General features: G+C 74.7%; 51 protein-coding genes, 2 pseudogenes and 1 riboswitch (2 of these 54 running past the window's edge). Of the genes and pseudogenes, 28 read left to right on the top strand and 25 right to left on the bottom strand.

The genetic code is table 11. The annotated features are described in order from the left end of the window. Window positions 1-199, top strand: partial view of an aldo/keto reductase gene (locus tag AQJ30_RS12950; protein WP_067232946.1) — the 3' portion only. It extends 770 nt beyond the left edge of the window; 199 of the gene's 969 nt are visible here — the last part of the coding sequence; its start codon lies off the left edge, out of view; its stop codon occupies window positions 197-199. Between the two features lie 376 nt (window positions 200-575). Further along, a complete protein-coding gene (locus AQJ30_RS12945) occupies window positions 576-2,477 on the top strand; it encodes an RICIN domain-containing protein (RefSeq protein ID WP_067232944.1) in 1,902 nt (633 codons plus the stop codon). A 40-nt stretch (window positions 2,478-2,517) separates the two neighbouring features. Here the strand turns inward: AQJ30_RS12945 and AQJ30_RS12940 are convergent, their stop codons facing one another. The 3 genes from AQJ30_RS12940 to AQJ30_RS12930 form a co-directional block, all read right to left on the bottom strand. Further along, complete coding sequence (locus AQJ30_RS12940) at window positions 2,518-3,783, bottom strand: SLC13 family permease (RefSeq protein WP_067232941.1); 1,266 nt, start codon at window positions 3,781-3,783, stop codon at window positions 2,518-2,520. 170 nt (window positions 3,784-3,953) lie between these two features. Continuing rightward, complete coding sequence (locus AQJ30_RS12935) at window positions 3,954-4,613, bottom strand: DUF4232 domain-containing protein (protein WP_067232938.1); 660 nt, start codon at window positions 4,611-4,613, stop codon at window positions 3,954-3,956. Between the two features lie 67 nt (window positions 4,614-4,680). Further along, on the bottom strand, window positions 4,681-7,047 hold the full coding sequence (locus AQJ30_RS12930) for a SpoIIE family protein phosphatase (RefSeq protein WP_067232926.1): 2,367 nt from the start codon (window positions 7,045-7,047) through the stop codon (window positions 4,681-4,683). Between the two features lie 287 nt (window positions 7,048-7,334). Between AQJ30_RS12930 and AQJ30_RS12925 the strand changes: the two genes are divergently transcribed. The 4 genes from AQJ30_RS12925 to AQJ30_RS12910 all read left to right on the top strand — a co-directional run bounded on the left by AQJ30_RS12925 (window position 7,335) and on the right by AQJ30_RS12910 (window position 12,354). Beyond that, complete coding sequence (locus tag AQJ30_RS12925) at window positions 7,335-9,575, top strand: glycoside hydrolase family 9 protein (RefSeq protein ID WP_067232922.1); 2,241 nt, start codon at window positions 7,335-7,337, stop codon at window positions 9,573-9,575. A gap of 85 nt (window positions 9,576-9,660) precedes the next feature. After that, window positions 9,661-9,906 carry a hypothetical protein gene (locus tag AQJ30_RS12920; RefSeq protein WP_067232919.1) on the top strand — a complete coding sequence of 82 codons (246 nt, stop codon included), beginning with the start codon at window positions 9,661-9,663 and terminating at the stop codon, window positions 9,904-9,906. 3 nt (window positions 9,907-9,909) lie between these two features. After that, window positions 9,910-10,287 carry a toxin Doc gene (locus tag AQJ30_RS12915; protein ID WP_067232917.1) on the top strand — a complete coding sequence of 126 codons (378 nt, stop codon included), beginning with the start codon at window positions 9,910-9,912 and terminating at the stop codon, window positions 10,285-10,287. Window positions 10,288-10,773: 486 nt separating this feature from the next. Then, window positions 10,774-12,354: an RICIN domain-containing protein gene (locus AQJ30_RS12910; protein ID WP_067232914.1), complete on the top strand. Its 1,581-nt coding sequence runs from the start codon at window positions 10,774-10,776 to the stop codon at window positions 12,352-12,354. 133 nt (window positions 12,355-12,487) lie between these two features. On the opposite strand, the gene AQJ30_RS12905 is transcribed toward AQJ30_RS12910, so the two are convergent. Further along, entirely contained in the window at window positions 12,488-13,657 is a 1,170-nt protein-coding gene (locus tag AQJ30_RS12905) for a lactate 2-monooxygenase (protein WP_067232909.1), read from the bottom strand. A gap of 68 nt (window positions 13,658-13,725) precedes the next feature. Next, entirely contained in the window at window positions 13,726-14,301 is a 576-nt protein-coding gene (locus AQJ30_RS12900) for a hypothetical protein (RefSeq protein ID WP_067232906.1), read from the bottom strand. A gap of 334 nt (window positions 14,302-14,635) precedes the next feature. Between AQJ30_RS12900 and AQJ30_RS12895 the strand changes: the two genes are divergently transcribed. Further along, complete coding sequence (locus AQJ30_RS12895; protein ID WP_067232904.1) at window positions 14,636-15,067, top strand: protease inhibitor; 432 nt, start codon at window positions 14,636-14,638, stop codon at window positions 15,065-15,067. Window positions 15,068-15,281: 214 nt separating this feature from the next. Here AQJ30_RS12895 and AQJ30_RS12890 read toward each other — a convergent pair whose 3' ends face one another. From AQJ30_RS12890 to AQJ30_RS12870, 5 genes are all read right to left on the bottom strand, one after another. Then, window positions 15,282-15,479: a CDGSH iron-sulfur domain-containing protein gene (locus AQJ30_RS12890; protein ID WP_067232900.1), complete on the bottom strand. Its 198-nt coding sequence runs from the start codon at window positions 15,477-15,479 to the stop codon at window positions 15,282-15,284. Beyond that, window positions 15,460-16,134 carry a HemK2/MTQ2 family protein methyltransferase gene (locus AQJ30_RS12885; protein WP_067232898.1) on the bottom strand — a complete coding sequence of 225 codons (675 nt, stop codon included), beginning with the start codon at window positions 16,132-16,134 and terminating at the stop codon, window positions 15,460-15,462. The genes AQJ30_RS12890 and AQJ30_RS12885 overlap by 20 nt, the downstream gene beginning before the upstream one ends. After that, a complete protein-coding gene (locus AQJ30_RS12880; protein ID WP_067232895.1) occupies window positions 16,135-17,163 on the bottom strand; it encodes an iron-containing redox enzyme family protein in 1,029 nt (342 codons plus the stop codon). 90 nt (window positions 17,164-17,253) lie between these two features. Beyond that, window positions 17,254-17,457, bottom strand: coding sequence for a hypothetical protein (locus AQJ30_RS12875; RefSeq protein WP_245726929.1), 204 nt, complete (start codon window positions 17,455-17,457; stop codon window positions 17,254-17,256). Window positions 17,458-17,548: 91 nt separating this feature from the next. Next, window positions 17,549-18,550 carry a Ppx/GppA family phosphatase gene (locus AQJ30_RS12870; protein ID WP_067232890.1) on the bottom strand — a complete coding sequence of 334 codons (1,002 nt, stop codon included), beginning with the start codon at window positions 18,548-18,550 and terminating at the stop codon, window positions 17,549-17,551. 169 nt (window positions 18,551-18,719) lie between these two features. Here AQJ30_RS12870 and AQJ30_RS36825 point away from each other — a divergent pair. Beyond that, window positions 18,720-19,445 (top strand): annotated as a pseudogene (locus tag AQJ30_RS36825) (ABC transporter ATP-binding protein); the annotation flags it as partial. Then, a pseudogene (locus tag AQJ30_RS36820) lies at window positions 19,436-19,618 on the top strand (response regulator transcription factor); the annotation flags it as partial. The pseudogenes AQJ30_RS36825 and AQJ30_RS36820, both read left to right, overlap by 10 nt. 9 nt (window positions 19,619-19,627) lie before the next feature. Here AQJ30_RS36820 and AQJ30_RS12860 read toward each other — a convergent pair. The 5 genes from AQJ30_RS12860 to AQJ30_RS12840 form a co-directional block, all read right to left on the bottom strand. Continuing rightward, window positions 19,628-22,444: an NHLP bacteriocin export ABC transporter permease/ATPase subunit gene (locus AQJ30_RS12860; RefSeq protein WP_067232884.1), complete on the bottom strand. Its 2,817-nt coding sequence runs from the start codon at window positions 22,442-22,444 to the stop codon at window positions 19,628-19,630. Continuing rightward, window positions 22,444-24,666: an NHLP family bacteriocin export ABC transporter peptidase/permease/ATPase subunit gene (locus AQJ30_RS12855; protein ID WP_067232881.1), complete on the bottom strand. Its 2,223-nt coding sequence runs from the start codon at window positions 24,664-24,666 to the stop codon at window positions 22,444-22,446. The genes AQJ30_RS12860 and AQJ30_RS12855 overlap by 1 nt, the downstream gene beginning before the upstream one ends. Further along, the gene (locus tag AQJ30_RS12850) at window positions 24,663-25,469 is read right to left on the bottom strand and encodes an HlyD family efflux transporter periplasmic adaptor subunit (RefSeq protein ID WP_067232877.1); all 807 of its coding nucleotides are present in this window, start codon (window positions 25,467-25,469) and stop codon (window positions 24,663-24,665) included. The genes AQJ30_RS12855 and AQJ30_RS12850 overlap by 4 nt, the downstream gene beginning before the upstream one ends. A 95-nt stretch (window positions 25,470-25,564) precedes the next feature. Further along, window positions 25,565-25,780 carry a hypothetical protein gene (locus AQJ30_RS12845; protein ID WP_067232875.1) on the bottom strand — a complete coding sequence of 72 codons (216 nt, stop codon included), beginning with the start codon at window positions 25,778-25,780 and terminating at the stop codon, window positions 25,565-25,567. A 398-nt stretch (window positions 25,781-26,178) separates the two neighbouring features. After that, on the bottom strand, window positions 26,179-26,592 hold the full coding sequence (locus AQJ30_RS12840) for a PaaI family thioesterase (RefSeq protein ID WP_067232872.1): 414 nt from the start codon (window positions 26,590-26,592) through the stop codon (window positions 26,179-26,181). 190 nt (window positions 26,593-26,782) lie between these two features. Between AQJ30_RS12840 and AQJ30_RS12835 the strand changes: the two genes are divergently transcribed. The 8 genes from AQJ30_RS12835 (at window position 26,783) to AQJ30_RS12800 (ending at window position 35,465) form a co-directional block, all read left to right on the top strand. Further along, entirely contained in the window at window positions 26,783-28,192 is a 1,410-nt protein-coding gene (locus tag AQJ30_RS12835; RefSeq protein ID WP_107119573.1) for a S1 family peptidase, read from the top strand. Between the two features lie 318 nt (window positions 28,193-28,510). Then, complete coding sequence (locus AQJ30_RS12830) at window positions 28,511-30,958, top strand: SpoIIE family protein phosphatase (protein WP_067232869.1); 2,448 nt, start codon at window positions 28,511-28,513, stop codon at window positions 30,956-30,958. Window positions 30,959-31,058: 100 nt separating this feature from the next. Further along, window positions 31,059-31,430, top strand: coding sequence for a DUF6479 family protein (locus AQJ30_RS12825; RefSeq protein WP_211278975.1), 372 nt, complete (start codon window positions 31,059-31,061; stop codon window positions 31,428-31,430). 31 nt (window positions 31,431-31,461) lie between these two features. Beyond that, complete coding sequence (locus tag AQJ30_RS12820; RefSeq protein WP_067232861.1) at window positions 31,462-31,668, top strand: hypothetical protein; 207 nt, start codon at window positions 31,462-31,464, stop codon at window positions 31,666-31,668. 99 nt (window positions 31,669-31,767) lie between these two features. Continuing rightward, window positions 31,768-32,835, top strand: a complete 1,068-nt coding sequence (locus AQJ30_RS12815; RefSeq protein ID WP_067232859.1) for a glucose-1-phosphate thymidylyltransferase — start codon at window positions 31,768-31,770, stop codon at window positions 32,833-32,835. Next, window positions 32,832-33,797 carry a dTDP-glucose 4,6-dehydratase gene (rfbB, locus tag AQJ30_RS12810; RefSeq protein WP_067232856.1) on the top strand — a complete coding sequence of 322 codons (966 nt, stop codon included), beginning with the start codon at window positions 32,832-32,834 and terminating at the stop codon, window positions 33,795-33,797. Before AQJ30_RS12815 ends, rfbB begins: the two co-directional genes overlap by 4 nt. After that, complete coding sequence (gene rfbD, locus AQJ30_RS12805; RefSeq protein WP_067232854.1) at window positions 33,794-34,675, top strand: dTDP-4-dehydrorhamnose reductase; 882 nt, start codon at window positions 33,794-33,796, stop codon at window positions 34,673-34,675. Before rfbB ends, rfbD begins: the two co-directional genes overlap by 4 nt. Further along, window positions 34,662-35,465 (top strand): class I SAM-dependent methyltransferase, encoded by an 804-nt coding sequence (locus AQJ30_RS12800; RefSeq protein WP_067232851.1) that lies wholly within the window; start codon window positions 34,662-34,664, stop codon window positions 35,463-35,465. Before rfbD ends, AQJ30_RS12800 begins: the two co-directional genes overlap by 14 nt. Here AQJ30_RS12800 and rfbC read toward each other — a convergent pair. Beyond that, a complete protein-coding gene (gene rfbC / locus AQJ30_RS12795) occupies window positions 35,449-36,057 on the bottom strand; it encodes a dTDP-4-dehydrorhamnose 3,5-epimerase (protein ID WP_067232849.1) in 609 nt (202 codons plus the stop codon). The genes AQJ30_RS12800 and rfbC overlap by 17 nt on opposite strands. Before the next feature lie 5 nt (window positions 36,058-36,062). Continuing rightward, window positions 36,063-37,994: a glycosyltransferase gene (locus AQJ30_RS12790; RefSeq protein WP_067232846.1), complete on the bottom strand. Its 1,932-nt coding sequence runs from the start codon at window positions 37,992-37,994 to the stop codon at window positions 36,063-36,065. Window positions 37,995-38,134: 140 nt separating this feature from the next. Here AQJ30_RS12790 and AQJ30_RS12785 point away from each other — a divergent pair, with 140 nt between their 5' ends. Then, window positions 38,135-38,641 (top strand): metallophosphoesterase family protein, encoded by a 507-nt coding sequence (locus tag AQJ30_RS12785; RefSeq protein WP_067232844.1) that lies wholly within the window; start codon window positions 38,135-38,137, stop codon window positions 38,639-38,641. Window positions 38,642-39,002: 361 nt separating this feature from the next. Continuing rightward, window positions 39,003-40,982: an elongation factor G gene (locus tag AQJ30_RS12780; RefSeq protein ID WP_067232841.1), complete on the top strand. Its 1,980-nt coding sequence runs from the start codon at window positions 39,003-39,005 to the stop codon at window positions 40,980-40,982. Window positions 40,983-41,006: 24 nt separating this feature from the next. Here AQJ30_RS12780 and AQJ30_RS12775 read toward each other — a convergent pair whose 3' ends face one another. Both AQJ30_RS12775 and AQJ30_RS12770 read right to left on the bottom strand, forming a co-directional pair. Next, window positions 41,007-41,639: a response regulator transcription factor gene (locus tag AQJ30_RS12775; RefSeq protein WP_067232839.1), complete on the bottom strand. Its 633-nt coding sequence runs from the start codon at window positions 41,637-41,639 to the stop codon at window positions 41,007-41,009. Next, a complete protein-coding gene (locus AQJ30_RS12770; protein ID WP_067232836.1) occupies window positions 41,636-42,721 on the bottom strand; it encodes a sensor histidine kinase in 1,086 nt (361 codons plus the stop codon). Before AQJ30_RS12770 ends, AQJ30_RS12775 begins: the two co-directional genes overlap by 4 nt. Before the next feature lie 207 nt (window positions 42,722-42,928). On the opposite strand from AQJ30_RS12770, the gene AQJ30_RS12765 reads away from it, so the two are divergent. Continuing rightward, window positions 42,929-44,215 (top strand): tannase/feruloyl esterase family alpha/beta hydrolase, encoded by a 1,287-nt coding sequence (locus AQJ30_RS12765; RefSeq protein ID WP_067232834.1) that lies wholly within the window; start codon window positions 42,929-42,931, stop codon window positions 44,213-44,215. A gap of 12 nt (window positions 44,216-44,227) precedes the next feature. Here the strand turns inward: AQJ30_RS12765 and AQJ30_RS12760 are convergent, their stop codons facing one another. Together AQJ30_RS12760 and AQJ30_RS12755 are read right to left on the bottom strand one after the other, a co-directional pair. After that, window positions 44,228-44,833 carry a dihydrofolate reductase family protein gene (locus AQJ30_RS12760; protein ID WP_067232831.1) on the bottom strand — a complete coding sequence of 202 codons (606 nt, stop codon included), beginning with the start codon at window positions 44,831-44,833 and terminating at the stop codon, window positions 44,228-44,230. Window positions 44,834-45,072: 239 nt separating this feature from the next. Then, on the bottom strand, window positions 45,073-46,344 hold the full coding sequence (locus AQJ30_RS12755; RefSeq protein WP_067232829.1) for a YncE family protein: 1,272 nt from the start codon (window positions 46,342-46,344) through the stop codon (window positions 45,073-45,075). Between the two features lie 174 nt (window positions 46,345-46,518). Here AQJ30_RS12755 and AQJ30_RS12750 point away from each other — a divergent pair, with 174 nt between their 5' ends. Then, on the top strand, window positions 46,519-47,190 hold the full coding sequence (locus tag AQJ30_RS12750) for a TetR/AcrR family transcriptional regulator (RefSeq protein WP_067232826.1): 672 nt from the start codon (window positions 46,519-46,521) through the stop codon (window positions 47,188-47,190). Window positions 47,191-47,398: 208 nt separating this feature from the next. On the opposite strand, the gene AQJ30_RS12745 is transcribed toward AQJ30_RS12750, so the two are convergent. The 3 genes from AQJ30_RS12745 to AQJ30_RS12735 all read right to left on the bottom strand — a co-directional run bounded on the left by AQJ30_RS12745 (window position 47,399) and on the right by AQJ30_RS12735 (window position 50,296). Beyond that, window positions 47,399-48,607 (bottom strand): glycosyltransferase, encoded by a 1,209-nt coding sequence (locus tag AQJ30_RS12745; protein WP_067233539.1) that lies wholly within the window; start codon window positions 48,605-48,607, stop codon window positions 47,399-47,401. Between the two features lie 260 nt (window positions 48,608-48,867). Further along, the gene (locus AQJ30_RS12740) at window positions 48,868-49,716 is read right to left on the bottom strand and encodes a bifunctional 5,10-methylenetetrahydrofolate dehydrogenase/5,10-methenyltetrahydrofolate cyclohydrolase (protein ID WP_067232823.1); all 849 of its coding nucleotides are present in this window, start codon (window positions 49,714-49,716) and stop codon (window positions 48,868-48,870) included. A 24-nt stretch (window positions 49,717-49,740) separates the two neighbouring features. Further along, window positions 49,741-49,824, bottom strand: a riboswitch (ZMP/ZTP riboswitch). 106 nt (window positions 49,825-49,930) lie between these two features. After that, on the bottom strand, window positions 49,931-50,296 hold the full coding sequence (locus AQJ30_RS12735; protein ID WP_067232820.1) for a nuclear transport factor 2 family protein: 366 nt from the start codon (window positions 50,294-50,296) through the stop codon (window positions 49,931-49,933). Window positions 50,297-50,466: 170 nt separating this feature from the next. Between AQJ30_RS12735 and AQJ30_RS12730 the strand changes: the two genes are divergently transcribed. The 7 genes from AQJ30_RS12730 to AQJ30_RS38720 all read left to right on the top strand — a co-directional run bounded on the left by AQJ30_RS12730 (window position 50,467) and on the right by AQJ30_RS38720 (window position 55,811). Then, on the top strand, window positions 50,467-50,769 hold the full coding sequence (locus AQJ30_RS12730; protein WP_067232818.1) for a hypothetical protein: 303 nt from the start codon (window positions 50,467-50,469) through the stop codon (window positions 50,767-50,769). Between the two features lie 137 nt (window positions 50,770-50,906). Continuing rightward, window positions 50,907-51,995, top strand: a complete 1,089-nt coding sequence (locus AQJ30_RS12725) for an S-(hydroxymethyl)mycothiol dehydrogenase (protein WP_067233538.1) — start codon at window positions 50,907-50,909, stop codon at window positions 51,993-51,995. After that, window positions 51,995-52,624 (top strand): MBL fold metallo-hydrolase, encoded by a 630-nt coding sequence (locus AQJ30_RS12720; protein WP_067232815.1) that lies wholly within the window; start codon window positions 51,995-51,997, stop codon window positions 52,622-52,624. The genes AQJ30_RS12725 and AQJ30_RS12720 overlap by 1 nt, the downstream gene beginning before the upstream one ends. A 134-nt stretch (window positions 52,625-52,758) precedes the next feature. Further along, the gene (locus AQJ30_RS12715; protein ID WP_067233537.1) at window positions 52,759-53,673 is read left to right on the top strand and encodes an SDR family oxidoreductase; all 915 of its coding nucleotides are present in this window, start codon (window positions 52,759-52,761) and stop codon (window positions 53,671-53,673) included. A gap of 41 nt (window positions 53,674-53,714) precedes the next feature. Continuing rightward, window positions 53,715-54,512 (top strand): SDR family NAD(P)-dependent oxidoreductase, encoded by a 798-nt coding sequence (locus AQJ30_RS12710; RefSeq protein WP_067232812.1) that lies wholly within the window; start codon window positions 53,715-53,717, stop codon window positions 54,510-54,512. Window positions 54,513-54,701: 189 nt separating this feature from the next. Then, window positions 54,702-55,400: a L,D-transpeptidase family protein gene (locus AQJ30_RS12705; protein ID WP_067232810.1), complete on the top strand. Its 699-nt coding sequence runs from the start codon at window positions 54,702-54,704 to the stop codon at window positions 55,398-55,400. A gap of 237 nt (window positions 55,401-55,637) precedes the next feature. Next, the gene (locus AQJ30_RS38720) at window positions 55,638-55,811 is read left to right on the top strand and encodes a hypothetical protein (RefSeq protein ID WP_168218209.1); all 174 of its coding nucleotides are present in this window, start codon (window positions 55,638-55,640) and stop codon (window positions 55,809-55,811) included. A gap of 98 nt (window positions 55,812-55,909) precedes the next feature. On the opposite strand, the gene AQJ30_RS12700 is transcribed toward AQJ30_RS38720, so the two are convergent. After that, window positions 55,910-56,652: the 3' portion of a S1 family peptidase gene (locus AQJ30_RS12700; protein ID WP_067232806.1), read on the bottom strand. 646 nt of this gene lie beyond the right edge of the window; only the last 743 of its 1,389 coding nucleotides appear in the window; its start codon lies beyond the right edge, outside the window — the gene reads right to left on this strand; the stop codon is at window positions 55,910-55,912.

The following is a 56,652-nucleotide window of genomic DNA, read 5'->3' as shown; positions in this document are numbered from 1 at the left end:
CGCCGAGCGCGGCGTCCCGCGCGCCCAAGTGGCCCTCGCCTGGCTGCTGCACCAGGACACCGTGACCGCCCCGATCGTCGGCGCCTCGAAGCCCGGACACCTCGAGGACGCGGTGGCCGCCGTGGAACTGGAACTGACCGAAAAGGAACGGGAAGAACTGGAGCGGCCCTACGCCCCGCACCCCGTCGCCGGTCACTGAAACACCCCATTGCGTGGAATGCGGACACCGGTCACGTCGCGAAAGGGACACCAATAACGCGCGCGTCCTCGAATACCCGAGCGAATTGAACAACTGTCAATAATGCGGCGACCGCACCCTTCACGCAAAACCGTGGAATCGCTTGTTCCTGATCCCGCGGCTGTGCCAAGGTGTGCGTGTCGGCGCACGGGCAAACGAGGTCCGCTCCCCTGTGCGCGAAGGCCGCTCCCGTCCACCCCCCACGCTTCACCAGAGCTGCCCCTGGCGGACGTTCGAGAAGCCGAACCCTGTGCGAGAAAACCCGGCGGTTCACCGGCGGGTTGCCATACCGCTTGGTATGGACTTTCTGACACGTGCCCCCAGGAGGAATGCACTCGTGAAAGACGCCGGTCTGTCGGTTTCCACGACTTCGGCACGCCGCTTCGCCGCGACGGACGAACAGCTGAGTGCCGAACTCAAGAACTGGACCGGTGCGTCACCCGCGGTGCACCCCGTCGGTGAACTCCTCGACCGGCACTGGGAGGCGGCCTTCGCCTACGCCCGGCTGTGCACGGACGGCGAGCGCGCGGCCGGCATGCTCACCACGGCCGCCTTCACCCGCGTCTTCGGCGAGTCGATGCGCCAGGACGGCCCCACCGCCGCCTGGCGCCCCCACCTGCTGGTCACCGTGCGGCGCATCGCCGCCGAATGGGACGGCGACGGCCGCCGCGAACTCCTCCACCCCGATCTGCGCGCCGCCGACGGCGACGGCGAGCGCCTGGCCGCGCGGCTCCTGCCGCCGCTCAACCGCCGCCTGCTCTCCCGCGCCTACCAGCGGCTGCCCCAGACGGCCCGCTGCCTGCTCTGGCACACCGAGGTGGAGGCGGAACCGACGTCCGTGCCCGCCGCCCTGCTCGGCCTCGACGACGAGGGCGCCCTGGTCGAACTGCGCCGGTCCCGCGAGCGACTGCGCGAGGAGTGCCTCCAGCTCCACCGCGAACTCGCCGTCGACGAGGACTGCCACCGCTACCACCGGCTGCTCGACGTCACCTGCCGGCGCGGCGGCGCCGACGTCGACCCCGACCTGAGCGCCCACCTCCGGCACTGCCGCCACTGCGCGCACACCGCCGACCAGTTGCGCCACTGCGCCGACGGGCTCGGCCTCGCCCTCGCCGAGGGCGTGCTCGGCTGGGGTGCCCGCGCCTACCTCACCTCGCGCATCACCCTCCCCGAGCCGCAGCCCGACGACCCCGTGGCCTCCGGGACCCCCGCGCCCCCGCACGCCGCCGCGCAGGACCCGGCACCGCCCGCGGGGGAGGCGTTCACCACCGGGCTCGCCGCACCCACCGCGGTGACCGGGCGCACGCGAAGCGCCGGAAGCACCGCGCCCCCGCCCCGTCCCCGCTCGGTGCGCAAGGCGGCCCGCCGCGCCCGCCGCCGGCACCTCGCGGTCGCCGCGCTCACCGTCACCGGCCTGATCGCGCTGCCCCTGGTGGTGTGGTCCCTCCTCGGCACCGACGACGGCGCCGGTCGCGGCCCCGGCCCGGACTCCTCCGCCGGGACCGGCACCGGCACGGCCGGGCCCTCCTGGGTGGGCGCGGGTGAGTCCGCGGCGGGCACCCTGCGCGGCCGGCTGCACAACGTCGCCTCCGGACTGTGCGTCGGGATCCTCGGCGGGAAGGCGGTGAGGGGCGCCGAGACCGGTCTCGCCCCCTGCTCCTCGGCCGCCGGACAGCAGTGGGCCTACGAGCCCGACGGGCTGCTGCGCAACGGCGCCGACCCCTCCCTCTGCCTCGACTCCCGCCTGGGCTACTCCGTGCGGCTCACCCCGTGCGCGAGCACCGGCGCCGACGCCCGCGCCCTGCGCCACGACTTCACCCTCCAGGGCACCCTGGTCCCGCGCTGGAACCAGGACCTCGCCCTGACCCCCGCCGCCACCGACGGCTCCGGCACCCTCGTGGCCAAGAACCGCGCCGACAGCGCCGTCCAGCGCTGGGTGATCGACACCTCCCGGCCCGACCCGCAGCTGCAGACCGTCGGCTGGGGCGCCGACGGCGGCACCGGCCCGAGCGCGTCCCCGACCCCGGAGGCGGCCCGGCCCCCGGCCCCCGCCCGGAGCACCACCCCGCCGGCCCGCACGCCCGCCCCGTCGGCGTCCGCCACACCGAGCTGCTCGTACGCCACCTGGTACGCCTGCTCGTGGGGCGACCGCGGCCCCGACGGCCGGCACGACGGACCGGGCGGCTACGGCGGCCACGACGGCTACGACCGCGGAGGCAGCGGGTACGGGCGTCGCTGACCCGTGCCCCCGTCAGGTCCTCAGCAGCTGGAGCGACCCGTCAGGTGCCCAGCAACTGGAGCGACCCCCACAGCGCCAGCACCGCCGCGCCCAGGGACGCGGGCACCGTGAGCAGGCCGAGCCGGGTGAACTCACCCACCTGGGCGTGGTCGGAGACGTCCGCCTGCGCGTGCACCACGCGCCGCCACAGCAGGGTCGCCAGCGACCCGGCGTACGTCAGGTTCGGGCCGATGTTCACGCCCAGCAGCACGGCCAGGACCACCCCGGGGCCGGCCGGGGCGGTGAGGGGCACCAGGACCAGTACCGCGGGCAGGTTGTTGATCAGGTTCGCCAGGAGGGCGGCCAGGGCGGCGACCGCGCACAGGGTGAGCAGCCCCGAGCCCTCCGGCAGCACCTGCCGCAGGGCTCCGGCGAGACCGTTGTCGACGACCGCCCGCACCACGACGCCGAGCGCCAGCACGAACGCCAGGAACCCCGGCGCCGCGGCCCGCACGACCTCCACGGGCCCCGCCTGCCGCCGCAGCACGGCCCGTACGGCGAGGACGAGCGCCCCGGCGAACGCCGCCCAGGCCGGTTCCACCCCGGCGGCCGACGCCACCACGAACCCGGCGAGCGTGCAGGCCACGGTGATCAGGGCGAACAGCGGCACCCGGGGTGCGGGGCCGGTGTCCGGCTCGGGCTCGGCCGCCGGCAGGTCGGCGGCGAAGAAGCGGCGGAACACCAGGTACTCGGCGCCCACGGCGACCACCCAGGGCGCCGTCATCAGCGCCGCGAAGCGGGTGAAGCTCAGCCCGCTCGCCGTGAACGCCAGCAGGTTGGTGAGGTTCGACACCGGCAGCAGCAGCGAGGCCGTGTTCGACAGGTGGGCGCACGCGTACAGGTGCGGCTTGGCCCGCACGCCCATGCGGGCCGCGGTGGCGAGGACGACCGGGGTGAGCAGGACGACCGTGGCGTCCAGGCTGAGCACCGCCGTGATCACCGAGGCCAGCACGAACACCGCCGTCAGCAGCCGCCGGGGGCGCCCCGCCGCCCGCCGGGCCATCCACGCCCCGCAGGCCGTGAAGAGCCCGTCGACGGCGCAGAAGTGGGCGAGCACCAGGACGGCGGCCAGGAAGCCGATCACCGGCCCCAGCCGCTCGGCCTCCGCGAGGGCGTGCTGCGGGGAGATCGCCCCGGCCGCCAGCACCACGGCGGCGGCCGGGACCGCGACCAGCGCCTCCGGGCGTCCCTGGGGGCGCAGAACGGCCCACACCAGCGAAGCGGCGAGCAGGGCGACGGACAGGGTTTCGGCGAGCGGGGCGTTCAGAGCGGATCCTCGGGAGCACGATCGGTCGGACGGGGCCCCACATCAAAACAGGCCACGGTAAGAATCGCTCAATCGCTCAATCACTCACCCGCGTGATCGCCCGTCCACGCTCACGTGCCCGCCCGCGCCGTCCTCACCGCGTCGGCCCGGCCACACCCGGCACCGCGCCGTCACGGCCCGGTCCCCGCCGCGAGCGCCGTCAGCCGCACGGTGGAGGCGTTGCCCGACACCGGCACCGCGCCGCCCGTCCACCGCACCCGCAGCGGGTCGTGCTCGTCGGGCGGGGTCACCAGCAGCGTCACCGGGGTCGCCGCCCGGGCACCGCTCACCTCGGGGTTGGAGAAGCTCAGCCCGGCCCAGGCGCTGCGGCCGGGGGCGAGCGTGACCCGCACCGGCCGGGTGGCGGTGCTGCGCTCGGGGTCGGCGCCCAGCTGCCGCCCCGACGCGTCGAGGAAGGCGGCGCCGGGATGGCCGTACACCGTGCAGGTGCGGGTGGAGGCGTTGGTGAGCACGACCGGGAAGTTCTCCTGACCGGCCCCCGGGTCGTTGCGGCCGACGGAGGCGCGCAGCTCGGAGGTGTGGCAGCGGGTGCCGGACGGCACCGCGGCCGAGGCGCCGCGCTCCGGGACGGACGCCGTGGCGGTCGTGGTGCTCCCGGGGGCGGGCGCGGACGGCGACGGACCCGGGGCGGACGCCGAGGTGCCGGGCGCCGCGGACGTCCCGCTCCCGCCGGGCGCCGGGGCGGCGCCGGAGCCGCTGCCGCAGCCGCTCACCAGACCCAGCACCGCCAGGGCGCTCACGACGAGCAGACGGGGGCGACCGTGCACCATGTCATCCCACCCTTCCCGGTGGTCCGAAGCGGTCCCTCGGACGGCGGGTGCCCGGGCGCCGGGCGGGTCACTCCTCCTCGACCAGGGCGAGCTCCGCCCAGATCGTCTTGCCGTCGGCGGTGTGCCGGCTGCCCCACCGCTGGGTGAGCTGCGCGACCAGCAGCAGCCCGCGGCCGCCCTCGTCCCACGTCTTGGCGCGGCGCAGGTGCGGCGCCGTATGGCTGGTGTCGGACACCTCGCAGATCAGCGTGGCCGCGTCGTGGATGAGCCGCAGCCGGATCGGGTGGGAGCCGTACCGGATGGCGTTGGTGACCAGCTCGCTGACCACCAGCTCGGTGGTGAACGACACCGCGCCCAGGCCCCAGGTGTCGAGCTGGGCGAGGACCTGCTTGCGGATGGGCGCGACCAGCGCCGGGTCGGCCGGGATGTCCCAGGTGGCGACCTGGGAGGCGGGCAGACCGCGGGTGCGGGCCAGCAGCAGTGCCACGTCGTCGGCGGCGCCCCCGGCCGGCAGCAGCCCGTGCAGGATGCGGTCGCAGGTCTCGTCGAGGGAGCCGGACGGCGCGGCCAGCGCCGCGCACAGGTCGTCGCGGGCCGCGTCCAGGTCGCGCTGCCGGGACTCGGTCAGCCCGTCGGTGTAGAAGGCGAGCACGCTGCCCTCGGACAGGTACAGTTCGGCCGACTCGAACGGCAGCCCGCCCAGCCCCAGCGCGGGGCCGGGCGGCAGCTCGACGGTCCGGGCCGCGCCGCCGGGCGGCAGCATCAGGGGCGCCGGATGACCGGCCCGGGCCAGCGTGCAGCGGCGCGACACCGGGTCGTACACCGCGTACAGACAACTCGCCCCGACCTCGCCGGGGCTGCCCTCGCCGCCCGCCTCCTCCGACAGCCGCACCACCAGGTCGTCGAGGTGGGTGAGCAGTTCGTCGGGCGCCAGGTCGATGTCGGCCAGGGTGCGCACCGCGGTACGCAGCCGGCCCATCGTGGCCGACGCCTGGATGCCGTGCCCGACGACGTCGCCCACCACCATCGCCACCCGCATCCCGGACAGCGGGATCACGTCGAACCAGTCGCCGCCGACCCCGGCCCGCGCGGCCGGCAGGTAGCGGGAGGCCGCGTCCACGGCGGCGGTGCGCGGCAGCGAGCGGGGGAGCAGGCTGCGCTGGAGGGCGAGGGCGGTCTCCCGCTCCCGGGAGAAGCGGCGCGCGTTGTCCACGCAGACGGCGGCGCGCGCGGTGACCTCCTCGGCGAGCAGCACGTCGTCCGGGCTGAACGGCTCCGGCCGCCGGAACCGTCGCAGCACGGCCACCCCGAGGGTCACCCCGCGGGCCCGCAGCGGCACCGCCATGCTGGAGTGGATGCCGAACGCCCGCATCCGGTCGCGGCGCGCGGTGTCCACGGCCAGCCACTGCTCCATGTCCGGGTCGGGCAGCGTCACCGCGACGGTGCGCCCGCTGGTCAGCGAGTCGGCCTGCGGCGATCCCGCCGGGTACGTCAGCACCTCGCCGGGCTCGGCGAGGGCCTCGGGCACGCCCGGGTTCACCGACTGGTGCGCGGCCCGGCGCAGGCTCAGCGAGGCGGTGAGCGGGGCCGGCGGTTCGCCGCCGCGCGGGTCGAGCAGGTCGACGCTGACGAAGTCGGCGAGGGCGGGCACGCACACGTCGGCCAGCTCCTGCGCGGTGCGGGCCACGTCGAGCGTGGTGCCGATGCGCACGCTCGCCTCGTTGACCAGCTGGAGGCGTTCGCGGGCCCGGTGGTGCTCGGTGAAGTCGTGCGCGGCCATGGTCACGCCGCGCACCCGGCCCGCGTCGTCGGTGACGGGCGCCAGCCGGGCCAGCCAGGCGTGCGCGCGGTCCTCGCCGCCGGTGTGCAGACGGGTCTGCACGTCCTCGGCGCGGCCGGTGGTGAGGACGCGCAGCATGTCGTGCTCCAGCGCCTCGCTCTGCGGCTTCCCGCCGATCTCGGACGGCCGCAGCCCGCGGATGTGCTCGGCGGGCAACCCGAGGAGTTCGGCCATGGCGTCGTTGAGGTGGGTCAGGCGCAGCCGGTCGTCGTAGACGGCGATCGCGCAGGGTGACTGGAGGGGTCCCTCCACGGCGAGGAGCGCGTCGAGGGAGGAGGGGGGCCCGGGCAGCGGGGCGACCACCAGCCAGTGGCCCGGCCCGCCGTCGTCGGACCGCCGGTGGTGGGCGAGCAGCCACACCGCGACCGGGTGGCCCTCCCGGTGGCGCAAAGTGAGCGTCCCGGACCAGCGGGAGCCCGTGGGTGCGGCGGGCGCCCCGTCGGCCAGCAGCCGGGCGGCGGGGGAGCCGACGACGTCCCGCGGCTCCCAGCCGAGCAGCGCGCGGGCGCCCGGGCCCCAGTCCACCAGGGTGCCGTCGTCACCGACGACGACCCGGGCCGTCGCGGCTTCGTCGAACGGGTAGACCGGGCTCATCCTCGCCACTCCATCGCGGACACTCACAGTGAGCAGACGCGCACCTGGTCCCAGCGTAGTGCGTCCCGCCCGGGCGCGGACCGGAACCCCCTGTGCCGCCGGACGCCCGGCCCGTCCGGGGTCAAGGGCGATTTCCGGCCGAGGGGAGCCCGGTCGGCCCGGTCGGAAAATCCGTCCTGTCGCGACCGTTGACGGGGTGTCATGAGCGCAGCAAGCATGTCTCGCGTCCGAATTTTGGGAGCGCTCCCACGCACCTGGCGCACCCGCACGCCCCGAGGAGCCCAGACGTGAAACGACGTACGACGGCCTTGCTGACCCTCACCGCCCTGCTGGGCACGGCGCTCACCGCGCTGCCCGTCCAGCAGGCCGGTGCCGAGGAGGCCGAGCAGGTCAGGAACGGCACCTTCGACACCACCAGCGACCCCTGGTGGACCAGCAACGTCACCGCGGGCCTGAGCGACGGCCGGCTCTGCGCCGACGTGCCCGGCGGCACCACCAACCGCTGGGACTCCGCGATCGGCCAGAACGACATCACGCTGGTGAAGGGGGAGACGTACCGGTTCTCCTTCCACGCCGCCGGTGTCCCCGAGGGGCACGTCGTGCGCGCGATCGTGGGCCTGGCCGTGTCGCCGTACGACACCTGGCAGGAGGCGAGCCCGGTGCTCACCGAGGCCGACGGCTCGTACTCCTACACCTTCACCGCGCCCGTCGACACCACCCAGGGACAGGTCGCCTTCCAGGTCGGCGGCAGCACCGACGCCTGGCGGTTCTGCGTGGACGACGTGTCCCTGCTCGGCGGGGTGCCCCCGGAGGTCTACGAGCCGGACACCGGGCCCCGGGTGCGCGTCAACCAGGTCGCCTACCTGCCCGCCGGGCCGAAGAACGCCACCCTCGTCACCGACGCCACCGACCGGCTGCCCTGGCAGCTCAGGGACGCCAAGGGCGCCACGGTCGCCCGGGGCCTGACCGTGCCGCGCGGCGTCGACGCCTCCTCCGGGCAGAACGTCCACTCGATCGACTTCGGCTCCTACCGCGGGCACGGCACCGGTTACACCCTCGTCGCCGACGGCGGGACCAGCCACCCCTTCGACATCGACGCGGCGGCCTACCGCCGCCTGCGGCTGGACTCCGTGAAGTACTACTACACGCAGCGCAGCGGCATCGCGATCCGCGACGACCTGCGCCCCGGCTACGGCCGCGCGGCCGGCCACCTGGACGTCGCCCCCAACCAGGGCGACGCGCACGTCCCCTGTCAGCCGGGCGTGTGCGACTACACCCTCGACGTCACCGGCGGCTGGTACGACGCCGGCGACCACGGCAAGTACGTCGTGAACGGCGGCATCGCCACCTGGGAGCTGCTGAGCACCTACGAACGGTCGCTGCTGGCCCGCACCGGACACCCGGCCGCCCTCGGTGACGGCACCCTCGCGCTGCCCGAGAGCGGCAACAAGGTGCCGGACGTCCTCGACGAGGCCCGCTGGGAGCTGGAGTTCCTGCTGCGGATGCAGGTGCCCGCCGGGCAGCCGCTGGCCGGGATGGCCCACCACAAGGTGCACGACGAGCAGTGGACCGGTCTGCCCCTGCTGCCGAGCCAGGACCCGCAGAAGCGGGAGCTGCACCCGCCGACCACGGCGGCGACCCTCAACCTCGCCGCGACCGCCGCGCAGGCCGCGCGGCTGTACCGGCCCTACGACAAGGCGTTCGCCGCGCGGGCGCTGACGGCCGCCCGCACGGCCTGGCAGGCCGCCCTCGCCCACCCCGACCTCCTCGCCGACCCGAACGACGGCACCGGCGGCGGCGCCTACGACGACGCCGACGTCACCGACGAGTTCTACTGGGCCGCCGCCGAGCTCTACCTGACCACGGGGGAGCGGCAGTTCGCCGACCACGTGCTCGCCTCCCCGGTCCACACCGCCGACGTCTTCGGCCCGACCGGCTTCGACTGGGGCCGCACGGCCGCCGCCGGCCGGCTCGACCTCGCCCTCGTGCCCAGCCGGCTGCCCGGCCGCGACCAGGTCCGCCGCTCGGTGGTCCGGGGCGCCGACGCCTACCTCGCCACGCTGACCGCCCACCCCTACGGCATGCCGTACGCGCCCGCCGGCAACCGCTACGACTGGGGCTCCAGCCACCAGGTCCTCAACAACGCCGTCGTCATCGCCAGTGCCTACGACATCACCGGCGCGCACAAGTACCGCGACGGCGCACTGCAGAGCATGGACTACGTCCTCGGCCGCAACGCCCTGAACATCTCCTACGTCACCGGCTACGGCGAGGTCAGCTCCCACAACCAGCACAGCCGCTGGTACGCCCACGAACTCGACCCGACGCTGCCCAACCCGCCGTCCGGCACCCTCGCCGGCGGGCCCAACTCGAGCATCCAGGACCCGTACGCCCAGTCGAAACTGACCGGCTGCGTCGGCCAGTTCTGCTACATCGACGACATCCAGTCCTGGTCGACCAACGAGACCGCGATCAACTGGAACGCGGCCCTGGCCCGCATGGCCTCCTTCGCGGCCGACCAGGGCTGACCCGGCTCCCCCCTGGGTACCGCTCGGGTACGCCCCTGACCTGGCGCTATTTACGGGTCAGTACCCGAGCGGTACCGTGAAGGACATGCCAGCCCTCAATGTGGAATTCAGCGACCGCGAGCTGGAGGACCTGCGGCAGATCGCCAAGGAACGCGGTACGTCGATGAAGGCGCTCGTGCGCGAGGCGGCCGCCGCCGACATAGCGCGCCACCGGGCGCTCCAGGAGGGGGCGGAGGCGTTCCGGCGCTTCTTCGCCTCGCACGCCGACGAGTTCGCGGCGGCGTTCCCCGACGACGAGTCGCCCGTCCGGGGCGAGGGGCGGGTCGCCTGACCGATGACCCCCGTCATCCACATCGACGTCCCCTGGCTGCTCCAGCGCCACGAAGAGGTCCTCCCGGACCAGCCGACCGTCAACGACTTCTCGGCGCTGGTCGCCGCCGTCGCCCGGCACCGGGTCGACCCGCCCCGGCTCGGCGTGGACTCCGACCCCGCCTGGCGGGCCGCCGCCCTGCTGCACACCCTCGCCGTCCTCAAGCCGCTGCCGTCGGCGAACGCCCGCTTCGCGTGTGCCACCGCCGTCGCCTACATGTTCGTCAGCGGCGTCGGCATCGACCCGCCCTACGGCGCGCTGGTCGACCTCGCCCGTGACCTGATGTCCGGCAAGGCCGACGTCTACGGCGCGGCCGACCGGCTGCGCTCCTGGCAGATCTGAGGCGCCGTCCGGTGGCGCACGGCACCCCGGCCGCCAGGGACCGGACTCCCCGGGGCCGCCGGCCGAGGGCGGGAGGATCAAGGCCGGCGGCCGGTGTCGCGCGGGGGAGCCGCCGTCCCGCGCGGGGCCTCCGAGGAAGGGCCACTCCCAGTGCACTACGGCCCCGCGGGCCCGGGGAGCGTGCGACGCGCCCCGGCGCGTGCGCGGGGTTCACACGGGGCGCGGACGAAACGAACACCTCGGCCGCGGGTCCGAGTTGAGCCGCCCTGTCGACTTTCTTTCAATAAGGCCGAAGTTGTTCTTGTGCCTTGTTGCGCGCTCGTGAGGTGTGCGAGGGTGAAACACCCGTGCGGGGGGTGACGGCCGGGATCACCGTGCATCACGGGGAACCAGGGGCATCCGTCTGCGAGCGGGGGCCCACGTCGCCCGGAGCGACCGCGCTCCCCGCCACGCCGACCCGGTCACGCCCCCCGAAGGAACCGCTCAGTGCTCACCCCCCGCCCTCCCCGTCCCCCGTACCCGCCGCCCGGCGGGGACTCCGGAGAGTCCGACGAGTCGCTCGCCGCCGGAGTGCGCGGCGGCCCGGACGGGGAGGTCGCCGAGTCCACCGCCCTGCTGATCGCCCGGCACTGGCGGCCGGTGCACGACTACGCGGTGATCTGCCTCGCCTCCTCCGGCAGCGTCGCCGCCATGGTCACCGGGGCCGCCTTCCACCAGGTCTTCGACCGGCTCAAGCTGGGCGAGCAGGGCACCGCGCTGCGCCCCCGGCTGCTGGTCACCGTGCGGGACACCGTCCTGCTCTGGTCCGGCACCGGGCGGATATCGGGCGTGCTGCCCGCCCTCGGCAAGCCGTCCGGGGCGCGCGGGATGCGGGCGGCCAAGACGCTCGTCCCGGAGAACCGGGTCCTGGCTGAGCGCGCCTACCAGGGCCTGCCCTCGGTCGACCGCGCCGTGCTGTGGCACGTGGAGGTCGAGGCCGAGCCGCTGGGCCTGGCCGCCGCCCTGCTCGGCGTGGACGCCGACACCGCCGCCGCGGCCCTGGACCAGGCCCGCGACAAACTCCGCGAGGGCCTGGTCCGCGCCCACCGCGAGCTCGCGCCCAGCAGGGACTGCCGCTTCTACAACCGGCTCCTCGACGTCCCCCTGCGGCGCGGCGCCCAGCTCCTGCCCGACGTGCGCCGGCACCTGGACGCCTGCCGGTACTGCCGGGCCGCCGCCGAGCAGCTCGGCCACTTCGACGGACGCCTCGGCGCGCTCCTCGCCGAGGCGGTCCTCGGCTGGGGCGCCGGCCGCTACCTCGAGTCCCGGCCGGGCCGCTCCCGCCAGCAGTCCGCGCGGCTGCGCGGCGCGGCCCGCCACCGCGGCGGACGCCCGCGCCGCGCCGCCCTGCGCCTGCTGGACCGCCTGCCCGGGCCGGCCCGCTCGTCGCGCACCCTGCTCACCGGCGTCGGTCTGGCCTCGGCCGGACTGCTCACCACCCTGCTCGCCGCCGGCATGTGGTCCGACGACGGCGGCGCCGACCCGGCGGCCTCCACCAGCGCGAGCGGCGGCGGTACGGTTCCCGGCTCCGCGGAGCTGCCCGCCGCGCCCGGGGAGACCCGGCTGCGCAACGCGGCCACCGACCTCTGCCTCGCCGTCCAGGGCACCCCGCGCGACGGCGCCCCGCTCTCCCTGGCCGCCTGCTCCGCCAACCCGGCCCAGCGCTGGCGGTACGAGGACGACGGGCAGCTGCGCAGTGCCGCCGAGCCCCACCTGTGCGTGGACTCGCGCGCCGACGCAGGCGTCGTGCTGCTCGGCGCGTGCACCGAGGGCACCGACGCGCGCACCGACGACGTCCGCTACGACCTGACCGCGCAGGGCGAGTTCCTCCCCCGCTGGGACGAGGACCTGGCCCTGGACACGGCCGGCCGGAACGCCGGCGCCGACCTGGTGGTCACGGTGCGCGACGGCACGCCGGGCCAGCGCTGGCAGACCGACGCGGGGGCGGCGCGCGGCGGCTCGCTGTCGGTCAGCGGCACCGGGGGCCCGACCGCCCGCCCGGCCCGCGCCCCCGGCCACGACGCCTGACGGCGGCCGTCACCCGGGTCCGCCCCCGGGCGGCCGCGCTGACGCCGGCCGGCGGTGGCTGACCGACGTCGGGGCGGCGCGCCGCGGCTCGACGTCGGTCAGCGGCACCGGCCTCGACGCCTGACCGCGGCCGTCACCCCGGGTCCGCCGCCAGGTCGGCCGTGCCCACGGTCGACGGGGTGGCGTGTCCGGACAGGGCCAGCGTGAGGTCCAGCTCCGCCAGCAGGCAGCGGATCACGTGGTCCACGCCCCGTTGTCCGTCCAGGGCCAGCCCGTACACGTACGGGCGGCCCAGCAGGACGGCCCGGGCGCCCAGGGCGAGCGCCTTGACCACGTCGTCGCCGGTGCGCACCCCGCTGTCGAACAGCACGGCCAGCCGGTCGCCGACGGCCCGCGCCACCCCGGGCAGCGCGTCGGCGGCCGCGACCGACCCGGCGACCTGCCGGCCGCCGTGGTTGGACACCACCACGCCGTCCATCCCGGCGTCGGCCGCCTCCCGGGCGTCGTCCGGGTGCAGGATCCCCTTCAGCACGATCGGCCCGTCCCAGTGCTCCCGCAGGAACGCTAGGTCCGGCCAGGTCTTGCCCGGGTCCGCGAACAGGCCGAGGAAGCGCAGCACGGCCGCGTTCGGGTCCTCCTGCGGCGGCTTGGCCAGCCCCGCGAGGAACGCCGGGTCGGTGAAGTAGTTGGCCGTCCCCACCCCGTGGAGGAACGGCAGGTACGCCTGGTCCAGGTCGCGCGGCCGCCACGCCAGCATCGGGGTGTCCAGCGTGACCACCAGCACCGTGAACCCGGCCGCCTTCGCCCGGTCCAGGAAGCTGCGGGTGACCTCGCGGTCCTTGGACCAGTACAGCTGGAACCAGCGCTCGGCGTCGCCCATCGCCTCGGCGACCTGCTCGATCGGCGTGCTCGACGCCGAGGACAGCACGTACGGCACCCCGTGCGCGGCGGCGGCCCGCGCGGCGGCCGGCTCGGCGTCGGGGTGCATGATCGACAGCACGCCGACCGGGGCCAGGGCGAGCGGCGCGGGCAGCGGGCGGCCCAGCACCTCCACCGACAGGTCCCGTTCGTGGACGTCCCGCAGCATGCGCGGCACGATCCGCCGGCGCTCCAGGGCGGCCCGGTTCGCGCGGGCCGTGCTGCCGTCGCCCGCACTGCCCGCCACGTAGCCGACCGGGCCGGGGCCGAGCCGGTGCTCGGCCAGTCCCTCCAGCCGGGTCAGGTCGGTGGGCAGCCGGGGGACCGTCCCGGACATCCCGTTGAGGTAGATCTCGTACTGGAAGTCCGCCCAGTGCCTGGCCATCCGGCCTCCCGCCCCTCGTCGTCGAGTCTGCGCCGCGACCGACCCTACCGGCGGGTACGGGCCGTCGGTCAGGGGGCTGCGTCCGTCGTGCCCTCGCCTTCGTCTGCTTCGTCTGCGGTCTGCTCCGCGTCCGGTCCCCGGGCCCGGACGCGCTGGACGTGCTCCAGGGACGCGCTCAGCTCGGTCAGCCAGTCGTCGGTGTGGCGCTGGACCAGGCGGACGCACCAGGCGAGCGCGTCGCTGCGGCTGCGGGCCACGCCCCCGGCGATCAGGGTGTCCAGGACCTGCCGCTCGGGCTGCCGCAGCCGGGTCATCACCGGGGCGGCCACGTGGGTGAAGAGGGCGCGCTCCCCGCCGCACACCACCCCCCACGACACCTTGCGGCGGAACCGGTGCTCCGCCTCGGCGGCCACGGCCATGCGGGTCCGGCGGGTGCGTTCGCGGAACTCGGCGATCCGGGCCTCGACCGCGGCGGTGCGCTCGGCGGCCGGGGCGTCCTCGGCGAGCCGGGGCGCCGGGATGCGGCCGATGACGGTGATCTCCTCGCGGTCGACCGTCAGGTCGGTCAGCTCCTCGAAGAGGTCGTCGGGCAGGCGGCCGGCGAACCAGCCGCGCAGTGTCTCTCGCTGCTCGTTCGTAATCATGTAATGACGATTACTCCGCTGGTCCATGAACGCAAGGGGTCGGGAAAGGGTCTGCCGAGAGCAGAACCAGGCACCGGGCGGAATGTTTCAAGACGATTAACGAACACATGTAAACCAGCCAACTGGCCGATCCGGAGACCGGGGTGAGGCCTCGTTCCGGCGTTGGCACGTTCGAATTCCGTGACTTCACGCCACTGATTCAATACGCAAGGTTACTGAAACGAGGGGGGTCGATGTGAGTTTCGGCGGCGGAATCGGCAGACTCGCGGTCGCCGCTCCGGGCACCCACCGGTGCTGGACGGCACCCCCCGAATCGAGCGGAAGGATGCACACAATGCGGACCACCGCGCGCTGGGCAGCGACCCTGGGCCTCACGGCCACCGCCGTCTGCGCCCCCCTGGCCGGACCCGCCGTCGCCACCCCGTCGGCGCCCACCTCCCTCTACGCGCCGTCGGCCCTGGTGCTCACCGTGGGCCACGGCGAGAGCGCGGCGCAGGTGAGCCCGGCCCGGGCCGTCACACTGAACTGCGCGCCGTCGGCCTCGGGCACGCACCCCGCGCCCGCCCGTGCCTGCGCCGAACTGCGGGCGGCCGGCGGTGACCTGGACGCTCTCGCCGGGTCGTCCGACACGCTGTGTACCAAGCAGTACGCGCCGGTGGTCATCACCGTCGACGGCGTCTGGCAGGGCAAGCGCCTCTCCTACGAGCGCACCTTCGCCAACGAATGCGTGAAGAACGCCGGCGGAAGCAGCGTCTTCGCGTTCTAGGACCGGGATCGTGTGGACCCGTGGCCGCCGCGAGGGCTCGTGACTGGGGAGTGCGAGCCCGTCCACGGAACCGCGACGATCTCGTTGCCCAGGGGCCGGAAGGGCGGAGTGGGGCCGCCCGCCGGCCCCTGGGGTCATCTTCGGCGCACGTGCGACGTCCCCGGCAGAAGGAGAAGCTGCCGGGGACGTCGCACGTGCGGTCGTGGGTGCGGGCCTAACCGCGCTTGCGGTGGCTGGTGTCGCACCACGGGTAGCGGCGGCTGCGCCGGCACGTGCACAGCGCGACCCGGAAGCGGTCCGAGGACACGGTGGTGCCGTCCTCGAGCTCGATCTCGACCGGGCCCTCGACGAGTACCGGTCCCTGACGCTGGACGCTGATCCGGCGCGGCCGGTCAGAGGGGACGTTCGGCACGGACGACCACCAGCTCTTCCTTGTTGTCGTCGGAGGCGAGCAGTCCCCGCGCCTTCAGCCAGTGCTGCCGCTCGCGCATGACCGGCCCGAACGGGATGTGGTGGCGCAGGGTCACCGCGGCCTTCAGGCCGCGCTCGCGCAGACAGGTCACGGTGCGCTCCGGGTCGCTGAGCGCGGAGTGCACCAGCAGCAGGACGCCCCCGGGGCGCAGCATCCCCGGTGCCTCGCGGCAGATGTGGTCCAGCACCAGCCGCCCGTCCTGCCCCGCGTCCCATGCCCGGGCCCGCCCGCGCGGCGGCACATCGCGCTCGGGGGCGGGGACGTACGGCGGGTTGGCCAGGACGAGGTCGAAGGTGCGCCCGCGCACCGGTTCGAAGAGGTTGCCGCGCAGGATCCGCACGGACAGCCCGGCGCGCCGGGCGTTGAGCCGCGCGGCCCAGACCGCCCGGCGGGAGACGTCGACGGCGGTGACGCGCAGGCCGCGCCGGGCGGCCTCGAGTGCCAGGGCTCCGGAGCCGGTGCCCACGTCCAGGACGTCGGCGTGCGGCGGGAGCGGTTCCTCGGACAGGGCCCCGACCAGCAGGGCGGTGTCCTCCTGAGGGGCGTAGACGCCCGGTAGCACGAGCTGGTTCACGGCGACCAAGTACCCGGGCATTCAGAAACTATGGGACGTTTGAGGCGCATGGTGCGGGGCATCCAGCGGCGTGCGCAGGGAGGAACGCCCCGCCCGCCAGTCCGCGAGCAGCCGCGTGGCGAGCCGGTCCTCCACCGTGTCGGTGGCGGCGATGCCGAAGGCCACGTCCGCCGCGAGGTGCGGCTCGGCCTCCAGCAGACCGGCGATGACCTCGTTGCGCACGACCTGCTCGTGCACCGCGTCGGCCTCGACGTGCTCGTCGTAGAAGTGCACGGCGGCCGGGCCGGCGCCGGTGCGGCGCAGTGCCTCGGCCAGCCGGCGCGAGCCGGGGGAGGAGGTGATCTCCACGGACGCGAAGTGGCCCACCAGTGCGCCCCGCAGCGACCGGTGCAGCCCGAACAGGGACATCAGGTTCACGGTGGCCAGGGCCTCCGCGCAGACGTCGTCCAGGTAGTGGCCGTAGCCCGTGTCCAGGTCCAGGTCCGCCATCAGGTCGGCGAACAGCCGGGCGTGGACGCGGTCGGCGCGCCCCCCGCCCCACTCGTCGAACTCGACCGCGGCCATCGCGGCCTTGGCCCGGCCCCACAGCCGCGGCAGCACCCACCCGTGCGGGTCGGCCTCCTTGAGGTGGTACACCGAGCGCTGCGCCGCGTACTCCCGCAGCTGCCACAGCTCGCCCTCGTCCCGCAGGAAGTGGCTCACGCCGTTGCCCTCCACGGGCTCGACCAGCAGGGCCTCCACGGCCTCGTCCACGGTGTCGGGGACCCGGGTGTCGGCGCGCAGCGCGGCGAGGAAGCGCTCCTCCAGGGCGGCGCGCACCCGCAGCAGGTCGGGGTCCCACTCGGCGTCGGCGGGTACCCCGGCGAATCCCCGGTAGTGCAGCTCGTAGCAGAGGTACAGGGCGAGCTGGAGGTCGTCGCCGTAGGGGTCGGCGTCCGTGACCTGCTCGGGGGCCGGCAGGGGGCCCGCGCCCAGCAGGTACTCCTGGACGGCCGCCGACAGGGGGCCCCGGGCGGCCGGGAGCCGCGGTTCCGCATGATCGTGTGCCATGGGGCGCGGGTACCCCCGACGGCCCGGGAGCGCACCTGTCGCTCAGGACACCGGTGAGCCGGGGGCGCAGGGGCACCCCCGGCCTGCCCGTCAGTCGCCCCGCGACTCCTCCTGGGCCCGGGTGTTCGGGGTGATCGCCTCGCCCGCCTCGCCGGTGTCGCCGTCCCCGGCGCGGCGGGCGCCGTGGCGGTCGTCGCGGTCGGTGACGCGGGTCTCGGCGTCCTCGACCTCCCGCATGACCTCCTCGACGACGGTCTCGGGCTCGCGGGACTGCTCGCGGTCGGTGTCGGACACGGGGTCTCCCTTCGTCAGGTCCATCGGATCGTGTGCGCACCACCCCGGTGCGCACCGCGTCGTGCTGCGCACCCCCGGGGCGGTCCCCGGCTCACTTGCCGGCGACGCGCAGGGGAACGGGCTCCTCGGGCGTCGCGCCGTCCGAGCGCCGGATCATCTCCGCCCACCAGGACGGGCCGTCCTCGATGTGCCGCAGCAGCACACCCTCCCGGATGCCCCACGGGCACACGGTGACCGACTTCAGGTCGGTCAGCTTCATGGCGGTGTGCCCGATCACCGCGCCGGCCAGGCTCTGCGCGGCGCGCGGGGCCGAGATGCCGGGCAGTTCGGCGCGCTCGGCCACGGTGAGCGGTGCCAGCCGGTCGATCGCCGTGCGCAGGTCGCGGCGCCGCAGCGTGCGCTCGACGAACGGCCCGTGCCGCCCGGGCGCCGCCCCGCACAGCCGGCCGAGCTGCTGGAAGGTGCGCGAGGTGGCCACGGCGGTACGGGGCCCCTCCCAGCGGATGCGGGCCGCCGCGTCCCTGAGCTGGTGGCGGACCCGGCGCCGCAGCGCCCTGACGGCCTCGGGGCCGGGCGGGTCCTGGTGGGCGAGGAACTCGTGCGTCAGCCGGCCCGCGCCCAGCGGCAGCGAGGCCACGAAGTCGGGCAGCCTGCCGCGTCCGAAGGCCACCTCGAAGGAGCCCCCGCCGATGTCCAGCATGGCGAGCGGCCCCGACCGCCAGCCCATCCAGCGCCGTGCCCCGAGGAAGGTCAGCTCGGCCTCCACCTCGCCGGGCAGGGTGCACAGGGCGACGCCGGTGCGCTCGCGCACGGCGCGCAGGACCTCGTGGCGGTTGGGCGCGCCGCGCACCACCGCGGTCGCGAAGGCGAGCGGACCGGCGGCGCCCCACTCGGTGGCGGTACGGTCCGCCGCGGCCACCGCCTCGACCAGCCGCTCCACCGACTCCTCCGGCAGCGGCAGCCCGGGGGTGACCGCCTCCGAGAGCCGGAGCCGCCACTTGGCGGTGTGCACGGGCAGCGGCACCCCGCCCGCCGCGTCGGCCACCACGAGCCGGACCGCGTTCGATCCCACGTCCACCACGCTGATTCTCATGGCCTGGCGGGTTACCCACCTCACGCCGCGTCATGCCTGCGGCGACCGGGCAGCGTGCTGAGCACGCCCCGTGGGCGGACGTCGTACCCACGCATCGACCGATCGGCTGATGCGCCGTCGAGCGGGACGGCCGATGTGGCGCGCCCCGCCGCCCCGGGACGCTGGTGCCATGCCCGACACCCCTGTCATCGAGGTCACCGACCTGCGCAAGTCCTACGCCGGCCGCACGGTCGTCGACGGCGTCTCCTTCGCCGTCCAGGAGGGCGAGGTCTTCGGCATCCTCGGCCCGAACGGCGCCGGCAAGACCACCACCGTCGAGTGCGTCGAGGGCCTGCGCGTCCCCGACGCCGGCCGGGTCCGGGTGACCGGACTCGACCCGGTCACCGACCACGAGCGGGTCGCACGCGTGCTGGGCGCGCAGCTCCAGCAGAGCGAGCTGCAGCCCAAGCTCACCGTCCGCGAGGCGCTCGAACTGTACGGCTCCTTCCACGACCGCCCGCTCGACTGGCGGCCGCTCGCCGAACGCCTCGGCCTGACGGACCGGCTCACCACCCGCTTCGCCAAGCTGTCCGGCGGGCAGAAGCAGCGCCTGTTCATCGCGCTCGCCCTGATCGGCGACCCCCGGGTCGTCGTCCTGGACGAACTGACCACCGGCCTGGACCCGCGGGCCCGCCGCGACACCTGGCAGCTGATCGAGGACGTCCGGGCCGGCGGGGTCACCGTGCTGCTGGTCACCCACTTCATGGAGGAGGCCCAGCGGCTGTGCGACCGCGTCGCCGTGATCGACCGGGGACGCGTCGCCGCCCTGGACACCCCCGAGGGGCTCGTCCGCCGCTCGGCCGGCGCCACCGTCATCGGCTTCACCCCGTCCGAGCCGCTCGACGAGCGCGCCCTCGCGAGGTGCTGGCGCTGGTCGCCAAGGGCACCTCCAACAAGGAGATCGCCCGCGAGCTGTTCATCAGCGAGGCCACGGTCAAGACCCACCTCACCCACCTGTACGCCAAGCTGGGCGTCAACGACCGCGCGGCGGCGGTGGCGGTGGCCTACGACCGCGGGATCCTTGGTTAGAGCCCTCGTTCAGGTGAACTGCCGCCGCACCAGCTCGTGCAGGCGGCCCCGCGGGTCCGCGAGGAGCTCGGCCGGCGTGCCCTGCTGGACGACCTTGCCGTGCTCCATCACCACGACCCGGTCCGCGTCCAGCACCGTCGACAGGCGGTGCGCGATGACGACCCGGGTCGCGTGCAGCTTGCGGGTGCTGTCGATGACCACGCGCTGGGTCTCGTTGTCGAGCGCGCTGGTCGCCTCGTCGAAGAACAGGATCCGCGGCCGGCGGATCAGCGCCTGCGCGATCATCAGGCGCTGCCGCTGACCGCCCGAGACCGATCCGCTGCCCGAGACGATCGTGTGCAGCCCCATCGGCATCCGCCGGATGTCCTCGGCGAGGCCCGCCAGTTCGGCCGCCGCCATCACCTCCTCGGGCGTGTACGCCTCCGTGCCGCAGATGACGTCCATGATCGAGCCGGTGAACGGCTGCGCGTGCTGGAGCACCACCCCGCACTGGCGGCGCACCGCCGACTGGTCGAGGGCGGCGAGGTCCTGACCGTCGTACAGCACACTGCCGGAGACCGGGCGGTCGAAGCCGATCAGCAGCCGCAGCAGCGTCGACTTGCCGCAGCCGCTCGGCCCGACGACCGCCACGAACTCGCCCGGCCGCGCCTCGAAGGACACGTCGTCGAGCACCAGGGGGCCGTCGTCGGCGTAGCGGAACGACAGGCGCCGCGCCTCCACCGCGCCCGACAGCGGACCCGGCCGGGTGCTGCCGGACCGCACCTCGGGCGTCGCCTCCAGCACCGGCCTGATCTCCTCGAACAGCGGCAGCGCCGCCACCGCCGCCACGAACGCCCCGGTCAGCGAGGTGACCGAGGTCAGCAGCATCGTCATCGAGGTGGTGAAGGTGAGGAAGTCCGCCGCCGACAGCGCGCCGCGCGCCGGACCGGCCAGCAGCATGAACATCAGCAGCGAGCACAGCGGCAGGTACACCGCGCCCAGCACCGCGTTGAGGTTCTTGATCCGGCCGAGGCGCTGCTGGAGCTCCCGGCTGCGCGCGAACTGCGCCGCCCACGCCGCGTACGCGTAGTTCTCCGCCGCCGCCACCCGCAGCTTCGGCAGCCCGCGCAGCGTCTGGAACGCCTGGTTGTTCAGCTTGTTGGTGAGCACCACCAGCCGCCGCTGCCAGCGCACCTGCCACAGACCGAGCCCCAGGAACACCCCGGCGACGACGACCAGCATCCCGACCGCCGCCAGCGCCAGCGGCACGCTGAACCACAGCAGCAGCCCCAGGTTCACCGCGCCGACCGTCGACGCCTGCACCACCGAGGGACCGAGCCCCGCCAGCAGCCGCCGGATCGCGCTCACGCCCATGGCCGCGCTGGCCAGCTCGCCCGTCGAGCGCTCGGCGAAGAACCGCGTCGGCAGCCGCAGCAAGCGGTCCCACACGGCCGGCTGGAGCGTGGCCTCCACCCGCCCCTCGAGGCGCAGGATCGTCAGGTTCTGCAGCAGCATGAACGCCGCCGCGACGACACCGGCGACCATCACCGCCAGACACACCCGCACGATGGGGCCCTCCTGGGCCCGCGGAACGTACGCGCCGAGCACCCGGCCCGTCGCGAGCGGCACCAGTGCGCCGATCGCCACCGTCACCAGGCCGCTCAGCAGCAGGTTCGTCAGGTCGCCGCCGGTGCCGCGCATGCTGAACCGCAGCAGCCGCAGCGGGCTCGGCGCCCGGTCGGGCAGCGGCCGGTAGAACATCACCGCGCGCGGCTCGAACTCCCGCGCGTTGGCCTTCTCGACCGGTGTCTCCCGCCCGGTCGCCGGATGCACGGCGACGTAGCCGCCGCGCCGCCACAGCAGCGCCACCGGCGCCCCGGACAGCGCCCGGTGGCCGACCAGTGGGCCCACGTCGTCCCGCCACCAGCGGCCGTCCAGGCGCACGGCCCGGGTGCGCACCCGCGAGGCGAGCGCGATCCGCTCCACCGGGTCCAGCCGGTCGCCGCCGGCGCCCATCCGCTCCGGCGCGGCCAGCGCGATCCCCACGGCGTCCGCGACCAGCTTGCACGCCGCGTACGTGGCGTCGGCGTCGGCGGCCGTGGCCCGCTTCCCGGCGGGCCCCCCGATCGCCGCCAGCAGCGTCCGGTCGGCCTGGGCGCGGACCGCCTCACCGGCCTTGATGCCGGCGGCCGTCCGGGTCTCGTGGGTGCGCTCCAGCTCCTCGATCCAGCGGTCCAGCGTGGTCAGCAGGCGGTACTGCTGCTCGACCATGCCCTGCCACACCGCCGGGTCCATTAGCAGGTCGGCCGCCGCCTCGGCGCCGTACAGCGCGCCGTACCGGACGCTGCCGGGCGGCACCTGCATCCAGAACACGTCGTCGTCCGTGGTGTGCGCGGGCGGTTCCGCGCCCATCGGCGCCTGGAAGAGGACCGACAGGCCACGCCCGGCACCGAGGGCGAGCGCGTACTCCAGCGGGCTCGACTCCGGCGGCACGTACTGGGGGTTGCCGTACGCGTCGTACGCCCAGGTCTGGGTCTGCGCCGGCTGGTACAGCTCGCGCAGCCCGATCCGGTGCACGACGCAGTCCCGCAACGGGCGGGCCACCAGCGTGTGTTCCGCTCCGGTGACCGGGCCGAGCAGCAGCGCGCCCGCCTCCAGCCGGCCCAGGTGGTGCCAGTGGCCCTCCTGTCGCGCGTCCACCGCGAACAGGTCCAGCGCCCCGGACGCCACCAACCACATCACCTGCGGCCCTTCCAGGTCCAGCCGCGTGAGGCCCGAGCAGTCGACGCGCGCGCCGAGCTGCCCGAGCGCGGCGAGCACCAGATCACCCTCGTGGACGGCCGTCATCAGCGCTCCCCGACCAGCGCCGCGTACGCGCCGCCGCGCGCCACCAGTTCCTCGTGCCGTCCGCGCTCGACCACCGTGCCGTGCTGGAGGACGACGATCTCGTCGCTGTCCCGCACGGTGCTGAGCCGGTGGGCGATCACCACGCACGCGCAGCCGCGCCGGCGCAGGTTGTCCATCACGACCTGCTCGGTCTCCGCGTCCAGCGCGCTGGTCACCTCGTCCAGCACCAGGATGCTCGGCCGGCGCACCAACGCCCGCGCGATCTCCAGGCGTTGGCGCTGACCGCCGGAGAAGTTGCGGCCGTCCTGCTCGACCCGGCTGTGGATGCCGCCCGGCCGGCGCGCCACCACGTCGTACAGGGCCGCGTCCCGCAGCGCCTCGACCACCGCGTCGTCCGGGACCGACGGGTCCCACAGCGCCACGTTGTCGCGGACGGTGCCCTCGAACAGGAACACCTCCTGGTCGACGAAGGACACCGAGGCGGCGAGCGCCCCGCGCGGGATGTCCTCCAACCGCTGCCCGTCGATGCGGATGACGCCCTCCCACGGCGTGTACAGCCCCGAGATGAGCCGCGACACGGTCGACTTGCCGCTGCCCGAGCCGCCGACCAGCGCCACCTGCCGGCCGGGCCCCACCGTCAGGTCGAAGCCGGTCAGCAGCGGCGCGTCCAGCGGGCTGTAGCCGAAGGTGACGTTCTCCAGCTCGACGTGCCCGCGCAGCCGGCGCGTGGCGTCGGCGCCGCCGGGGCGGTCGTACAGCGGGTCGGCGCGGAAGCTCTCGACGTCCTTGAGCCGGGCGACGTCCGCCGCGAAGTCCTGGATGCGGCCCGCGACCCCGTTCAGCCGGGTCAGCGGAGCCGTGAAACGGGTGACCAGGGCCTGGAACGCCACCAGCAGGCCCACCGACAAGTGCCCCTCGATGGCCCGCAGCCCGCCGATCCACAGGATCAGCGCGCCGTTGAGGGTGGCCAGCGTCGGCGCGACCACCCCCAGCCAGGCGCTCGGCACCCCGAGCCGCTGCTGCTCCTCCAGCGTGGTGGCGTGCTGCCCCGCCCACGTGCGGAAGTAGCCGTCCTCCCCGCCGGTCGCCTTCATCGTCTCGATCAACTGCAGCCCGGTGTACGCCGTGTTGGTCAGCCGCGCGGTGTCCGCGCGCAGCTTCGCCGTCCGCGTCGCCCGCAGCCGTACGACGATCCGCATGGCCACGACGTTCAGCAGCGCCACCCCCACCCCGACGAACGTCAGCTGCGGGTCGTAGCTGTACAGCAGCACCGCGTACAGCACCACGACGACCGCGTCCACGCCCGCCGAGGCCAGGTCGCGGGCCAGCGTCTCGGCCACCGCGTCGTTGGACTGCAGCCGCTGCACCAGGTCGGCCGGGCTGCGCTGGGCGAAGAACGTCACCGGCAGCCGCAGCAGGTGGCGCAGGAAGCGGGCGCTGGACAGGGTGGAGGAGATGATCCGGCCGTGGTGCAGGTTGGCCTGCTGGAGCCAGGTCAGCGCCAGCGTGAGCAGCACGCAGGCGCCCATCGACGCGAACAGCACCCCCAGCAGCGAGGTCTGACCGCCGATCAGGAACAGGTCGATGTAGGTGCGGCTCAGCGCGGGCACCGCCGCGCCCACCACGACCAGCAGCAGGCTGGCCAGCACGGCCGCCGGCAGCGTGCCCGCCGTGCCGCGCAGCCGGGCCGGCAGCGCGCCCAGCACGCCCGGACGACGCCCGCCCCGTGTGAAGTCCTCGCCCGGCTCCAGCACCAGCACCACGCCGGTGAAGCTGCCGTCGAAGTCCTCCATCGGCACGAACCGCCGCCCCTTGCCGGGGTCGTTGACGAACACCCCGCGCCGGCCGAAGCGGCGGCCCATGCCGTCGTAGACGACGTAGTGGTTGAACTCCCAGAACAGGATCGCCGGTGCCCGCACCCCGGCGAGGGCGGCCAGGTCCATCTGCATGCCCTTGGCGGTCAGGCCGTAACCACGGGCCGCCTTCAGCAGGTTGCTCGCGCGCGAGCCGTCCCGGGAGACGCCGCACGCGATGCGCAGCTCCTCCAGCGGGACGTGCCGGCCGTAGTGGGCGAGCACCATGGCGAGGGAGGCGGCGCCGCACTCGACGGCCTCCATCTGGAGCACGGTGGGGGTGCGGACCGTCTTCTCGCGGCTGCGGGGCACCGATCGCCGGGGCGGTGCGGCGCGGCGCCGGCCGCGGGTCTCCTGGGCGGTGGTCACGGCAGCAGCCAATCGACGGGACGCTGGTCGGCCAGCCGGATCGAGCCGGTGGCCAGGGTCATCGAGGTCAGGGCGTACGGCGGTCCGTCGTGCGAGGACCAGCGGTAGCCGCTCTTCGTCGTGGGGGAGGTGTCCAGCCGGACCAGCACCGCGACCGGTCGGCCCGTGCGGGTGAACTGCTCGCCGAGCTGGCCGTCACCGAGGAACGCGGCGATCTGCCGGGCCGACTGCGCAGTGCGGTCCACCGCCTTCACGTGTCCGCGCAGCACGCCGTAGCGCTGCGCCGGGACGGTCTGCACGGTCAGGTCGACGGGCGCGCCCGCGGGGATCGCAGCGGCGTTCTCCGCGGGGACGTACACCGTCGCGTAGAGCGGGTCGTCGGCGTGGGCGACCTTCTCGACGGCGGCGACGTCCGCGCCGGTGGAGATGATCTGCCCGATGCTCGCGGCGAGCGCGGTGACCCGTCCCGCGGCGACCGTCCGGACGACCGTGTCGCCTCCGGCCGTGCGCACCTTCAGCACGGGCGCGTCGGCCGGCAGCCGCTCGCCCTCCTTGGCCAGCACCGCCGTGACCTGCCCGGCGGCGGGACTCTGCAGGACGTAACTGCCCTCCCCGTGGGTGAGGACGGCGGGCGCGCTCACCGTGGAGGCAACCGAGCCGGTCACCGCCCACACGGACGCGGCCGCGATGACGACCACCGTCACGGACAGCACGAGCCAGCCCTGCGGACGCGCGAAGCGCACCGGCAGGTCGAGCTCCTCGGGCGACTGGAGCTTGGCTAGGGCCTGTTGACGGAACTGCATGGACCTTCCCACGCCCCGGAGGGCTACGGCTGTCGGGGCACCCGTGAGTCCCGGAACCGCGCACGGCTCCGGGACTCAAGGGCTACCGGGTGCGATCAGAGACCGGCGACCAGGTTGGTGACCGGGGCCACGTTCAGGCCGGTGACACCCTCGACCGTGGACACGGCGGTGTCGACCAGGCCGGTGACCGGGGCGATGCCGTCCACCGCACCGGTGACGGTGTTCAGGGTGTTGAGCGACAGGCCGCCGGAGACGTTGTCGAGCTCGGTGTCGGAGATCTCGACGGTCTCGACCTGGGGGGTGGAGTTCATGGGGGAACGTCCCTTCCTCTGGATATTCACAAGGGGCCGCCGGAGCGCTGAGCGGTGCTCCCGCGGTGCGTTGGATGTAAGCAGGTCCGCACCCCGCGCAGCCACTCAACCGTGCCTCCCACCTGCGAACTTGGCGCTCGGGGGCAGCAAACGGTGACGATGTGCCCACGGCTCTCCGGCGAGTCCTTCACAGCTCGTGCGGCAATGGCGGCCGGGCGCACGGGTGGTACGGACGGCGAATCCGGCACTCCCGCCCCAAAGGCGTGCCGGACCGCCCGGGAGTTGTGCAGAAGCCCCGCGCCCGGTGCCCCCCGTGGGCATTCGCTGTGCAGATTCTCTGGAGCGAAGGTTCGGCCCGGGATGATCGACGGAGCGTCAGGAGCCCGTCACCGTCCGTCTCAGCCCAGGAGGGCGTACACCGTGCTCGCGCGCGCGGCGAGTTCACCGGTCCGCTCGGCGGTCATCGTGATGTCGGCGAACGCCATCCGCCGGCCCAGCTTCGTCAGCACCGCCTCGACCAAGACGTCCGAGTCCGTCACCGCCCGCTGGAACGACGTGGACTGCTGAACCGTCGTCATGGGCCCGTAGGCGCCGCGGGCCGAGGCCACGGCGATCACCGTGGCGGTGTCCGCGGCCGCCATCAGCGCCTGCCCCGACAGCCCCCCGCCCTCCCGGGCCAGCGCCCCCGACCAGGGCAGACGCAGCACGGCCCGGTCGGGGCCCAGGGACGAGACCGACAGGCCCAGGGCCAGCACCCAGGGCGCGAAGTTGTCGGCGAGGATCGTGTCGGCTTCGGCGGTCGTCATCGTCATGTGGGCGATTGTTCCCCGGCGTTGACCCCCGGACGCGGACCGTGGCCGAAACCGCCGCGCGCGTCGGACGCCGACGGGACGGCTTTGAACGCACCGCCCGGCGCGTGCGTACCAACGGCCAACCAGGCGCCGCTGTACGGGCTGCCGCACGGGCAGCACGAGACCCCGTCCCCCCAGGAGGTCGAAGAAGTTGAGTCACAAGCGAATTCCGAAGCGCAAGGCCGCCATAGCCGTCGGCGGTGTGGCGGCGCTCGGAGCGGCGGCCCTCCTGCTCCCCCAGGCGAACGCGTCCCAGGACGGCGGCGCCCGGGGCGGCGCGTCCACCGCCCGGACCCTCAAGGCGGACGACGCCGGCGACCTCGCCGCACGGCTGTCGAAGCTGCTCGGCGACGCCTTCGCCGGGTCGTACTACGACTCCGCGAACCGGCAGCTCGTCGTCAACGTCACCGACGTCTCCGGCGACAACAACGTGATCGTGCAGGCGAAGAAGGCCGGCGCCGAGGTGCGCGAGGTCGACAACAGCACGGCCGAACTCCAGGCGGCGGCGCGGACGCTGCGGACGAAGGCCACCATCCCCGGTACCGCATGGGCGGTCGACCCCCGGACGAACAAGATCCTCGTCACCGCCGACTCCACCGTCACCGGCACCCGGTGGGACCGGCTGGAGTCGACCGTCGACGGCCTCGGCTCCGGCATGGCCACCATCAAGAAGTCCGCGGGCACCTTCAAGACCTTCGTCTCCGGCGGCGACGCCATCTTCGGCGGCGGGGCGCGCTGCTCCCTCGGCTTCAACGTCACCGCGGGCGACGGCTCCCCGGCCTTCCTGACGGCCGGTCACTGCGGGGTCGCCGCCGAGCAGTGGTCCGACGCGCAGAACGGCGCGCCGATCGCCACCGTCGACCAGGCGACCTTCCCCGGCAACGGCGACTTCGCGCTCGTGAAGTACGACGACCCGAACACCCAGGCGCCGAGCGACGTGAACGTCGGCGGCGGACAGAGCGTGCAGATCCTCCAGGCCGCCGAGGCGACCGTCGGCCAGCAGGTGTTCCGCATGGGCAGCACCACCGGCCTGCACGACGGCCAGGTGCTCGGCCTCGACGCCACGGTCAACTACCCCGAGGGCACCGTCACCGGCCTCATCCAGACCGACGTCTGCGCCGAGCCCGGCGACAGCGGCGGCTCGCTGTTCACCCAGGACGGCAGCGCGGTCGGGCTGACCTCCGGAGGCAGCGGCGACTGCACGTCCGGCGGCGAGACGTTCTTCCAGCCGGTCACCACCGCCCTGGCGGCGACGGGCGCGACCCTCGGCGACGCGGGCGCGGGCGGCGGCCAGCAGGCCGGTGGTGACGAGCAGGCGGGCGACGGCCAGCAGGCGGGTGGTGACCAGCAGGCAGGGGACGGCCAGCAGGCAGGTGGCGACCAGATCGGCGGCGGCCAGGAGGCCGGCGCGGGCACCGGTGACGGCTCCGACGGCTCCGGCGCGGCCGACGACCCGTCCGGGGCAGACGCCTCGAACGGTCAGGCCCCCGGCACGGGCCACGCCTCCGGGACCGGGAACGCCGGGCGGTCCGGCCGCTCGGGGCTGACCGACACCCACTGACCCGCCACGGGCCCGCGCGTACCGCCGCGCGGGCCCCTCGAGGCCCCACCGGCGGCTGTGCCCCGGTGGGGGAACGGTCCGGTCCTCCGGCGGGAGGACCGGACCGCTTCCGTCGCGGGGCGGTCGGCGCCGGGGGAGGGCTCCGGCTCCCCGTGCCCCCGCCCCCTCTGCCCCGGACGGCCCAGGACCCGCGGCGGGCGGGCACCGCCGCCCCGGCCGCCCCGCGCCCGGCGCGTCGGCGCCCCGCGCGCGCCCTCCCGCCCACGTGAAGCGGTCCCAGGGGCTGCGCGGACGTCCCACAAGCGCTGTAATACCCACGTGGTCAGTCAGGGCGCTGCGGGACGCGGAGCGAGAACGGTGCGTGCGGAGGTCGCCCTCAAGACGATCGGCACCGACCCCCGTTCACCCGAACGGACGCGCCGTGTCCTGGAACAGGCCCTCGTCTTCGCGGGTGCGTCCTTCGCCGCGGTGTACACGCCCGACGACGACGGCGAGCGCCTGCTGCGCCTGGCGGAGTCCGCCGGGGTGCCGCGCACCGCGTACGGACTGCGCGAGAGCTACCCGCGGGACGGGCACTCGCCCGCCGCGGAGGCCTACCGCGCCCGGCGCCCGGTGTGGCTGGGTCCCGCGGACTTGGCCGACGAGGCCGACGCCCGCCGCATGACCTCCCGCGACGTCCACCTGGCGGCCCTGCCCGTCGCCGACGGCACCGGCGGCTGCCTGCTCGCGGTCAGCGAGGACCCCGACGGGTTCGGCCCCGAGGAGCGCGGCTGCCTGGAACTGGTCGCCGAGGCCGTGGTGTGCCCCGTACGGACCGCCGTGGAGCAGGCCGAGGAGCTGCGCGGCACCGCCTTCGCCCTGGCCATGGACACCGGGCGGGTCGAGGTCGGCGACGCGATCCTGGACCTGTTCGGCCTCACCCCTGAGGAGTTCGACGGCCGGGTCGAGTCCCTGCTCGGCCTGACCGTGCCCGAGGACCTGCCCTCGCTGATGTCGGTCGTGGAGGCCGACCACATGACCATCGGGGAGCGCGAGCTGGAGTTCCGCGTGCTCCAGCCCACCGGACCGCCCCGCTGGCTGCGGCTGCGCGGGCGGCTGCTGCCCGGCGGGGAGGGCCACGCGGCGCGGCTCGTCGGCACCGTCACCGACGCCTCCAGCCTGCGCGCCGGAATCACCGACGTGGCCCGGGTGCAGCGCCTCGCGGCGACCCTCGCCACCGCCGGCACCGTGCGCGACGTCAGCCAGGCCGTGGTGGCCGCCCTGCGGGTGCCGCTGCGCGCCGACCGGATCGCGCTCGCCGAGCTGGAGAACGAGCGGCTCGTCGTCACCGTCCTGGACCCGCCGGAGGCCGAGGCGTGGCCGGAGCTGTGGCAGACCGAGTGGCGCACCGAGTGGCCCGACGCGCCGGTGCGGGCCATGCCCACCCTGGCCGCCGCCCTGCGCGAGGGGCGGGCGCAGATCTGGCCCGCCGGGACCGCGCTGGAGCCCGCGCTGGCCGAGGTCGGCCCCGGCGGTCTCGCCGTGCTGCCGCTGCCCGCCGGCGGCCGGATGGCGGGCGCCTGCCTCATCGGCTGGGACACCCCGCACGACTTCGGGCCCGACGAGCGCACCCTGCTCACCGCCTCCGCCGGTCTCGTCGGCCAGGCCCTGACGCGCGCCCACGCCTTCGACGCCGAGCACGAGCTGGTCGGCATGCTCCAGCGCCAGCTGCTGCCGCGCCGCCTGCCCCAGCTGCCCGGCGCGGTCGCCGTCGCCCGCTACCTGCCCGCCACGGCCGGCCTGGAGGTCGGCGGCGACTGGTACGACGTGATCCCGCTGCCCGACAACCAGGTCGCCCTCGTCATCGGCGACGTCCAGGGCCACAGCACCGCCGCCGCCACGCTCATGGGCCAGATGCGCACCGCGCTGCGCGCCTACGCCGCAGAGGGCCACCCGCCCGACGTGGTGGTCTCGCACGCCAACCGGCTGCTGCTGGAGCTGGAGACCGACCTGTTCGCCACCTGCGCCTACGTCCAGGTCGACATGGAGGCCGGCACCGCGTGGTGCGTGCGCGCCGGGCACCCGCCCCCGGTGCTGCGCCACCCGGACGGCTCCACCGAGATCGCCGAGGCCGAGGGCGGCCCCCCGCTCGGTGTGCTCACCCAGGCCGAGTTCCCGATGACCCCGCTGCGGCTGCAGCGCGGCACCGTGGTCGCCCTGACCACCGACGGGCTGGTGGAGACCGCGCAGTGCGACATCGACACCGGGCTGGAGCGGCTCGCCCACGACCTCGCCGTCTCCGACCCCTCCCACCTGGGCCTGGTCGCCGACGCCCTGCTCGGCAACGCCCCGCGCAGCGACGACGTGGCCCTGCTCCTCATGCGGTACGACGGCATGGCCGTACGGCCGCTGCGCGAGGGCTGGACGGTGTGGCGCGTACCGGAGGCCGCCCGCCACGCCCGCCGCTTCACCCGGCGCACCCTGCTCACCTGGGGCGTCCGGCCGGACGTCATGGACCCCGCCCTGCTCGTGGTGTCCGAGCTGGTCACCAACGCGCTGGTGCACACCGACGGCCGGGTCCGGCTCGACCTGACCCTCATCAACCACCGGCTGCGGGTCGCCGTGACCGACTCCTCGCCGCGCACCCCGGTGAAGCCGACCTCCCTCGGCTGGGAGGCCACCGGCGGCCGGGGCATCCTGCTGGTCGAGGCGATGGCGGAGGCCTGGGGGACCGTCCCCGTCAGCGGCGGCAAGCAGGTGTGGTGCGAGCTGCAGCTCGACGGCTGAGCGGCCGGCCGCCACCGGTCACCGGCCGGGCCGTACCGCCGGACGGGGCCGGTCCGGTACCGGGACGTGTTCTCCCGGAGGGGCCGGGTACCCGCCGCCCATGGACACCTTCGCCACTGCCTACCTGGCGGCCTCCGGACGGTCCGCCCTCGCCACCGTCGCCTTCATCGCGGTCGGCCTCGCGCTCGTCGGCGGGCTGATCTACGCCTTCCGCCTGGGGTTCAAGGTCCGCAAGAACGAGCCGGCCCCGCCCGCCCCGAGCGAGCAGCCGCAGCGGCCCGTGGACGGCCCCGTGCAGGAGAGCAGCCGGGTGCGCGAACCCAACGAGATGCCCCGGAGCGAGGACGGCAGCCGACTGACCCCGCACGAGCTGAACCCCACCGGCGGCCGGGACAGCGCCGACCAGACCCCGCCGCGCTGGAACGACGGCTCCAGCGGCGGCTTCGGCAGTGGCGGACCGGGTGCCCGCTGACCCGTACACCGCAGAAAGGCGATGAACCGCCGTGCTGACGTACCCCTCGACCACCGGGACGACCGACCTGCCGGTACCGACGTCCGACGACCGGCCCGAGACGGGCTGGGCACGCGCCCGCCGGCTGAGCCGCGGGCGCGTCGCCGTGCGCACCTGCGTCCCGGCCGTCCTGGAGGCCGACGCGGCTCCCGGGATGCGCGGCGGCGCGGAGTGGAACATCGTCAGGGGTGAGGACTGAACGCCCCGGCGCACGTCCCCCCGCGACCGCACACCGGCTGAGGCGGCCGACGGCCGCGCGGGGGGCCGAGCCGGACGACCGGAGCTAGGGTGAGGCGTGATGAAGGCTCTCGTGCTCGCCGGCGGAGCCGGTACCCGACTGCGGCCGATCACCCACACCTCGGCCAAGCAACTCGTGCCCGTCGCCAACAAGGCCGTCCTGTTCTACGGCCTGGAGTCCATCGCGGCGGCCGGCATCACCGACGTCGGCGTGATCGTGGGGGACACCGCCGACGAGATCCGCGCGGCCGTCGGCGACGGCTCCGCCTTCGGCCTGGACGTCACCTACATCCCCCAGGACAAGCCCCTCGGGCTCGCCCACGCGGTGCTGATCGCCCGCGACTGGCTCGGCGACGACGACTTCGTGATGTACCTCGGCGACAACTTCATCGTCGGCGGCATCACCGACCTCGTCGACGAGTTCCGCCGCACCCGCCCCGACGCGCAGATCCTGCTCACCCGCGTCTCCGACCCCCGCGCCTTCGGCGTCGCCGAACTGGACGCCGCCGGGCAGGTGGTGGCCCTGGAGGAGAAGCCCGAGCACCCCAAGAGCGACCTGGCCCTGGTGGGCGTCTACCTGCTCACCCCCGCCGTCCACGACGCCGTCCGCGCGATCAGCCCCTCCCGGCGCGGCGAACTGGAGATCACCCACGCCCTCCAGCACCTCATCGACACCGGTGCCGCGGTGCGCTCCACGATCGTCAAGGGCTACTGGAAGGACACCGGGAACGTCGTCGACATGCTCGAGGTCAACCGGACCGTCCTGGAGACCCTGGAACGGCGCATCGACGGCCAGGTCGACGACGCCTCCGAGACGATCGGCCGGGTCGTCGTCGAGCGGGGCGCCCGCGTCGTGAACTCCCGGATCGTCGGGCCCGTGGTCATCGGCGCCGGCACCGAGGTCGTCGACTCCTACGTCGGCCCCTTCACCTCCGTCGCGGAGAACTGCCGGATCGCCGACAGCGAGCTGGAGTTCTCCATCGTGCTGCGCGAGTCCTCCATCGAGGGGGTGGGCCGCATCGAGGAGTCCCTCATCGGCCGGCACGTCGAGGTCACCCCCGCCCCGGTCGTGCCCAGCGCCCACCGGCTGGTCCTCGGCGACCACAGCAAGGTGCAGATCCACACATGAACCTCCTCGTCACCGGAGCCGCCGGCTTCATCGGCTCGGCCTACGTCCGCCGCCTCCTGGCCGAGGGGACGGCCGACGTCACCGTCCTCGACAAGCTCACCTACGCCGGCCGCCTCACCAACCTGCCGGTGGACCACCCCCGCCTCACGTTCGTACGGGGCGACATCTGCGACGCGGCCCTGGTGGACCGGCTGATGGCCGACGCCGACCAGGTCGTCCACTTCGCCGCCGAGTCCCACGTGGACCGCTCGATCGACGGCGCGGCCGACTTCGTGCGCACCAACGTGCTCGGCACCCAGACCCTGCTGGACGCGGCCGTGCGGCACGGCGTCGGACCGTTCGTGCACGTCTCCACCGACGAGGTGTATGGCTCCATCGAGACCGGCGCCTGGCCCGAGGACCACCCGCTGCGCCCCAGCTCCCCGTACTCCGCCTCCAAGGCCTCCTCCGACCTCCTCGCGCTCGCCCACCACCGCACCCACGGCCTGGACGTCCGCGTCACCCGCTGCTCCAACAACTACGGCCCGCGCCAGTACCCCGAGAAGGTCGTCCCGCTGTTCGTCACCCGCCTCCTCGACGGCGAGAAGGTCCCGCTGTACGGCGACGGCCGCAACGTCCGCGACTGGCTGCACGTCGACGACCACTGCCAGGGCGTCGACCTGGCCCGCACCCGCGGCCGGCCCGGCGAGGTCTACAACATCGGCGGCGGCACCGAACTGACCAACAAGGAGCTCACCGGGCTGCTCCTCGAGGCCTGCGGCGCCGGCTGGGACCGCGTCGAGTACGTCGAGGACCGCAAGGGACACGACCTGCGCTACTGCGTCGACTGGACCAAGGCCCGCACCGAACTCGGCTACCGGCCCCGGCACGACTTCCGCACCGGCCTCGCCGCGACGGTCGCCTGGTACCGGGAGCACCGCGACTGGTGGGAGCCCTTGAAGCGGGGGACCCGCACCCCATGAGGTGGCTGGTCACCGGGGCGGCCGGCATGCTCGGCCGGGACACCGTCGCGGAACTGGCCCGGCGCGGCGAGGACGTCACCGGCCTCGACCGCGCCGCCCTGGACGTCACCCGCCCCGACGCCGTCGAGGACGCCCTCGCCGCCCACCGCCCCGACCTGGTCGTCAACTGCGCCGCCTACACCGCCGTGGACGCTGCCGAGCACGACGAGCCCCGCGCCCTGCGCGTCAACGGCGACGGTCCCGCGCACCTGGCCCGCGCCTGCGCCCGGCACGGCGCCCGGCTGGTCCACGTCTCCACCGACTACGTCTTCCCCGGCACCGCGCGCACCCCCTACCCCGAGGACGCCCCGCCCGCCCCCCGCACCGCCTACGGCCGCACCAAGCTCGCCGGGGAGCGGGCCGCGCTCACCGCGCTCCCGGACGGCTGCGCCGTCGTGCGCACCGCCTGGCTCTACGGCGCCCACGGCACCAGCTTCGTGCGCACCATGCTCGACCTGGAGCGGCGCCGCGACACCGTCGACGTCGTCGCCGACCAGCGCGGCCAGCCCACCTGGAGCGCCGACGTGGCCGCCCGCATCGCCGACCTCGGCCCGCGCGTCGGACCCGCCCTGCACGGGGTGTTCCACGCGACCGCGGCGGGCGAGGCCACCTGGTACGACCTGGCCCGCGCGGTGTTCCGGGCCGCCGGGGCCGACCCGGACCGGGTCCGCCCGGCCCCGTCCGACGCCTTCCCCCGGCCCGCGCCGAGGCCCGCGTACAGCGTCCTGGCACACGGCCGCTGGCGCGAGGCCGGGCTCGGCGCGCCGCGCGACTGGCGCACCGCCCTGTCCGAGGCCCTGCCCCTCATCCGCGAGGAGTCCCCGCGTGAAGCGTCATGAGTTCCTGCGGCACCTGCACGAGGTCACCCGCAACCGCAACTACCTGGAGATCGGCGTCAACGACGGACGCAGCCTGCGCCTGTCCCGCGTCCCCAGCATCGGCGTCGACCCGGCCTTCAAGGTGACCTCGGAGATCCGCTGCGACGTCCACCTGGTCCGCGCCACCAGCGACGACTTCTTCGCCCGCGCCCGCCCCCTCGCCCACCTCCAGGGCGGCCGCCACCCGCTGCGCAACCTGCGCCGCGGCCGCCACCCCCTCGGCCACTGGCGCCGCACCACCCTCGACCTGTCCTTCATCGACGGCATGCACCTCTTCGAGTACGCGCTGCGCGACGTCATGAACGTCGAGCGGCACTCGGACTGGTCGAGCGTCATCGTGCTGGACGACGTGCTGCCGCGCACCGTCGACGAGGCGGCCCGCGACCGGCACACCACCGCCTGGACCGGCGACGTCTACAAGGTCGCCGAGATCCTCGCCCGCCACCGCCCCGACCTGGTCACCGTCCTCGTCGACACCCAGCCGACCGGCCAGCTCGTGGTCTTCGGCGCCGACCCGCGCAACACGGTCCTGCGCGCCCGCTACGCCGAGATCGTCGCCGAGTACGACGTGCCCGACCCGCAGAAGGTCCCCGAGGGCGTGCTCGAACGCGTCGGGGCGGTACGGCCCGAGACCCTGCTCGACGCCCCGTTCTGGCGGCCCCTGGTACGCGCCCGCGACCGGGGCCTGGACCGCGCCCGCGGCTGGCAGGCCCTGCGCGCCGCGCTGGCCCCGCTCAGCGCCGGCCGGTGAGGCCGCGCAGCTCCCGGTAGCGGGCCCGGCAGGCGTCGTAGGACGGCAGCAGCCCGCTCGCGCGGGCCTGCGCCAGGGACGGCGCCGCGTCGTCCTTCGGGGACAGCACCGGGGGCACGTCGGCCGGCCAGGCGATCCCCAGCTCCGGGTCCAGCGGGTGCACCCCGTGCTCGCGCTCCGGCGCGTACCCGGTCGAGCACAGGTACACCACGACGGTGTCGTCGGCGAGCGCGAGGAACGCGTGCCCGAGCCCCTCCGCGAGGTACAGCGCGCGGTGCGTCACGTCGTCGAGCCGCACCGCCTCCCACCGCCCGAAGCCCGGCGACCCCACCCGCAGGTCCACGACGACGTCCAGCACCGCCCCGCGCGCACAGGTGACGTACTTGGCCTGCCCGGGCGGGACGTCCGCGAAGTGCACCCCGCGCAGCACGCCCCGCCGCGAGAGGGAGGAGTTGGCCTGTGCGAGGGGCAGCTCCTGCCCGGTGGCGGCCCGGAACTCCTCGCCCCGGTACCACTCGTGGAAGCTGCCCCGCTCGTCGGGGAACACCGCCGGTTCCAGGAGCCACGCGCCCTCGACGCCCAGTGCCCGCACCGGTGTCACCCCCTTCCCAGCAGGGCCGCCCCGACCAGCCGGCGCAGTCCCCGCCGCAGCCGCCGCACCAGCCGCCGCGCGCCACCCGGCCGGGGAGCCGGCACCGCGCGCAGCCCGTCCGCGCCGGCCCGCAGCGCGAACGACAACGGCAGGAAGCGGGGCGCGGCCGCGTCGGGCGCCGGGCAGAGCGCGACCCGCCACACCCGGCCGGGCAGTCCGGTGGTGGGCACGGACGCGGTGAGCAGCGCCGCACCGTCCGGTGCCGGCGCGAGCTCCGCGGTGACGTCCCGGCTCGAGGCGAGCCGCAGCAGCGCCCCGGTCGGACCGGGCACGTACAGCGGCAGCGGGACCAGGATCCGGTCGCCCTCGGCCACGACGTCCCGCGGCGCGACCCGGCCGAGACCGAGCCGCTTGCCCGCCCGGCCGACGTCCAGCGCCAGGCCGGCGTGCCGGTCGGTCCAGTACGGCAGCACCACCCGCCCGGCGACCACGCCCGCCGGCGGCGCGGGCCGGCCCTGCCGGGGCGCGGGACCGACCCGGGCGTCCTTGGTCCAGCCGCCGAGGCCCAGCCGTACGTACGCGTCCCACAGGCCGTCGGGCACCGGGCCGCCGCCCACCGCCGTGGCCGGGTCGACCGTGGCGACGGCCCGCACCACCAGCCGCACCCGGGTGCCGTCACCCGTCGGCACGGTCTCCCGGACCACGTCGACCGGCTGGAAGTACTGCGCGGAGCTGTCCCGGTGGCGCAGCAGCAGGTCGGCGCCGGCCCGGCCGAACCGGCCGACGGTGTCGGCGGCCAGCCACCGCAGCGCCCCCTCCAGGTCCCGCGGCGGCCACGGCACGGAGCTGCCCGGTGCCGCGGGGAACGTCACCGGCTCGCCCCGGTGGGTGTACTCCGCGGCGAAGGCCACCCGCAGCGCGCCGTCCCGCCAGGCGACGTCCTCCGGCGTCACCCGCAGCGCGACGGCGGACTCCCACTCGGCGAACGCCAGCACGTCCTCGTAGCGGTCGGCGGCGGCCAGCTCGGCCACGATCCGTTGGGCCGGCTGGAGGGGCTCCGCGACCCCCGGCCCGAACCGCTCGACGATCACCTCGTGCATCTCCTGGAACAGCTGCCGCCGGTAGTCGTCGGGCAGGTCCAGGAAGCGCCGCCCGCGCAGCCGCTCGGTCATCTCCACGCGCAGCCACCGCCGGAACAGCCGGTCGCGCAGCGGTCCCGGCTCGGTGTACCGCTCGACGACGTCCAGCGCCTCGCGCAGGTTCTTGAAGTAGCCGGCCGGGTCGAACCGCTGGAAGCCGGCGTTGGCGTCGTCCTCGCGGCGCACGTGGTAGTAGCAGACGTAGTCGCCGAGCACCGCAACGTTCCCGGCCCGCAGGTACGCCTCGGTGACGAAGACGTGGTCCTCCAGGCGGCGCCGGCCCTCCGGGAAGCGCAGCCCGGTGCGGTCCAGGAACGCCTTGCGGACCATCTTGTGGGGGGTGAGGCTGTCGATCAGCGGCGCGTTCGCCACGGTGGCCCGCGGCCGGTTCACCCGGAACAGCTCCACCGGCACGCCCCGGCCGCGCCCGGCCATCTTGCCGACGACGACGTCCGCGTCGTTCGCCACCCCGTAGGCGTACATCCGCTCCAGCGCCTCGTCGCCGAGGTGGTCGTCGTTGTCGACGAACATCACGTACTCGCCGCGGGCGGCGTCGATGCCGACGTTGCGGGGCTTGCCCGACCAGCCGGAGTTCTCCTGGTGGATCACCCGGACCCGGTCGTCCGCGGCCGCGAGCGCGTCGAGGCGGGCCGGGGTGCCGTCGGTCGAGCCGTCGTCGACGAAGATCACCTCGTACGCGTCGTGCGGCAGCGACTGGCGCAGCAGGGACGCCACGCACTCCTCGATGTACGGACCCGGGTTGTACACCGGGACGATGACGCTGACCTTGACCGGCATCGGTCTGCTGGCCCCCTTTGGTCGCTTTCGTGCGGCGTGCGGCGGGCGGGTGCTTGCGCGTGCAGCGATGCTAACGCCGCGCGCCGCGCCGCTCACCTCGCGGACCCGGGGCCCCGCGGGGGCCGCCGTACGCTGGTGCCGTGCGTCTGCTCCTGGTGTCCGACACCCATCTGCCCAAGCGCGCCAAGGTCCTGCCCGCCCCGCTGCTGGACGAGATCACGCGCGCGGACGTCGTCGTGCACGCCGGGGACTGGGTGGACACGGCCACCCTCGACCTGCTGGAGGAGCGCAGCCGCCGGCTCGTCGCGGTGTACGGCAACAACGACGGCCCCGCGCTGCGCGCCCGGCTGCCCGAGGTGGCGTACGCCGACCTGGGCGGCCTGCGCTTCGGCGTCGTCCACGAGACCGGGCCCGCCCAGGGCCGCGAGGCCCGCTGCGCCGCCCGCTTCCCCGACCTGGACGTCCTCGTCTTCGGGCACAGCCACATCCCCTGGGACACCACCGCGCCCACCGGGCTGCGCCTGCTCAACCCCGGTTCACCGACGGACCGCCGGCGCCAGCCGCACTGCACCTACCTGACCGCCGCCGTCACGGACGGCCGGCTCACGGACGTGGTCCTGCACCGCCTGCCGCCCCGCCGGCCGTGACCACGCCCCGAGCAGCGGACCGGGCCGTCCCGGCTGGTCTTCCCCGGAAACGGCCCGGATGCTGCGAGTGTGCGCTGTCACGGACCTCCTTCCCACGGCTGGGGGACAGAGGACTGACCGACATGCATGTCTCGTCCGTCCTGCGTCGCCTACCCATGGGGGAGGGGTCCAACCCTCATCAGGCTCCCGATTTGTCCATTTTTCATTATCTTCGCCGCTCCTCTTAATCCGTTGCCGCGGCCCGCTTCCCTCTGCTGCACTGCGGGGGTCGTTGCCGTCGTCCCCCGAGGAGCCCCCGTGCGCACTGCGTCGCCGTCCACCCAGGAAGGAACCCACCCCACTCCCAAGGACATGACGCTCCGTGCACCTGCTCAACCTCGGCATCCTCGCGCACGTCGACGCCGGTAAGACCAGCCTGACCGAACGCCTGCTGCACCGCGTCGGGATCACCGACGAGATCGGCAGCGTCGACGCCGGCACCACCCGGACCGACACCCTCGCGCTGGAACGCCGGCGCGGCATCACCATCAAGGCGGCCGTCGTCTCGTTCCCGGTCGGCGACACCACCGTCAACCTCATCGACACCCCGGGCCACCCCGACTTCATCGCGGAGGTCGAACGCGCCCTCGGCGTGCTCGACGGCGCCGTGCTGGTGGTCTCCGCCGTCGAGGGCGTCCAGGCGCAGACCCGGGTGCTGATGCGCACCCTGAGGCGCCTCGGCATCCCCACCCTCGTCTTCGTCAACAAGATCGACCGGCGCGGCGCCCGCCCCGACGCGGTCCTGCGGGCGCTCGCCGAGCGCCTGACCCCGGCGGTCGTGGCGACGGGCCGGGTCACCGCGCCCGGCACCCGCGGGGCCGACGTCGTGCCCGGCCTCGGCCTGGACGCGCTGGACGTGCTCGCCGACCACGACGACGCGCTCCTCGCCGCGTACGTCGAGGGCACCGGCGCGGTCACGCCCGGCCGGCTGCGGGCCGCCCTGGCCGGCGCCTCCCGCCGGGCGCTGGTGCACCCGGTGTTCTTCGGCTCGGCCGTCACCGGGGCCGGGGTCGACGCGCTGGTCGACGGGCTCACCGAGCTGCTGCCGCCGGCCGGCGGCGACCCGGCGGGCCCCGTGTCGGCCACGGTGTTCAAGGTGGAGCGGGGCCCGGCGGGGGAGAAGGTCGCCTGCGCGCGGGTGTTCTCCGGGACCCTGCGCGTGCGCGACCGGGTGCCGTTCGGCACGGCCGGCCGGGAGGGCCGCATCACCGCGCTGAGCGTCTTCGACCACGGCACCGACGTCCGCGCCGAGGAGGTCCCGGCGGGCCGGATCGCCCGGCTGTGGGGCCTGCCCGACCTCCGCATCGGCGACCCCGTGGGAGTGGCCCGGAGGGGCGGGGAGCACCACTTCGCGCCGCCGACGCTGGAGACCGTCGTGGTCCCGGCCCCGGGCACGGACCGCCGGTCGCTGCACGTGGCCCTCACCCGGCTGGCCGAACAGGACCCGCTGATCGCCCTGCGCCACGACGAGGTCCGCGGGGAGACCTCGGTCTCGCTGTACGGCGAGGTGCAGAAGGAGGTCCTGCAGGCCACCCTCGCCGACGAGCACGGCGTCGAGGTCACCTTCCGGGGGACGACCCCGCTGTGCGTCGAGCGGCCGGCCGGCAGCGGCGCCGCCGTCGAGTTCAACGGCGCGGACGACAACCCCTTCCTGGCCACCGTCGGCCTGCGCGTCGACCCCGCCCCGCCCGGCAGCGGCGTCGGCTTCGCGCTGGAGGTGGAGCTCGGTTCCATGCCGTACGCCTTCTTCAAGGCCGTGCGGGACACGGTCCACGAGACGCTGGCCCAGGGGCTGCACGGCTGGCGGGTGACCGACTGCGCGGTGGCGATGACGCACTGCGGCTACTCACCCCGGCAGAGCCACGCCCACCAGGGCTTCGACAAGAGCATGTCCAGCACCGGCCACGACTTCCGGGGACTCACCCCGCTGGTGCTGACGCAGGCGCTGCGCCGGGCCGGCACCCGGGTGCACGAGCCGACGCACCGCTTCCGCCTGGAGGCCCCCGCGGACACCCTGGGCGCCCTGCTGCCGGTGCTGTCCCGGCTGCGGGCGGTGCCCCGGGCGGCGCGGACCCACGGGGCCACGTGCGTCCTGGAGGGCACGGTCCCGGCGGCGCGGGTGCACGCCCTGGAGCAGCACCTGCCCGCCCTGACGCGCGGCGAGGGCGAACTGGAGAGCGCCTTCGACCACTACGCGCCCGTGGCGCCCGGCACGACGGTGCCGGAGCGACCGCGCACCGACCACAACCCACTGAACCGGAAGGAGTACCTGCTGAACGTCACCCACCGGGTGGACCGCTGAGCGCACGGCCCGTCGACCGCGTCCTCACAGCAGCCCGTTCTCCCGGGCGTACAGGGCCGCCTGGGTGCGGTCGCGCAGGCCCAGGCGGCTCAGGACGCGGGAGATGTGGTTCTTGACCGTTCCCTCGCTCAGGTAGAGGCGGGCGGCGATCTCCTTGTTGGTGGCGCCCGCGCAGATCAGGCGCAGGACCTCCGTCTCGCGCGGGGTCAGCAGCTCCGGCGCCGGAACGCCGGCCGTCAGGCCGGCGGTGACGCTCTGGTCGAACTGGGCGACGCCCGCGTGCGCCAGGCGGACGGCCTGCGCGAGGGCGGCCGCGGGCAGGTTCTTCAGCAGGTAGCCGACCGCCCCGGCGCGCAGCGCCCGGGCGACGTACTCGTCGTCGGCGAACGTCGTGAGCATCACCACCTTGCAGGCGGGCAGGACCCGCCGCAGCAGGGCGGCAGCCTCCACGCCGTCCACACCGGGCATCCGGACGTCCATCAGCACCACGTCGGGGCGGCGGGCCCGCGCCGTCTCCACGGCCTCGGCGCCGTCACCCGCGCTGCCCACCACCGCGATGCCCGGCTGGATCCCGAGCAGCGCGCAGATGCCCTCCCGCACCAGCTCCTGGTCGTCGACCACGAGCACCCGCGTGGCCGGGTCCTCCGTCCCGCTCACCAGGGGACCCTCACCGTGAGCACGGTGCCGGCCGGCGAACTGCGCAGGTCCACCGAACCGCCGGCCAGGCGCAGCCGTTCGCGCAGGCCCGTGAGGCCGAACCCCTCCCCGGCGGTGCCGAGCCCGCCCCCGTTGTCCGCCACGCGCAGCACGGCCCCCTGCTCCTCGTAGGCGACGTCCACACGGACCCGTGTGGCCCCGGAGTGCCGGCAGGCGTTGGTCAGTCCCTCCTGCGCCGCCCGGTACAGCACCAGCAGCGGCCGGCGTTCGGTGCCGGACACCTCCAGGGTGATCCGTCCGCTGCCGCCGTCCAGGTGGTGGACCAGGTCGGTGAGCGCCCGTCCGAGTCCGGCCGGCTGGGGGTCGGCCTCGGGGCCGAGGGCCCGCACCGAGGCGCGCACTTCGTCCAGGGCCCGGTTCGCCGACCACCGGGCGTGGGCCACCGCCTGCGCGGAGCCGGCCGCGTCGAGCGGGGCGAAGGCCTCCGCCTTCTCCAACTGGATCCCGATCGCGGTCAGGTGGTGGCCGAGGCTGTCGTGCAGGTCGCGGGCCAGCCGGTTGCGCTCACGCTCCGCGGACAACTCCGCCACCTGGGCGAGCGTGCCCTCCAGGCGGGCGCGGGCCTGCTGTTCGCGGACGGCCACCGCGGCCATGGCGAGGGCCAGGACCACCCCGAGGGCGAACATCAGCAGGTCGGAGATGTACGCGGCCCGCACCTCCCAGTGCGGGACCCGGACGGTGAAGACCCCCGCCAGGGCGGCCACGCAGCCGGCGCCGAGCACGACGGACACCGTGCGCCCGTAGACGAAGAACGCCAGGAACGGCAGGAGCACGAAGAGCACCCGCGAGAGGCCGGACGGGTCGAGCGCCGCCACCGCGCCCAGGAGCACCGCCCTCAGCGCGAACACCGCCCCCGGCGCGACCGGCCACTCGCGCGCGTCCAGGACCATGAGCGCGCAGAGCAGACCGGCGAACCCCAGCGTCCGCACCCCCGGCCCCGGCCCGATCGCGGCGTAGTAGACACCCCCGCACAGCACGGCGCCGTACAGGACGGAAGGCACCCACGGCACCGGTCGCGTCATCGGGCCTCCCCACGGGCTCACGCGTCTCCCCACTCCCACCGTGGGCAGCCTACGCAGCGGGCACCGGGCCGGAAGCCGCCGTCCCACATCCTGGCCACAGGTCATGTGCCCTTCGGCCAGGGGCCTTTGGCCGTTCCGCACTTATCCCCGCGGACCCGCGCTCCCTAGATTCGGCCGCGTCCCGTCACCCACCGAGAGGAGACCGGCGTGCTCCGCCGTCTCGCGGTCGTCCCGCTGCTGCTCACCACCTGCCTCGCCGCTCCGGCGGCGACCGCCGACGCGGCGACCGACGCGGCCGGCTGCGCCGACGTGCGCGTCCCGGGAGCCGCCCACACGGTCTCCGCCTGCCTGGCCGACCTGACCACCACGGGAACCGTGCCGACCGGTCACACCGACCCCGCCGACTGGGCGGGCCTGGAGGCACCGGGCACCGTCACCCCGTCCGGGGTCCCCGGCGTACAGGTCGACGGCTACTTCCCGGACACCTCCACCACCAACACCACCCACGGCTGGCACCACGACAGCCAGTTCGTCCTCCGGCTGCCCCGGCACTGGAACGGCGGCCTGGTCGTGGCCGGCCCGCCGGGGGTGCGCGAGCAGTACGCCAACGACCGCATCATCAGCGACCATGTGCTCGCCAAGGGCTACGCCTACGCCGCCACCGACAAGGGCAACACCGGCGCCGAGATCTACCGGGACGGCGAGCGCCCGGGTGACGCGGTACTGGAGTGGCACCGCCGCTTCGCGGAGCTGACCCGGGCGGCCCGGCGGACCGCCGCCGCGTACTACGGCCACGCCCCGCGCACCACGTACGCCGCCGGGCTCTCCGCGGGCGGGTACCTGGTCCGCTGGCAGCTCGAGCACTACCCGCGGCTGTACACCGGCGGCATCGACTGGAACGCCCTCATCTTCACCCGGAACAGCAGCCTGCTCACCACCCTCCCGCCCGCGCTGCGCGCCTACCCCCGCTACCGGGCGGGGGACCCGGACGCGCACGCCGAGATGCTCGCGGCCGGCTATCCCGCGGGCTCCGAGGCGCTGTGGGACCACCACTACCGCACCCAGTGGGACTTCCTGCAGCGGGTGATCCGCGAGGAGGTCGACCCCGGGTACGACGGCGCCGCGCAGGCCGGGACCCCGTTCTGCCCGGCGGGGACCGGCGCGGGCTGCGACACCGACTACGACTTCGCCTCCCGCCCCGCCCCGGTCCACCGGGCCGTGGACCGGATCGCGCTGAGCGGGCGCATCCGGCGGCCCCTGATCAGCATCCAGGGCACCCTTGACGTCCTCACCCCGCCCTCTGCCTTCGGCGACGTGTACCACCGCATGGTGACCGACGCCGGACGCGCCGCCCTGCACCGCTACGTCCTCGTCGCCGGCGGCACCCACACCGACGGGCTGGTCCCCCTCGCCCCGCAGACGCTCAGGCCCATGCTGCCGTCCTTCGTCACGGCCTTCGCCGAGCTGGAGGCGTGGACCCGGCCCACGCCCTGACGGGGGAGGACCTCACGCGGGGGTGCCGAGCGGGGGGCGTTCGAGCACGCGGGGCCGGTACTCGACCAGTTGGATGCGGCCGTCGAAGGTGCGGGAGCCGATCATGTCGAGGGCCACGTCCGGATAGCCGTCGTAGATGCGTTCCTCGCCCGTGGCCCCGGTGATCACCGGGAACATCACCACCCGGAAGCGGTCGACGAGTCCGGCTCGCAGCAGCGACCGGCACAGGCTGAGGCTGCCGAGCGTGCTGAGGAGCCCCGATCCGCTGGCCTTCAGGGCGCGGACCGCCTCGACGGCGTCGTCGCGGACGAGCGTGCAGTTGGCCCACGTCAGTGGCTCCTCGAGGGAGGAGGAGAACACCACCTTGGGCGCTCGTGCGAGCTCGTCGAGGGACGCCTCCTCCTCGGGCCTGAAGCCGTCCTCGCCGGCCGGGACCTCGCCCGTGGCGAAGCCCGACATCAGGCGGTAGGTGTTCGCCCCCATCAGATAGGTGGCCGTCGGCTGCTCGCCGAGCCACGCGAGGTACTCCGGGCCCTCGAGGCCCCAGAAGCCGGGCCATCCCTCTCCCGACGCGTATCCGTCGAGGGTGGTGATGAAGTCGACCAGAAGCTCCGGCATGGCGGTGTCCTTTCCCGTGGGTGTCACGAGCCTGGACCGGCCGCGAGCGGAAAACTCATCGGACGCGCCGGACAGCGGCCGGACGAGGGCGGGACGAGGGCCGGGCAACGGCCGGCCCCCCGCGCCGCCACCGCTCGGCGAGGCGAGGCGCGGCGCGCCGGAGCCCGGACACGGCGGCGCGGCGGGCGCGTCCCTGAGGAAGCGCCCGCCGCACCGCCCGGGGCCTGCCGGGCCCGGCGTCAGGACCCGGCCGGTCCCGTCCAGTCGGCGGCCACGTGGCCCAGCCGCACGCGCTGCGGGTGGTCGCCCACGGGCACCGAGAGGACCTTCTGCCCGGTGGCGAAGTCGATCGCGGTGACCTGGTCGGCTCCGCTCTCGGAGATCACGCAGTCCCGCCCGTCGCCGCTGACCGTCGCCCAGTACGGCTTGGACGCGCTGACCAGCGGGCCCTGCTGGAAGGTGGCCCGGTCGACGACCACGGCGTAGTCGTCCATCGTGCCCGCCACGCACAGCTTGCTGCCGTCGGGCTTCATCGACAGGCCGTGGTGGCGCGAGTCGTTGACGAAGGTGGTGCGGTCGTCACTGGTCGCCGGGTTCTTCGGCAGCGTCTTCGTCCGGGTGATCCGGTCGGTGGCCAGGTCGTACTCGAAGAAGCCGTTGAAGAACGACACCTGGAAGTACAGCTTGGACTCGTCGGGCGAGAAGACCGCCGGGCGCACCGCGTCCGAGTAGTCGCCCAGGCCGATCGCGTCCAGCCGCTGGCGCATGTCGATGGTCCTGACCTGCTGGAAGGTGGTCGCGTCGACGACCGTGATGTGCCGGTCGCCCTTCGTCCAGTCCAGCCAGGGGGCGTCCAGCGAGGTGTTCACGTCGCCGATCGCCATGTTGTAGATGTACTTGCCGTCCTTGGTGAAGATGTTCTCGTGCGGCTTGTCGCCGGTCGCGAAGGAGCCGACCTGCTTGCCGGTGACGACGTCCAGGACGTGCACGGTGTTGGAGGTCGACGCGGAGACCGCGACGCGCTTGCCGTCGGGGGAGACGGCCATGTGGTCAGCGCGGTAACCCGACACCGGGAAGCGCCAGTTGACGGCGCCGGTGGCCAGGTCGAGGGAGACGACGTCGGCGAAGCTGGGCCGTGAGACCACCACCGACGTCCCGTCGGGCGTGGAGTACATGTCGTCGGCGAACTGGTCGTGTCCCTCGCCGACGCCGTTGCGGATGGCTTGGAAGTAGATCCACTTGATCGGGTCGGCGTTGATCTCGGCCATCCGCGCGGCCTTGTCGGGGATGACGTCGATGCGGCCGACCTTCGCGAAGTCGCCGGTGGACCTGATGACGTCGGCGGTGCCGTCCCAGTTGTTCCCGACGAACAGCACCTCGCGCAGGGCGGCGGCGTGGGACGCGGCACCGGTGGTGGCACCGGCGGCGGTGGCGGCGGTCGCGGGGGCGGCGACGGTCAGGGCGAGGGCGGCGGCCACGGAGCAAAGGTGCCTGGGTCTGGAGGCAGGCATGTGTGCTCTCTTCCTCTGGGGGGCGGCAGGAGCGGGGCAGGGCACAGCGGCTCGGTCCGGATCTGAACACCGCTGCGTTCAGAGTGGACTTACTGGAAAGTAAGGAAGGGGCGCCCTTCGCCACAAGACCGCGTGCAGGACAAAATCGGGAGTCCGACGGACGAGGGAGGACCAGTGGCGGGCAGGCTGAGGGCCCCGACCGGCCGCTACGCCGGGAAGTCCGCCGCCGAGCGGCAGGCCGAGCGGCGCCGGAGATTCCTGGACGCGGCCCTGGAGTTGTTCGGCGGCGCCCCGGGCTACCGTGCCACCACGGTCGCGGCGCTCAGCGAGGCCGCCGGACTGTCGACCCGTCAGTTCTACGAGGCGTTCCGCACCCTGGAGGACGTCCTCGCCGCCCTGCACCTCCAGGTCAACGACTGGGCGGAGGAAGCCGTCCTGACCGCCTTCACCGGGGCCCGCGACCTGCCGCTGGAGGACCGGGTCACGGCCGTCTTCCGCGCCTACGCGGGCAACGTGACCGCCGACCCCCGCCGCATCCGCATCACCTTCGTCGAGATCATCGGCGTCAGCCCCCGCCTGGAGGAACAGCGCCTGGCCCGCCGCTCCCGCTGGGTCGACCTGATCTGCGCCGAGGCCACGGCCGCCGCGGCCCGCGGGGAGGCGGCGCCCCGCGACTACCGTCTGGCGGCGACGGCCTTCATCGGCGGCGTCAACGGCCTGCTCCACGACTGGAGCGCGGGCTGGGTGGAGGCGGCCCTGGACGAGGTGGTCGAGGAACTGGTCCGCCAACTCCTGGGCATTCTGCGCCCGCAGGGCTGGCAACCGGGAGGCTCCAGGGCGGCCTGAGCCCGTTTCGGCCCTCGGCCGGGCGGCCTGAGCCCGCCGGGCCCCTCGCGGCCGGGTGGCCAGCCCGTCCGGGCGCACTTCCGGCTGGGTGACCCGGGGTCGTCCGGGCCCCCTTCCGGCCGGGTGACCCGAGCCCGTCCGAGCCCGTCCGGGCCCCTCGCGGCCAGGCGGCCCCGGCCCGTCCGTGCACCGCCCGGCCGCTGGCCGTTCAGGCCCGGCCCAGCCGTTCCACCGCCGCCACCACCCGCCCGACCCCGTCCTCCGCCCGCACCCGTGCCGCCAGCCGTGCCGCGCGCTCGCGGTGTGCCGGGTCGCCGGTGGCGCGGGTCAGCGCGGCCGCGAGGGTGTCGGCCGTGAGCCGGCGCAGGGGGAGTGCCCGGGGGGCCACGCCCAGCCGCACCAGGCGGTCCGCCCAGAAGCCCTCGTCGAACTGGACGGGGACCGGCACGGCGGGGACGCCCGCGCGGATGCCGGCCGCCGTGGTGCCGGCGCCGCAGTGGTGGACCACGGCCGCCGTCTCGGGGAAGAGCAGCGCGTGGGGGACCTCGTCGACGGTGAGCAGGTCGTCGCCGTCCGCCGTGAGACCGGCCCAGCCGCGCTGCACGATCCCGCGCAGCCCCGCCCGCCGCAGGGCCCGTACGACGGTGGCGCTCAGCCGCCCGGGGTCGGGCACGGTCGCGCTGCCCAGTCCGACGAACACCGGCGGCGGGCCCGCGTCCAGGAACTCCCGCACGGTCGGCGGGAGGCGCGTCACGTGGTCGTGGGGCCACCAGTAGCCTGTGACGTCCAGGCCGGGGGCCCAGTCGCGCGGCCGGGGCACCACCTGGGGGCTGAAGCCGTGCAACAGCCGGCCGGGCGTCGGTCCGAAGGCGGCGGCGGGGCCCAGCCGGGCCCGCAGTGCGGGCAGGGCCGGGCCGAACACCCAGGGCACCGTCCGCTCCAGGCCGTGCCCCGCGAGCCGGTTGCCGAGGGCGCCGTAGGAGCCGCCGCCCAGCAGAGGGGGCGCGAACTCCCGCGTGGCCGTGACGGGTTGCAGCGGCAGGACCAGGCTCGGCAGGCGCAGGCCCGCGGCGACGGCCTGGCCGAGCGGGGCCACCGAGGCGGACAGCAGGAGCAGGTCGCTGGTGCGGGCGGCGGCGATCAGGTCGTCGGTGATCCGGCCGACCAGGGACCGCGCCAGGCCGGCGGCGCGCAGCAGCTTGCCCGCGCCGGACCCGCTGCGGTGCAGCCCGCGCCCCCGGGCGGACTCCAGCTCCGCCCGCGGATCCACCGGCAGCGCGTGGAAGCCCACCCCCGAGCCACGGACCAGCGGGGCGAACCGCGCGTGGGTGACCAGGGTGACCTCGTGCCCCGCGCGCACCAGGCCGTGGCCCACCCCGGTGAAGGGTGCCACGTCGCCCCGCGAACCCACCGTCATGATCGCCACTCGCACGAAGGACAGTATGGGCGCCGCAAGGCCCGGTGGGCAGTCAACCGCCCGCGGGAGGCGGCCGGTTCGTCCTTGCCGGAGGCGTTGACTTCGCCCCCGGGCGGCTCTACGGTCGGCGCGCATCGAGGTTCGGTGACTCGTGCCACGTTCGACATGCTGGACAACCGGCGACCGGCGTCCACGCCGACGTCCCGGCTCCCGAACGGCCCGTCCCGCCGGCTCCGGTGCGCCGGCGGGACGGGCGCCGTTCACGCGCCGAGCTGCCGGGCCGCCGCGGTCACCGTCTGCTCCAGCAGCGTGGCGATCGTCATCGGACCGACTCCGCCGGGCACCGGCGTGATCAGCGAGGCGCGCTCCACGGCCGAGGCGAAGTCCACGTCGCCGACGTTGCCCTCGTTGTAGCCGGCGTCGACCACGACCGCCCCGGGCTTGAGGTCCTGCCCCCGGATCAGCCGCGGACGGCCGACGGCGGCGACCACGATGTCCGCCTCCCGCACCGCCGCCGACAGGTCCGCCGTGCGCGAGTGGCAGTACGTCACCGTGGCGTCCCGGGCCAGCAGCAGCATCCCGGCGGGCTTGCCGAGGATGGCGCTGCGGCCGACCACCACGGCCCGCTTGCCGGCCGGGTCGACGCCGTACGCGTCGAGCAGCCGCATGATCCCGCCGGGCGTGCACGAGACGAAGCCCGGCAGGCCGAAGCTCATCGTGGCGAACGACGCGAAGGTCACGCCGTCCACGTCCTTCTCGGGCGCGATCGCCTCGAACGCCGCCCGCTCGTCGATGTGCCGGCCCATCGGGTGCTGGAGCAGGATGCCGTGCACGGCGGGGTCGGCGGACAGCGCGCGCAGCGTGCCGACCAGGTCCGCGGTGGTCGTGTCGGCGGGCAGCGCCACGTGCCGGGAGGCGATACCGGCGGTGCGGCAGCGGTTCTGCTTCATCCGGACGTACGTCACGGAGGCCGGGTCCTCCCCGACCAGCACGGTCGCCAGACAGGGCGTCGTACCGGTGCGTGCGGTGAGGTCGGCGGTTCTCTCGGCGGTCTCCTCGACGATGCGCCGGGCGAGCGCGGTGCCGTCCATGAGCCGGGCCTGCGACATGGGTGTCCTCCTGGGCCGATCGGTCGGTGTCGCCCAGGCGCACGGCATGAGGGGTCACGGACCGCTCCCCGGTGGTGCTCCACCTCAGCGCCAGTCACGGCCCGCCCCCAGCGTAACCGAGGGTTCCCGCGCCCCTCCGGCCGGACCGGGAGCGGCGCCCCCGCGGGAGTGCGGGCCGGCCGGGCGGTGGCCCGGGACCGGCCCGCGGGTGCCGTCACTCGTCCCAGGCCTGGATCATGACCTGGTCGACGATCTTGCCGTCGCGCAGCGTGATCATCGACTCGGAGAGCACGCGGACGCCGTCCGGGTACTCACAGGACTCGCAGTAGGCGGCGTGGTCGCCCTGCACGACGCACTGGTCCAGCTTGTGCGTCATGTCGCGGCTGTAGACGTCGTCGAGCATCTCGGCGAGCGCGGCCCGGCCCCGCACCACCTTGGGGTGGCTGGGCTGGGCGGTGTGGTCGACGATGCGCAGCTCGGCGTCGTCCGCGTAGAGCGAGAGAAGGGTGTTGCCGGTGTTGCCCTCCAGTCCCCGCCGCAGGGTGTCGGCGTCGAAGGTGGAGCCGGTCGCGGTGTCCATGGTGACCTCCTCGGAGGGCCGCGGACCGAGCGGACCGGGCCGTGCGGCCCTCACCTTCGAGCGTCCTCCGCCCCGCACGGCCCGGCAAGCCCGCGGCGCGTCCTGCGCCTCACGGGTGAGCGGCGCTCCGCGGCCGTGTCCCCGGGACGCCCGGGGGCGTTGCTGAGGGCATGATCTCCACTCGACGCATCGTCGCCGCCGCCTGTCTCGCCGTCGGGGTCACGGGTCTCGCCGCGCCCCTGGCGAACGCGGCCGACGCCAAGGACTCGGGCCGGCTGAGCCCGCTGACCCTCCTCGACTCGCTCGCCGCGAGCGAGCTCCCCGCACAGCAGCGGGGTGCGCTGCCCCCGGTCTCCAGCCAGCTGAACGAGCTCAACAAGGTGAAGCAGCTGCGGAGGGCGAGCGAACCGGTGTACCAGATCGCCGGCCTGGTCGCCCCCGTCACCGGCCTGCTGCCGTCCGTGCACGGCTGAGCACCGCACCGCCCCGAGGGGGCCGCCCGCACCCCGGGCGGCCCCCTCGGCGTGACCCGGTGCGTCCGGTGATCCGTTGCGTCTAGGGTCGGAACCGGATGTCGAACCACGACGACCGCGACGAAAGGGGCAGCACCATGGCGCAGGAAGTGCGCGGCGTGATCGCACCGGGCAAGGACGAGCCGGTACGGGTGGAGACGATCGTCGTACCCGACCCGGGGCCCGGCGAGGCCGTCGTCCGCGTGCAGGCGTGCGGGGTCTGCCACACCGACCTGCACTACAAGCAGGGCGGCATCAACGACGAGTTCCCGTTCCTGCTCGGGCACGAGGCGGCCGGCGTCGTGGAGTCGGTCGGCGACGGCGTCGGCGACCTCGCGCCCGGTGACTTCGTGATCCTCAACTGGCGGGCGGTGTGCGGCCACTGCCGCGCCTGTCTGCGCGGACGCCCGTGGTACTGCTTCGACACCCACAACGCCCGCCGGCGGATGACCCTCGCCTCGACCGGGCAGGAACTGGCCCCTGCCCTGGGTATCGGCGCCTTCGCCGAGAAGACCCTGGTCGCGGCCGGGCAGTGCACCAAGGTCGACCCGTCCGTCTCCCCGGCGGTCGCCGGCCTGCTGGGCTGCGGGGTGATGGCCGGCATCGGCGCGGCGATCAACACCGGCGGCGTCGGCCGCGGCGACTCGGTCGCCGTCATCGGCTGCGGCGGCGTCGGCGACGCGGCGATCGCCGGGTCCCGCCTGGCGGGCGCGGCGAGGATCATCGCCGTGGACATCGACGACCGCAAGCTGGACAAGGCCCGCACCCTGGGCGCCACCCACACCGTCAACTCCCGCGAGAACGACCCCGTCGAGGCGATCCGCGAACTGACGGGCGGCTTCGGCGCCGACGTCGTCATCGAGGCCGTCGGCCGCCCGGAGACCTACCAGCAGGCGTTCTACGCCCGGGACCTGGCCGGCACCGTCGTCCTGGTCGGCGTGCCCACCCCCGAGATGAAGCTGGAGCTGCCGCTGCTGGACGTCTTCGGCCGCGGCGGCGCGCTGAAGTCCTCGTGGTACGGCGACTGCCTGCCCTCGCGGGACTTCCCCATGCTGATCGACCTGCACCTCCAGGGGCGCCTGCCGCTGGACGCGTTCGTCACCGAGACCATCCAACTGGACGAGGTCGAGAAGGCGTTCGAGCGGATGCACCACGGCGACGTGCTGCGCTCGGTGGTGGTGCTGTGATGGCCGCCCGCATCGAACGCCTCGTCACCTCCGGCCAGTTCAGCCTCGACGGCGGCACCTGGGACGTCGACAACAACGTCTGGCTGGTCGGCGACGACCACGAGGTGATCGTCATCGACGCCGCCCACGACGCGCGGGCCATCGCCGAGGCCGTGGGCGACCGGCGCCTGACCGCGATCGTGTGCACCCACGCCCACAACGACCACGTCAACGCGGCCCCCGCCCTGGCCGACCTGACCGGCGCGACCATCTGGCTGCACCCCGACGACCTGCCCCTGTGGAAGCTGACCCACCCCGACCGCGACCCCGACGCGCACCTGGCCGACGGGCAGGTCATCGAGGCGGCCGGCGCCGACCTGACCGTGCTGCACACCCCCGGGCACGCGCCCGGCGCAGTCTGTCTGCACGACCCCGGCCTCGGCGCCCTGTTCACCGGCGACACCCTGTTCCAGGGCGGCCCCGGCGCCACCGGGCGGTCGTACTCCCACTTCCCGACGATCATCACCTCGATCCGCGACCGGCTGCTCACCCTGCCGCCCGACACGAAGGTCCTCACCGGGCACGGGGACACCACCACGATCGGCGCCGAGGCCCCGCACCTCCAGGAGTGGATCGACCGGGGGCACTGACCCCGGCCGGGTGACCCCGCCCCGCCCCGCAGGGGTCACCCGGAGGAACCCCGCCGAAAAGACGACAGGAGATGTCCGGCTTCCCCGGCACGCTGTGGGGCGTAGACACGCACGAGGGACACGGGAGGCCGGACATGACGGAGTCGTTGCGGGGCAGGGTCGCGCTGGTGGCGGGCGCGACGCGCGGGGCGGGCCGCGGGATCGCGGTGGAACTCGGCGCGGCGGGCGCCACCGTCTACGTCACCGGACGCAGCACCCGCGCCCACCGCTCCGAGTACGACCGCCCCGAGACCATCGAGGACACCGCCGACCTGGTCACCGGGGTCGGCGGCGAGGGGATCGCCGTCCCCACCGACCACCTCGACCCCGCCCAGGTCCGCACGCTCGTGGACCGGATCGCCGACGAGCGCGGCCGCCTCGACGTCCTCGTCAACGACGTCTGGGGCGGCGAGCACCTCTTCGCCTTCGACACGCCCCTGTGGGAGCACGACCTCGACGACGGGCTGCGCCTGCTGCGGCTCGCGGTCGAGACCCACGCCGTCACCAGCCACCACGCCCTGCCCCTGCTGCTGCGGCACCCCGGCGGCCTGGTCGTGGAGATGACCGACGGGACCGCGGAGTACAACCGCGACCGCTACCGCAACTCCTTCTTCTACGACCTCGCCAAGGCGTCCGTGCTGCGCATGGCCTTCGCCCTCGGCCACGAACTAGGCCCGCGCGGCGCCACGGCCCTCGCCCTCACCCCGGGCTGGCTGCGCTCGGAGATGATGCTCGACGCCTTCGGCGTGCGGGAGGACAACTGGCGCGACGCGCTCGGGCAGGTCCCGCACTTCGCGATCTCGGAGACCCCGCGCTACGTCGGGCGGGCCGTCGCCGCACTGGCCGCCGACCCCGACGTGGCCCGCTTCAACGGCCGGTCCCTGTCCAGCGGCGGCCTGGCCCAGGAGTACGGCTTCACCGACCTCGACGGCAGCCGCCCCGACGCCTGGCGCTACCTGGTGGAGGTGCAGGACGCGGGCAAGCCCGCGGACACCACGGGCTACCGCTGAACCGGATCCGGCCGGGCGGCACGGGCTCTACCGTCGGTGCCATGACACACGCACAGCGCTTCGAAGGCCAGGCAGTCCTCGTCACCGGCGCCGCCCGCGGGATCGGCCGGGCCGTCGCCCGCCGGCTCGCCCAGGAGGGGGCGCGGGTGCTGGTGACCGACGTCGACCTGCCCGCGGCCCGGCGGACCGCCGCCGCGCTGCACCAGGAGGGGCTCGCCACGGCCGGGTACGCCTGCGACGTCGCGGACCGCGCCTCCGTGGAGGCGGCCGTCGCCCACGCCGTGGAGACCTTCGGCGCCCTCGACGTCCTGGTGAACAACGCCTACGGCTGCACCCCCGACGCCCCGCTCTTCGAGGACGAACCCGACGAGGCGTGGGCCCACGACCTCGACCTCACCCTGACCGGGGCCTACCGGTGCAGCCGGGCCGCGCTGCCCCACCTGGCGGCCGGCGGGCGCGGCGCCATCGTGAACATCGGCTCGGTCAACGGCATGCAGGACTTCGGCAACCACGCCTACAGCGCCGCCAAGGCCGGCCTGGGCTCCCTCACCCGCACGCTCGCCGGGCACGCGGCCGCCCGGGGCGTGCGGGTCAACATGGTCGTCCCCGGCACGGTCCGCACCACCGCGTGGGAGGGCCGCGACGACGATCTGGAGGAGATCCGGACCCTGTACCCGCTCGGCCGGGTGGGCGAGCCGGAGGACGTCGCCGCCGCCGTCGCGTTCCTCGCCTCCCGCGACGCCGCCTGGATCACCGGCACCTCGGTCGTCGTCGACGGCGGCATCACCGCGGTCAACACCGGCTTCCGGCGGGCGACCGGTCGCACCGAGGAGGACTGAGGCCCGAGGGGGCCGAGGCCCGCCGGCACGATGACCGGTTCGCGTACGTGACGACCGTCACGGCCGAACTTCACTGTTTCGTCACAGCTCCCACCCTGCTACAACCCAAGGGCGCGTGATCGTGTCTAGTTCATCGAGAGCGGCGCACACGACGCGCTCCACGCACACGGGGTCAGGGAGAGGGCGGACATGGGGGACATACGCAGACGAGGGGTGGTCGCCCTGGGGATGACGGCGCTGGTGGCGCCGCTCACCCTCGCACTGGGCGCGGGACCGGCGCAGGCGGCGGGCAGCTGCACCACGCAGGCCGGGCCGTACCAGAAGCAGGTGGAGAAGTTCCTCGGCCGGCCGGTCGACGGGAAGCAGTCCACCACCGACTGCCGGGCCATCCAGGCCTTCCAGAACAAGCACGGCATCACGCCGAACATCGGCTACGCCGGGCCCGTCACCTGGGGCGTGATGGACCTGATGAACAAGCAGAAGGCGGTCGGGAGCAACCCGAACAAGGACCACAAGTGCCCGACGAACAAGGGTCGGATCGCCTGCGTGAACCTCACGCTGCAGATCAGCTGGATCCAGGACGGCAGCCGGCTCGTCTACGGGCCGGTCCCGGTGCGCACCGGGCGCGACGGCTACGAGACCCGCACGGGTCTGAAGAAGATCTACTGGCGGCACATCAACCACGTCTCCACGATCTACAACGTGCCGATGCCGTACAGCCAGTTCTTCGACGGCGGGCAGGCCTTCCACTCGGTCGGCGTCAGCATGTGGAACCCGCCGGGGTCGCACGGCTGCGTCAACATGACCACCGCGACGGCCAAGAAGTACTGGTCGCTGCTGAAGACCGGCGACGACGTCTTCGTCTACGGCCGCAAGCCGGGCACCTGACCGGCGCGGCGGGACGTGGCGCGTGACACACGCGGACCGGGCGGCTCCCCAGGGGGCCGCCCGGCTCTCGTGGTGCGGGCGTTCCCGCAGGTCCGGGCGGACTCCCCGGCGGGCCCGGGCCGTTCGACGCGCCTGTTTCCTGCGAGATGGACGTGATCAGCAACACGGTCCGATTTGCCCGGAATATCACGTATTAACTCACGCGGCCTTCACCTTGGACACCGTAAGATTCACAGCATGTCCACCAGTGTTGAACCCGTTTCCGAGCGATCGGCCGCGGAGGTCAACGAGGAGATCCGGGCGTTGTGGCTCCGGTCGGGCGGGACACTGAGCGTCGAGCAGCGCGCGGAGTACCAGCGCCTCGTCCTGGAGTGGGCCGCCGTGGCCCAGCAGCGGGCCGACGCGGCCTGACCGCCGGTCCGCACACCGGGCGGCCATCCCGCGCCGCACCCCGGAAATCCCCGTAGCACCGCGTCCCACGCATCCCGGGGGCCGCTTCCGGCGGCCCCTCAGCTCCACGTCGTCGAGTAGTACCGCTGGTACGCCTTGCGGTCCCGCTCCGCGCGCAGGTAGCGGGTGGCGACCAGCGCCACCAGGCTCCCCGCGATCACCAGCAGGCCGGGACCGACGGCGCCGGGGTCCGTGAGCCGCGCCACCAGCGTCCGTCCCGTCCCCGTGCCGCCCGCGACCGGAGCCGTCGAGCCCGGCGAGGCCGCGCCCGGTGCGATCGCCGCCTGGGTCGGGGACGCCGACGGGGCCGCCCCGGACGAGGGGGACGCGCTCGCCCCGCCCGCCGCCTGCGCGGACACGATCAGCTTCACGTTCAGCCGGGTCAGCGCCGCCGTCACCGGCTGGAAGAACGTCGTGCCGCCCGTGGTGCAGTCGCCGCTGCCGCCCGAGGTGACCCCCAGCGCGATCCCGTCCGAGAACAGCGGGCCGCCGCTGTCGCCCGGCTCGGCGCAGACGTTCGTCTCGATCAGCCCGGTGACCGTGCCCTCCGGGTAGTTCACCGTCGCGTCGAGCGCGGTGACCTGCCCGTCGCGCAGTCCGCTGGTGCTGCCGCTGCGGAACACCCGCTGTCCGACGGACGGGTCGGCGAGCCCGGTGATGCGGACCCCGTTGCCGTTGCCGATCGCCACGACGTCGGCGCCGTCGCCCGCCGCGCCGTTCGCGTACTGCACCAGGGAGAAGTCCGCGCCGGGGAACGCGGAGTTCACGGTCCGGCCGACGGGCCGGGTGCCCTGGTTGTCGG

The sequence above is a fragment of the Streptomyces longwoodensis genome, assembly GCF_001514125.1.
GTDB lineage: Bacteria > Actinomycetota > Actinomycetes > Streptomycetales > Streptomycetaceae > Streptomyces > Streptomyces longwoodensis.
Note: the sequence above shows the minus strand (reverse complement) of the source record. Positions and strands in the feature narration are given on the sequence as shown.

Coding starts and splice junctions, on each gene's coding strand:
- AQJ30_RS12710 (WP_067232812.1), top strand. CDS start 53,715: ATGACACACGCACAGCGCTTCGAAGGCCAGGCAGTCCTCGTCACCGGC.
- AQJ30_RS12915 (WP_067232917.1), top strand. CDS start 9,910: ATGACCCCCGTCATCCACATCGACGTCCCCTGGCTGCTCCAGCGCCAC.
- AQJ30_RS12730 (WP_067232818.1), top strand. CDS start 50,467: ATGATCTCCACTCGACGCATCGTCGCCGCCGCCTGTCTCGCCGTCGGG.
- AQJ30_RS12905 (WP_067232909.1), bottom strand. CDS start 13,657: ATGGCCAGGCACTGGGCGGACTTCCAGTACGAGATCTACCTCAACGGG.
- AQJ30_RS12935 (WP_067232938.1), bottom strand. CDS start 4,613: ATGGTGCACGGTCGCCCCCGTCTGCTCGTCGTGAGCGCCCTGGCGGTG.
- AQJ30_RS12840 (WP_067232872.1), bottom strand. CDS start 26,592: ATGACGATGACGACCGCCGAAGCCGACACGATCCTCGCCGACAACTTC.
- AQJ30_RS12930 (WP_067232926.1), bottom strand. CDS start 7,047: ATGAGCCCGGTCTACCCGTTCGACGAAGCCGCGACGGCCCGGGTCGTC.
- AQJ30_RS12920 (WP_067232919.1), top strand. CDS start 9,661: ATGCCAGCCCTCAATGTGGAATTCAGCGACCGCGAGCTGGAGGACCTG.
- AQJ30_RS38720 (WP_168218209.1), top strand. CDS start 55,638: ATGTCCACCAGTGTTGAACCCGTTTCCGAGCGATCGGCCGCGGAGGTC.
- AQJ30_RS12760 (WP_067232831.1), bottom strand. CDS start 44,833: ATGCCGGAGCTTCTGGTCGACTTCATCACCACCCTCGACGGATACGCG.
- AQJ30_RS12860 (WP_067232884.1), bottom strand. CDS start 22,444: ATGACGGCCGTCCACGAGGGTGATCTGGTGCTCGCCGCGCTCGGGCAG.
- AQJ30_RS12815 (WP_067232859.1), top strand. CDS start 31,768: ATGAAGGCTCTCGTGCTCGCCGGCGGAGCCGGTACCCGACTGCGGCCG.
- AQJ30_RS12720 (WP_067232815.1), top strand. CDS start 51,995: ATGGCCGCCCGCATCGAACGCCTCGTCACCTCCGGCCAGTTCAGCCTC.
- AQJ30_RS12745 (WP_067233539.1), bottom strand. CDS start 48,607: ATGACGGTGGGTTCGCGGGGCGACGTGGCACCCTTCACCGGGGTGGGC.
- AQJ30_RS12735 (WP_067232820.1), bottom strand. CDS start 50,296: ATGGACACCGCGACCGGCTCCACCTTCGACGCCGACACCCTGCGGCGG.
- AQJ30_RS12870 (WP_067232890.1), bottom strand. CDS start 18,550: ATGAGAATCAGCGTGGTGGACGTGGGATCGAACGCGGTCCGGCTCGTG.
- AQJ30_RS12740 (WP_067232823.1), bottom strand. CDS start 49,716: ATGTCGCAGGCCCGGCTCATGGACGGCACCGCGCTCGCCCGGCGCATC.
- AQJ30_RS12900 (WP_067232906.1), bottom strand. CDS start 14,301: ATGATTACGAACGAGCAGCGAGAGACACTGCGCGGCTGGTTCGCCGGC.
- rfbB (WP_067232856.1), top strand. CDS start 32,832: ATGAACCTCCTCGTCACCGGAGCCGCCGGCTTCATCGGCTCGGCCTAC.
- AQJ30_RS12755 (WP_067232829.1), bottom strand. CDS start 46,344: ATGCCTGCCTCCAGACCCAGGCACCTTTGCTCCGTGGCCGCCGCCCTC.
- AQJ30_RS12715 (WP_067233537.1), top strand. CDS start 52,759: ATGACGGAGTCGTTGCGGGGCAGGGTCGCGCTGGTGGCGGGCGCGACG.
- AQJ30_RS12790 (WP_067232846.1), bottom strand. CDS start 37,994: ATGCCGGTCAAGGTCAGCGTCATCGTCCCGGTGTACAACCCGGGTCCG.
- AQJ30_RS12850 (WP_067232877.1), bottom strand. CDS start 25,469: ATGCAGTTCCGTCAACAGGCCCTAGCCAAGCTCCAGTCGCCCGAGGAG.
- AQJ30_RS12885 (WP_067232898.1), bottom strand. CDS start 16,134: ATGCCCGGGTACTTGGTCGCCGTGAACCAGCTCGTGCTACCGGGCGTC.
- AQJ30_RS12705 (WP_067232810.1), top strand. CDS start 54,702: ATGGGGGACATACGCAGACGAGGGGTGGTCGCCCTGGGGATGACGGCG.
- AQJ30_RS12725 (WP_067233538.1), top strand. CDS start 50,907: ATGGCGCAGGAAGTGCGCGGCGTGATCGCACCGGGCAAGGACGAGCCG.
- AQJ30_RS12880 (WP_067232895.1), bottom strand. CDS start 17,163: ATGGCACACGATCATGCGGAACCGCGGCTCCCGGCCGCCCGGGGCCCC.
- AQJ30_RS12825 (WP_211278975.1), top strand. CDS start 31,059: ATGGACACCTTCGCCACTGCCTACCTGGCGGCCTCCGGACGGTCCGCC.
- AQJ30_RS12770 (WP_067232836.1), bottom strand. CDS start 42,721: ATGACGCGACCGGTGCCGTGGGTGCCTTCCGTCCTGTACGGCGCCGTG.
- AQJ30_RS12895 (WP_067232904.1), top strand. CDS start 14,636: ATGCGGACCACCGCGCGCTGGGCAGCGACCCTGGGCCTCACGGCCACC.
- AQJ30_RS12845 (WP_067232875.1), bottom strand. CDS start 25,780: ATGAACTCCACCCCCCAGGTCGAGACCGTCGAGATCTCCGACACCGAG.
- rfbD (WP_067232854.1), top strand. CDS start 33,794: ATGAGGTGGCTGGTCACCGGGGCGGCCGGCATGCTCGGCCGGGACACC.